The organism is Sphaerisporangium rhizosphaerae, from assembly GCF_042665155.1.
Taxonomy (GTDB): Bacteria; Actinomycetota; Actinomycetes; order Streptosporangiales; family Streptosporangiaceae; genus Sphaerisporangium; species Sphaerisporangium rhizosphaerae.
Window position 1 is genome coordinate 1 of the sequence record NZ_JBHTCG010000040.1, and the last position, 57,151, is coordinate 57,151.

At 72.9% G+C, this 57,151-nt stretch carries 49 protein-coding genes and 1 riboswitch (1 of these 50 cut by a window edge); of the genes, 28 read left to right on the top strand and 21 right to left on the bottom strand.

From position 1 onward, the window contains the following. On the bottom strand, positions 1–737 hold a 737-nt coding region (locus ACFQSB_RS35410; protein WP_380831285.1), incomplete at its 3' end, for a hypothetical protein. A gap of 588 nt (positions 738–1,325) precedes the next feature. Further along, positions 1,326–2,747: an ATP-binding protein gene (locus ACFQSB_RS35415; protein WP_380831287.1), complete on the bottom strand. Its 1,422-nt coding sequence runs from the start codon at positions 2,745–2,747 to the stop codon at positions 1,326–1,328. A 185-nt stretch (positions 2,748–2,932) separates the two neighbouring features. Here ACFQSB_RS35415 and ACFQSB_RS35420 point away from each other — a divergent pair, with 185 nt between their 5' ends. Then, positions 2,933–3,535, top strand: coding sequence for a TetR/AcrR family transcriptional regulator (locus tag ACFQSB_RS35420; protein WP_380831289.1), 603 nt, complete (start codon positions 2,933–2,935; stop codon positions 3,533–3,535). Here the strand turns inward: ACFQSB_RS35420 and ACFQSB_RS35425 are convergent. Continuing rightward, positions 3,467–5,122, bottom strand: coding sequence for an MFS transporter (locus ACFQSB_RS35425; RefSeq protein WP_380831291.1), 1,656 nt, complete (start codon positions 5,120–5,122; stop codon positions 3,467–3,469). The two genes, ACFQSB_RS35420 and ACFQSB_RS35425, sit on opposite strands and share 69 nt — an antisense overlap. Positions 5,123–5,345: 223 nt before the next feature. Here ACFQSB_RS35425 and ACFQSB_RS35430 point away from each other — a divergent pair, with 223 nt between their 5' ends. The 4 genes from ACFQSB_RS35430 to ACFQSB_RS35445 all read left to right on the top strand — a co-directional run bounded on the left by ACFQSB_RS35430 (position 5,346) and on the right by ACFQSB_RS35445 (position 11,406). Next, on the top strand, positions 5,346–6,308 hold the full coding sequence (locus ACFQSB_RS35430; protein WP_380831292.1) for a Bug family tripartite tricarboxylate transporter substrate binding protein: 963 nt from the start codon (positions 5,346–5,348) through the stop codon (positions 6,306–6,308). A gap of 122 nt (positions 6,309–6,430) precedes the next feature. Then, positions 6,431–6,637, top strand: a riboswitch (cobalamin riboswitch). A gap of 120 nt (positions 6,638–6,757) precedes the next feature. After that, positions 6,758–9,073, top strand: coding sequence for a ribonucleoside-diphosphate reductase subunit alpha (locus ACFQSB_RS35435; protein ID WP_380831294.1), 2,316 nt, complete (start codon positions 6,758–6,760; stop codon positions 9,071–9,073). Continuing rightward, positions 9,073–10,068, top strand: coding sequence for a ribonucleotide-diphosphate reductase subunit beta (locus ACFQSB_RS35440; RefSeq protein WP_380831296.1), 996 nt, complete (start codon positions 9,073–9,075; stop codon positions 10,066–10,068). The genes ACFQSB_RS35435 and ACFQSB_RS35440 overlap by 1 nt, the downstream gene beginning before the upstream one ends. A 201-nt stretch (positions 10,069–10,269) precedes the next feature. Next, positions 10,270–11,406 (top strand): mechanosensitive ion channel family protein, encoded by a 1,137-nt coding sequence (locus tag ACFQSB_RS35445; protein ID WP_380831298.1) that lies wholly within the window; start codon positions 10,270–10,272, stop codon positions 11,404–11,406. On the opposite strand, the gene ACFQSB_RS35450 is transcribed toward ACFQSB_RS35445, so the two are convergent. Beyond that, positions 11,386–12,972, bottom strand: coding sequence for a pentapeptide repeat-containing protein (locus tag ACFQSB_RS35450; protein ID WP_380831300.1), 1,587 nt, complete (start codon positions 12,970–12,972; stop codon positions 11,386–11,388). The genes ACFQSB_RS35445 and ACFQSB_RS35450 overlap by 21 nt on opposite strands. Before the next feature lie 200 nt (positions 12,973–13,172). Here ACFQSB_RS35450 and ACFQSB_RS35455 point away from each other — a divergent pair, with 200 nt between their 5' ends. Both ACFQSB_RS35455 and ACFQSB_RS35460 read left to right on the top strand, forming a co-directional pair. After that, a complete protein-coding gene (locus ACFQSB_RS35455) occupies positions 13,173–13,298 on the top strand; it encodes a hypothetical protein (protein WP_380831302.1) in 126 nt (41 codons plus the stop codon). A 532-nt stretch (positions 13,299–13,830) separates the two neighbouring features. Beyond that, positions 13,831–13,959 (top strand): hypothetical protein, encoded by a 129-nt coding sequence (locus tag ACFQSB_RS35460; protein ID WP_354849000.1) that lies wholly within the window; start codon positions 13,831–13,833, stop codon positions 13,957–13,959. Positions 13,960–14,318: 359 nt separating this feature from the next. On the opposite strand, the gene ACFQSB_RS35465 is transcribed toward ACFQSB_RS35460, so the two are convergent. Further along, positions 14,319–14,627, bottom strand: a complete 309-nt coding sequence (locus ACFQSB_RS35465) for a DUF5709 domain-containing protein (protein ID WP_380831304.1) — start codon at positions 14,625–14,627, stop codon at positions 14,319–14,321. Between the two features lie 153 nt (positions 14,628–14,780). Beyond that, positions 14,781–16,016, bottom strand: a complete 1,236-nt coding sequence (glgC, locus tag ACFQSB_RS35470; RefSeq protein WP_380831305.1) for a glucose-1-phosphate adenylyltransferase — start codon at positions 16,014–16,016, stop codon at positions 14,781–14,783. Positions 16,017–16,084: 68 nt separating this feature from the next. On the opposite strand from glgC, the gene glgA reads away from it, so the two are divergent. Together glgA and ACFQSB_RS35480 are read left to right on the top strand one after the other, a co-directional pair. Beyond that, positions 16,085–17,260, top strand: coding sequence for a glycogen synthase (gene glgA / locus ACFQSB_RS35475; protein ID WP_380831307.1), 1,176 nt, complete (start codon positions 16,085–16,087; stop codon positions 17,258–17,260). 177 nt (positions 17,261–17,437) lie between these two features. After that, the gene (locus tag ACFQSB_RS35480; RefSeq protein ID WP_380831309.1) at positions 17,438–18,637 is read left to right on the top strand and encodes an ROK family transcriptional regulator; all 1,200 of its coding nucleotides are present in this window, start codon (positions 17,438–17,440) and stop codon (positions 18,635–18,637) included. Positions 18,638–18,727: 90 nt separating this feature from the next. On the opposite strand, the gene ACFQSB_RS35485 is transcribed toward ACFQSB_RS35480, so the two are convergent. Together ACFQSB_RS35485 and ACFQSB_RS35490 are read right to left on the bottom strand one after the other, a co-directional pair. Beyond that, a complete protein-coding gene (locus tag ACFQSB_RS35485; protein WP_354848987.1) occupies positions 18,728–19,399 on the bottom strand; it encodes a response regulator transcription factor in 672 nt (223 codons plus the stop codon). After that, positions 19,396–21,012 (bottom strand): sensor histidine kinase, encoded by a 1,617-nt coding sequence (locus ACFQSB_RS35490; RefSeq protein ID WP_380831311.1) that lies wholly within the window; start codon positions 21,010–21,012, stop codon positions 19,396–19,398. The genes ACFQSB_RS35485 and ACFQSB_RS35490 overlap by 4 nt, the downstream gene beginning before the upstream one ends. Positions 21,013–21,292: 280 nt before the next feature. On the opposite strand from ACFQSB_RS35490, the gene ACFQSB_RS35495 reads away from it, so the two are divergent. From ACFQSB_RS35495 to pgeF, 5 genes are all read left to right on the top strand, one after another. Further along, on the top strand, positions 21,293–22,171 hold the full coding sequence (locus ACFQSB_RS35495) for an ABC transporter ATP-binding protein (RefSeq protein ID WP_380831313.1): 879 nt from the start codon (positions 21,293–21,295) through the stop codon (positions 22,169–22,171). Continuing rightward, a complete protein-coding gene (locus ACFQSB_RS35500; RefSeq protein WP_380831315.1) occupies positions 22,168–23,235 on the top strand; it encodes an ABC transporter permease in 1,068 nt (355 codons plus the stop codon). The genes ACFQSB_RS35495 and ACFQSB_RS35500 overlap by 4 nt, the downstream gene beginning before the upstream one ends. Continuing rightward, positions 23,232–24,650 carry a S41 family peptidase gene (locus ACFQSB_RS35505; RefSeq protein WP_380831317.1) on the top strand — a complete coding sequence of 473 codons (1,419 nt, stop codon included), beginning with the start codon at positions 23,232–23,234 and terminating at the stop codon, positions 24,648–24,650. Before ACFQSB_RS35500 ends, ACFQSB_RS35505 begins: the two co-directional genes overlap by 4 nt. Positions 24,651–24,664: 14 nt before the next feature. Continuing rightward, positions 24,665–25,843, top strand: a complete 1,179-nt coding sequence (locus ACFQSB_RS35510) for an alpha/beta hydrolase family protein (RefSeq protein WP_380831319.1) — start codon at positions 24,665–24,667, stop codon at positions 25,841–25,843. 300 nt (positions 25,844–26,143) lie between these two features. Next, positions 26,144–26,836 (top strand): peptidoglycan editing factor PgeF, encoded by a 693-nt coding sequence (gene pgeF, locus ACFQSB_RS35515; RefSeq protein WP_380831367.1) that lies wholly within the window; start codon positions 26,144–26,146, stop codon positions 26,834–26,836. Between the two features lie 59 nt (positions 26,837–26,895). Here the strand turns inward: pgeF and ACFQSB_RS35520 are convergent, their stop codons facing one another. Beyond that, positions 26,896–28,272 carry an acyltransferase family protein gene (locus tag ACFQSB_RS35520; protein WP_380831321.1) on the bottom strand — a complete coding sequence of 459 codons (1,377 nt, stop codon included), beginning with the start codon at positions 28,270–28,272 and terminating at the stop codon, positions 26,896–26,898. Between the two features lie 356 nt (positions 28,273–28,628). Between ACFQSB_RS35520 and ACFQSB_RS35525 the strand changes: the two genes are divergently transcribed. Both ACFQSB_RS35525 and ACFQSB_RS35530 read left to right on the top strand, forming a co-directional pair. Continuing rightward, positions 28,629–29,876: a sensor histidine kinase gene (locus ACFQSB_RS35525; RefSeq protein ID WP_354848969.1), complete on the top strand. Its 1,248-nt coding sequence runs from the start codon at positions 28,629–28,631 to the stop codon at positions 29,874–29,876. After that, complete coding sequence (locus ACFQSB_RS35530; RefSeq protein ID WP_380831323.1) at positions 29,867–30,514, top strand: response regulator; 648 nt, start codon at positions 29,867–29,869, stop codon at positions 30,512–30,514. Before ACFQSB_RS35525 ends, ACFQSB_RS35530 begins: the two co-directional genes overlap by 10 nt. A 51-nt stretch (positions 30,515–30,565) precedes the next feature. Here ACFQSB_RS35530 and ACFQSB_RS35535 read toward each other — a convergent pair whose 3' ends face one another. Next, positions 30,566–31,312 (bottom strand): GNAT family N-acetyltransferase, encoded by a 747-nt coding sequence (locus ACFQSB_RS35535; RefSeq protein WP_380831325.1) that lies wholly within the window; start codon positions 31,310–31,312, stop codon positions 30,566–30,568. A 400-nt stretch (positions 31,313–31,712) separates the two neighbouring features. On the opposite strand from ACFQSB_RS35535, the gene ACFQSB_RS35540 reads away from it, so the two are divergent. Together ACFQSB_RS35540 and ACFQSB_RS35545 are read left to right on the top strand one after the other, a co-directional pair. Beyond that, positions 31,713–32,351 carry a hypothetical protein gene (locus ACFQSB_RS35540; RefSeq protein WP_354848961.1) on the top strand — a complete coding sequence of 213 codons (639 nt, stop codon included), beginning with the start codon at positions 31,713–31,715 and terminating at the stop codon, positions 32,349–32,351. Continuing rightward, complete coding sequence (locus tag ACFQSB_RS35545) at positions 32,348–33,835, top strand: NADH-ubiquinone oxidoreductase-F iron-sulfur binding region domain-containing protein (RefSeq protein WP_354848958.1); 1,488 nt, start codon at positions 32,348–32,350, stop codon at positions 33,833–33,835. The genes ACFQSB_RS35540 and ACFQSB_RS35545 overlap by 4 nt, the downstream gene beginning before the upstream one ends. 74 nt (positions 33,836–33,909) lie before the next feature. Here the strand turns inward: ACFQSB_RS35545 and ACFQSB_RS35550 are convergent, their stop codons facing one another. Next, entirely contained in the window at positions 33,910–34,908 is a 999-nt protein-coding gene (locus tag ACFQSB_RS35550; protein WP_380831326.1) for an anti-sigma factor family protein, read from the bottom strand. Then, positions 34,905–35,450, bottom strand: coding sequence for a sigma-70 family RNA polymerase sigma factor (locus ACFQSB_RS35555; RefSeq protein WP_380831328.1), 546 nt, complete (start codon positions 35,448–35,450; stop codon positions 34,905–34,907). The genes ACFQSB_RS35550 and ACFQSB_RS35555 overlap by 4 nt, the downstream gene beginning before the upstream one ends. A gap of 190 nt (positions 35,451–35,640) precedes the next feature. Between ACFQSB_RS35555 and ACFQSB_RS35560 the strand changes: the two genes are divergently transcribed. Next, on the top strand, positions 35,641–36,258 hold the full coding sequence (locus ACFQSB_RS35560; protein ID WP_354848954.1) for a DUF4142 domain-containing protein: 618 nt from the start codon (positions 35,641–35,643) through the stop codon (positions 36,256–36,258). Positions 36,259–36,395: 137 nt separating this feature from the next. On the opposite strand, the gene ACFQSB_RS35565 is transcribed toward ACFQSB_RS35560, so the two are convergent. From ACFQSB_RS35565 to ACFQSB_RS35580, 4 genes are all read right to left on the bottom strand, one after another. Further along, on the bottom strand, positions 36,396–38,756 hold the full coding sequence (locus ACFQSB_RS35565) for an FAD-dependent oxidoreductase (RefSeq protein ID WP_380831330.1): 2,361 nt from the start codon (positions 38,754–38,756) through the stop codon (positions 36,396–36,398). Further along, entirely contained in the window at positions 38,746–39,846 is a 1,101-nt protein-coding gene (locus ACFQSB_RS35570) for an alpha/beta hydrolase family protein (RefSeq protein ID WP_380831332.1), read from the bottom strand. The genes ACFQSB_RS35565 and ACFQSB_RS35570 overlap by 11 nt, the downstream gene beginning before the upstream one ends. Positions 39,847–39,978: 132 nt before the next feature. After that, positions 39,979–42,894, bottom strand: a complete 2,916-nt coding sequence (locus ACFQSB_RS35575) for a helix-turn-helix transcriptional regulator (protein ID WP_380831333.1) — start codon at positions 42,892–42,894, stop codon at positions 39,979–39,981. A 224-nt stretch (positions 42,895–43,118) separates the two neighbouring features. Beyond that, positions 43,119–43,787 carry a TetR/AcrR family transcriptional regulator gene (locus ACFQSB_RS35580; protein WP_380831335.1) on the bottom strand — a complete coding sequence of 223 codons (669 nt, stop codon included), beginning with the start codon at positions 43,785–43,787 and terminating at the stop codon, positions 43,119–43,121. 124 nt (positions 43,788–43,911) lie between these two features. Here ACFQSB_RS35580 and ACFQSB_RS35585 point away from each other — a divergent pair, with 124 nt between their 5' ends. Both ACFQSB_RS35585 and ACFQSB_RS35590 read left to right on the top strand, forming a co-directional pair. Continuing rightward, positions 43,912–45,102: a cytochrome P450 gene (locus ACFQSB_RS35585; RefSeq protein ID WP_380831337.1), complete on the top strand. Its 1,191-nt coding sequence runs from the start codon at positions 43,912–43,914 to the stop codon at positions 45,100–45,102. Between the two features lie 14 nt (positions 45,103–45,116). After that, entirely contained in the window at positions 45,117–45,308 is a 192-nt protein-coding gene (locus ACFQSB_RS35590; RefSeq protein WP_354921127.1) for a ferredoxin, read from the top strand. 262 nt (positions 45,309–45,570) lie between these two features. On the opposite strand, the gene ACFQSB_RS35595 is transcribed toward ACFQSB_RS35590, so the two are convergent. Together ACFQSB_RS35595 and ACFQSB_RS35600 are read right to left on the bottom strand one after the other, a co-directional pair. Next, complete coding sequence (locus ACFQSB_RS35595; RefSeq protein WP_380831339.1) at positions 45,571–45,990, bottom strand: hypothetical protein; 420 nt, start codon at positions 45,988–45,990, stop codon at positions 45,571–45,573. Between the two features lie 122 nt (positions 45,991–46,112). Then, complete coding sequence (locus ACFQSB_RS35600) at positions 46,113–46,556, bottom strand: hypothetical protein (protein ID WP_354921115.1); 444 nt, start codon at positions 46,554–46,556, stop codon at positions 46,113–46,115. A gap of 278 nt (positions 46,557–46,834) precedes the next feature. On the opposite strand from ACFQSB_RS35600, the gene ACFQSB_RS35605 reads away from it, so the two are divergent. Further along, positions 46,835–48,751, top strand: a complete 1,917-nt coding sequence (locus ACFQSB_RS35605) for a DUF1996 domain-containing protein (RefSeq protein WP_380831340.1) — start codon at positions 46,835–46,837, stop codon at positions 48,749–48,751. Between the two features lie 159 nt (positions 48,752–48,910). On the opposite strand, the gene ACFQSB_RS35610 is transcribed toward ACFQSB_RS35605, so the two are convergent. Further along, positions 48,911–49,048: a hypothetical protein gene (locus ACFQSB_RS35610; RefSeq protein ID WP_354848920.1), complete on the bottom strand. Its 138-nt coding sequence runs from the start codon at positions 49,046–49,048 to the stop codon at positions 48,911–48,913. A 340-nt stretch (positions 49,049–49,388) separates the two neighbouring features. Here ACFQSB_RS35610 and ACFQSB_RS35615 point away from each other — a divergent pair, with 340 nt between their 5' ends. Together ACFQSB_RS35615 and ACFQSB_RS35620 are read left to right on the top strand one after the other, a co-directional pair. Then, complete coding sequence (locus tag ACFQSB_RS35615) at positions 49,389–50,492, top strand: iron-containing redox enzyme family protein (RefSeq protein WP_380831342.1); 1,104 nt, start codon at positions 49,389–49,391, stop codon at positions 50,490–50,492. Next, complete coding sequence (locus ACFQSB_RS35620; protein ID WP_354848914.1) at positions 50,489–51,514, top strand: glycosyltransferase family 2 protein; 1,026 nt, start codon at positions 50,489–50,491, stop codon at positions 51,512–51,514. Before ACFQSB_RS35615 ends, ACFQSB_RS35620 begins: the two co-directional genes overlap by 4 nt. Here ACFQSB_RS35620 and ACFQSB_RS35625 read toward each other — a convergent pair. Beyond that, the gene (locus ACFQSB_RS35625) at positions 51,441–51,734 is read right to left on the bottom strand and encodes a CDGSH iron-sulfur domain-containing protein (protein ID WP_380831344.1); all 294 of its coding nucleotides are present in this window, start codon (positions 51,732–51,734) and stop codon (positions 51,441–51,443) included. The two genes, ACFQSB_RS35620 and ACFQSB_RS35625, sit on opposite strands and share 74 nt — an antisense overlap. A gap of 212 nt (positions 51,735–51,946) precedes the next feature. On the opposite strand from ACFQSB_RS35625, the gene ACFQSB_RS35630 reads away from it, so the two are divergent. Further along, positions 51,947–53,815, top strand: a complete 1,869-nt coding sequence (locus ACFQSB_RS35630) for an ABC transporter ATP-binding protein (protein WP_380831369.1) — start codon at positions 51,947–51,949, stop codon at positions 53,813–53,815. A 191-nt stretch (positions 53,816–54,006) separates the two neighbouring features. Here the strand turns inward: ACFQSB_RS35630 and ACFQSB_RS35635 are convergent, their stop codons facing one another. Next, entirely contained in the window at positions 54,007–55,035 is a 1,029-nt protein-coding gene (locus ACFQSB_RS35635; RefSeq protein WP_380831346.1) for a sporulation protein, read from the bottom strand. A gap of 333 nt (positions 55,036–55,368) precedes the next feature. On the opposite strand from ACFQSB_RS35635, the gene ACFQSB_RS35640 reads away from it, so the two are divergent. The 3 genes from ACFQSB_RS35640 to ACFQSB_RS35650 form a co-directional block, all read left to right on the top strand. Then, on the top strand, positions 55,369–55,536 hold the full coding sequence (locus ACFQSB_RS35640) for a hypothetical protein (protein ID WP_354848906.1): 168 nt from the start codon (positions 55,369–55,371) through the stop codon (positions 55,534–55,536). A gap of 10 nt (positions 55,537–55,546) precedes the next feature. Further along, entirely contained in the window at positions 55,547–56,887 is a 1,341-nt protein-coding gene (locus tag ACFQSB_RS35645; RefSeq protein WP_380831348.1) for an ABC transporter substrate-binding protein, read from the top strand. A gap of 199 nt (positions 56,888–57,086) precedes the next feature. Continuing rightward, on the top strand, positions 57,087–57,151 hold the beginning of the coding sequence (locus ACFQSB_RS35650; RefSeq protein ID WP_354921092.1) for a carbohydrate ABC transporter permease. It continues 949 nt past the right edge of the window; only the first 65 of its 1,014 coding nucleotides appear in the window; its start codon is at positions 57,087–57,089; the stop codon falls past the right edge of the window.

Sequence of the window (57,151 nt, forward strand, 5' to 3'; positions counted from 1 at the left end):
GCGGTGCGCGCGCTGGCGGCGGCGGCCACGGCGTCGTCGCGGCCGCACCGGCCGCAGGCGCCCCGGCCGCGGCGCTGCCACGACAGGACGGCGGCGCCCACGAGGAACCCGCCGGCCAGGGACCACGCCTGGTTCAGCAGCGACCAGTCGAACACGGTGGAGTAGTCGATGCCCGAGGGCCGGCCGAAGGGCGCGCCGAGGATCAGCATGGGGGCGTATCCGGTGAGGGCGAGCAGGTCGGCGCCGGGGACCAGGACCATCAGGGAGAGGGCGACGGCGTAGCCGAAGGTCAGCAGCGCCGCGCGCGGCACCCCGCGCGGGCGCACGGCGTGGCGCCCGGCCATGGCGAGCGCCGCGACCGCGGTCGCGAGCAGGACACCGGCGAAGACGGGTGCGGCGACCTCGGCGGAGACCCCGCGCAGGACGGGAGCGGCTCCTGCCGAAGACGGGCCCTCGAACGGGTACCCCCTCCCCGTCATCGTCCAGGACAGCGCCACGACGCCGTAGGCGGCGGCCCACACCGCGGCGGCGTACCCGATCCACCCGCCGGCCATCGCCCCGCCCGGCCGGACCGTCTCCGCGCCCGGGCCTTCGGAGGGAACGCCCGCCATGTCGTCTCGCGTGGTCTCGCGGTGAGGGGGTCGTCCGCCGGGTTCGGGGATGCCCTCGCGGCGTTCGGGCGGGGTTCTCGCCGGGTCGGCGGGGGTGCTGGGCGGGGTGGTCGGTGTGGGGGACACGGTCGCTCCCTTGGCTGGAGGTGGGCGTGCGCGGAATCGCGCGTTCCCACGTTCCACCGGTCCGCCGGGCCGCCGACTCCCCCCGGGACGGGAACCTCCTCCCCCGCATGGGGGATCGTGACGAGCCGGGCACCGCCCCCGGAGACCCGGGGACGGCCGGCCGGGTGTGTGTGCGGGGCTGGAAATGGGCATCCAGGTTAATAACGGGGGAAAAGGCGTGAAGTATGCGTCGTCGGCAGGTGCTCGCGCTCGGTGCCGGGCTCGTGGCGCTGGCGGCGGGATGCGCCGAACCCTCCGGTCCGCGCAGGCTCGGGTCCGCGACCCTGCCCGTCGTGGTACCAGGCCCGTCCGGCGGCGGGGGACCGGGCCGTCGCCGTCCGGGTGGACGCCGGCTGCGTCACCCGGCCGTTGCCCAGGCCCTGGCGGCCGATGATCGGCTCGGAGCACCTGTCGCACCTGCTCAGCGCGGAGCTGACCGGCGGCCGTCCCATCGGCCCCGAGCTGGCCGAGGCGCTGCGCCTGGCGCACGAGGAGCTGGGCGTGCGCTCCGTGCGCGCGCACGCCATCCTCGGCGCCGATCTCGGCGTCTCACTGCCAGGCGGACAGGAGTTGTTCCGGGCTCACGACCGTCACGCCGTCCACCGTGGAGCCGCTTCTGGAGACCGCGAGGACGGGGGTGTTCTCGCTCGCTCCGGGCAGTTGTGAGCGGTGGACGTACAACCGGGCGAGGTCTCGGGGGTCGAAGGGGCGGTTCTCCAGCCACTTGATGGAGCCGACCGCAGTGATGGCATTGGCGACCGGCGCCCGATCGGCGGCCACGATGTCGATCTCGGGGTGGTTCGTGCGTGTCCAGTAGGCTCCGACGGCTCCGGTGTCTTTGGGCAGGGCGCCGTCGGGCATACGGAAAAGCGCTTCCCGGATGACCGGCTCGATGGCCCGGCCCCGCCATGCCGTCCATGATTTTCTGATCCGCTCCAGCACCAGATCCCCCCGGCCGCGCTCGATTTCCACGAGGTAGGGGCCGAGAAAGCTCAGCCAGAAGCGCAGGTGGGGATCCGCCACCAGGTAGCGGGTCTCCTTGGAGGGCTGGGTGGAGAGCGGGACGAGCGCATCCACCATGCGTTTGCCGGTGAGCAGGTGCAGGGCCCTGTTCAATGAGGCTTGGGGCAGCCCGCCCGCCGCTCGGCCGATGAGGGAGAAGGTGCGCTCCCCGGAGCCGATCGCGGTCAGAACCTGCCGCGCCATGGCTCCAGGAGGGAACTCCGCCGCCAGGGCGCGCTCGCCGCTCACCAGAAGGGCGGACGTCGGGTCGGTGACGGTGTCTTGCAGGTAGTCGAAGACGCCGGCGCCTTCCGGCCATTCGTCCAGGACCAAAGGGAGCCCTCCGGTGACCAGATAGGCGTCGAACGCCTCGACGGCGGGGAGCGCGAGCATCTCGGCAACCTCGGCCGGGCTGAGCGGCGGGATCACCATCTCGGTGGCGCGCTGGTAAAACGGGCGGCCGTATTCGTTGAGAGCTTCCATCATCGCCAGGTCCGAGCCGATGCAGAGCAACAGCACGGGCCGCTTCGACAACTCCCTGTCGAACACCTTCTGCAGGGTGCCTTCGAAGCCGGGGTCGTTGGCGATGAGGTAGGGCATCTCATCGATGACGACGACACTGGGCCGGTCGGCCGGCAACACGGTCGCCAGCAGGTGCAGGGCGGCGTCCCAGGTCTGAGGGGACTGTTCGCGGAAGAGTTCGGCTCCGGGGAGGGAGGAGGAGGCGGCGGCCTCGATGAACAGCGCGAGGTCGGCCCGGAGAGCCGGCTGTGCCGACGCGGTGAAGAAGAGGCTCGGCACTCCGCCTCGTCCGATGAACTCCTCGGCCAGGCGCGACTTGCCGACGCGCCGCCTCCCGCGCATGAGCACCGCTCGGCCCGGGCGTCCGGCTCGTCCCCCGGTCTCGGCGCGGCGCAGCATGCGCGTCAGGGTGGCGAGTTCCGCCCTACGCCCGATGAACCCGTCCATACGCCACACACTCTCATTGATGAAACAACCAAGCATGAGACTATCAATAATGAGTGTCTGTGCGCCTGGGGAAGGTCGACCTTATAGGCTGATGGTCGCCTTTGGCAGCCTGGTTAGGGCCGGGTCGTGAAGGCGGTCCGGCAGCGAGCCTGGGCCACTTGGGGTGAGGCATCGAGGAGGGGGCCGTGCCGCGGATCAGTGCGCCCACCGTGGCACAGCATCGGGCCGCGCAGCGGCGTGCGCTGCTCGACGCCGCGCGTGCGATCCTCGCCGAGGGCGCCGGCACGGCGCCCGGCCCGGCCGATGTCACCGCCCGCGCCGGGCTCGCCCGCTCGTCGTTCTACCAGTACTTCCGGTCCCGCCAGGACCTGCTCGACGCGCTCGTCCAGGACCTCTTCCCCCGCTGGTCGCAACGGGTCGTCGGCGAGATGGCCGAGGCGTCCGGGCCCGGCGAGCGGGTGCTGGCCTACGTCGACGCCAATCTGCGCCTGGTCGCAGAGGGGGAGCACACGATCGCCCGCGCCCTGGCCGCCGTCGCCCCCGGCGAGGGGCTGGACGCCGGCAGCAAGGACATGCATCAGCGGTTGCTGCATCCGCTGATCGACGCGCTCGGCGAGATGGGCGCTTCCGACCCCGCGGCGATCGCCGAGATGATCAACGCGGTGGTCTACGCCGCCTCCCGCATGATCGAGTCCGGTTCGGCGGAGCAGGCCGTGCGGTCACGCGCCCGTGAGCTCCTCGCTCCCTACCTCCTCAACGGCCGGCCTGATGGCGGCGCCGCACGGTAGCGCGAAGGTCGCGAGCAGCCCGAGCGCGAGGACTCCGGCGGCGCAGAACAGGACGACACGGGTGGCGTCGACCATGGCCGCGGTTGCGGCGACGCGGATCGCCTGGCCGCCGGGGCGGGCGGCGAGCGTGGGGATGATCGCACCGGCGGACTCGCGCACCGCCGTGCTCACCGCGGCGCGCTGCTGGCCGGTCAGGCCCGGCGTCCGGGCCAGCCGGTCGGTGGTGCCGGTGCCGAGCAGCACGATGAGCATGGTGCCGAGAGAGGCGATGCCGAGCGCGGAGCCGACCTGCCGTACGGTGCTCTGCATCCCGGAGGCCTGCCCGCTCTTCTCGACCGGGACGTCGTCGAGGATCACGCTGGTGAGCTGCGCGGTGGCAAGGCCGACCCCGGCGCCGTAGAGGAACAGCCATCCGGCGATCGTCCAGGAGGTCATCTCCGCGCCGGCGCACACCCGGAGTCCGGCCACGGCGACGGCCTCGATCGCCAGCCCCGCGCGTACGACGGCGCGGGCCCCGTAGCGGCGGGTGAACCGGGCGGTGGTCCCGGAGGACAGGAACGTGCCGACGGCGAGGGCGAGGATCAGGACGCCGGTGCCGAGGGCGCTGTAGCCGAGCGCGCCCTGCAGGCACAAGGGAAGGGCGAACAGCAGCCCGAACTCGCCCAGCGCCACGACCAGCGCGGCGATGCTCCCGTAGCGGAAACCGCGGATGCGGAACAGCGACAGATCAAGCAGCACCGGCCGTCCGGCGCGGGCGCGGGCGCGTCCGTCGATGACGAGCAGGGTCAGCGCGACGGCGGACACGACGAGGGCGACCGGCGTCGGTGACACGGCCCACGGCCACTGCCAGTCACCGAAGCGGGCGTGCGGTGAGGTGCGCCACCATCCGAACCGTTCGCCCTCGATGAGGGCGAACACCAGCGCGCCGAGGCCGATCACCGAGGCGAGGGCGCCAGGGACGTCGGCGCCCCTGGTGGCGTGCGGATCGGTGGTCTCGGGGACGTACCGGACGGTGCCCGCGATCACCACGAGGATCACCGGCAGGTTCAGCAGGAACGCCCACCGCCAGGACAGATCGGTGGTGAGCCATCCGCCGGCGAGCGGACCGACGGCCGCCATGCCGCCGATGGTGGAGCCCCAGATGGCGAACGCGACGCCGCGGTCGCGTCCGGTGTAGGAGGCGTTGACCGTGGCGAGCGTCGCGGGAAGGATCATCGCGGCGCCGACGCCCTGTAGCAGGCGACCGGCGATGAGCACGCCGCCGCTCCCCGCCAGGGTGGCGATCAGGCTGGAGGCGCCGAAGAGCAGCAGGCCGGCGATGAACAGTCTTCGCCGGCCGAGCAGGTCGCCCATCCGGCCGAAGAGGATCAGCAGGGCGGCCAGGGACAGCGGGTAGACCGAGTTGATCCACTCGGCCTGCGAGGCGTCCAGCGACAGATCCCCGATGATGGTGGGGACCGCCACGTTGACGATCGTCGCGTCCATGATGATCAGTGAGACGCCGAGCGCGATGAACGGCATCGGCGCCCAGCGGCTCCGAGCCGGCGCCGGACCGTCCCCGCGCGTTCCCGTATCGCCGGTCTCCATGGCGATCCCACCTTTCCTCGTCCTGCGGCCGGCCCATGTTACCGACATAGTGTCAGTAAGTCAGTGCGGGCGTGGCGTCCCCGCACGGCGGATCCGGTGCCGGCGCGCTCGCGCCGGCGTCGCGGGATGGGTGCCGCGAGCCTGCCACGCCACCTCCCCTGTCTCGTGTGGGCGCGTCGTGAACTGGGCATTTAGCTGGATATCGGGGGAAAGGGCGTGAAGTATGCGTCGTCGTCAGGTGCTCGCGCTCGGTGCCGGGCTCGTGGCGCTGGCGGCGGGATGCGCGGACCCCTTCGATTCACGCAAGCTCGGGTCGGTGACCCTGCCGGTCGTGGTACCCGGCCCGTCCGGCGGTGAAGCCGATCGCGTCGCGCGGGCGCTCAAGACGGTGGCGGAACGCGACACCCTGGTGCGAGAGCTGCGGGTGGTGAACAGGCCGCAGTACACGGCGCTGACGGAGTTCGGGCGCGCGCCGCACCCGAGGCAGGTGCTGCTGGCCGACCCCGAGCTGGTCGGCACGGTCGGCGCGGCGCGGCAGGCGACCGCGTTCGCGGGCACCACGCCGCTGGCCCGGCTGTGCGGCGAGTGGGAGGCCCTGGTGGTGCCGGGCGGCTCCCGCCTCGCGACCTTCGGCGCCTTCGCCGACCTCATGCGCCGCGACCCGGGCAGGCTCGCGCTGGGCGGCCGCGCCGAGGGCGGGGTGGACCACGTGCTGTTCGGCATGCTGGCGCAGAGCCTCGGCGTGGACGCGCGCCTGCTGCGCTACGTCGCCTACCCCACCAGCGGCGAGGCGGTCGCCGCGCTGGCCAAGGGGGAGGTGGGGGCGGTCCTGGCCGGCCACAACGGCGTGCGCGCGGCCCTGCGAGCCGGTGGGCTGCGCGCGCTCGCCGTCTCCTCGCCCGACCGCATCCCCGGCGTGGAGGCGCCGACGCTGCTGGAGTGCGACACGCACGTGGACTGCGCGAACTGGCGCGGGCTGGTCGGGCCGGGCGGCCTGCCCGAGGGCGACCGGGCCGCGCTGACCGGAATGTGCCGCGACCTGGCCGGCTCCCCGCGCTGGAGGGAGCTGTGCGCCCGCAGCGGCTGGACGCCGCTGTACCTGGAGGGTGAGGACTTCCGGCAGTGGCTCCGTGTCGAGTCCGCCCGCCTCGGCCGCGCCCTCGGCGAACTCGGCCTGCGCGTCTGAGGCGCCGCATCGCACCAAGGGAGCGGGGCCGTGCCGAGGCGGCCGGGGCATCGCCCGCGCCCGCTTGAGTGGGGTCGCGTACACAACCTGTGGGGGTGCTTGCGCTCGGGGCCACTAGATGTAGGATCCTGATCGTCGCTGGTTCGCCCCCCGGGGCGACGTGAGAGGGAACCCGGTGCGATTCCGGGGCTGCCCCGCAGCGGTGAGCGGGAACGAAAGCCGTCATATGAGCACTGGGCCGCGATAGTCGGCGGCCTGGGAAGCGACGGCCGGTAGGCATGTGCCAGGCGCCCGCGAGCCCGAAAACCTGCCGGTGACGCTGGAGTCGTCCAGGCCTCGAGGGTGGGCCGCGTGACGGGGTCGTCCGGCGTGCCCGCAGGGTGCCGCTCACCGGACGTGCGCCGCCGCGTGCCCTCGTACGGGGATTCGAGCGCACGAGGAGAGAGCACGTGACCGTGACACGCGATTTGCCGCCGTCCCACTCGCGGGAGGACGACGGTGGCGGAGGCGGGCGGCGGGCGGCGGACCGGCGCCTGGCCATCGAGGAGGCGGCCGCGCGGGTCATCGCCGACCCGGCCAACTCCCGGGTCGCGGCGCGCCTGCTGGCCGAGGAGATCGCCGAGGAGACCGCCGCGCACGGTGTGCGGTCGTTCTCGCAGTCGGTCGCCGCCACGCACGAGGCCGGCCTGGTGCAGGACGCCCTCGCGAAGTTCGTGCGGGACAACGCCGCCGAGTTGGACGCCCTCGTCGACCCCGAGGGGGACGCCCGGTTCGAGTACTTCGGGCTGCGCACCGTCTACGACCGCTACCTGCTGCGCCACCCGGTCACCCGCGGCGTCCTGGAGGCGCCGCAGCACTTCTTCCTGCGCGTGGCGTGCGGCCTGGCCGACGGCGTCGCCGAGGCGGGCGAGCTGTACTGGCTGATCTCGACGCTGTCGTACCTGCCCAGCTCGCCGACGCTGTTCAACTCCGGCGCCCGGCGCCCGCAGCTGTCGTCGTGCTTCCTGCTCGACTCCCCGCGCGACGAGCTGGAGGCCATCTACGAGCGGTACGGGCAGGTGGCGCGGCTGTCGAAGTACGCCGGCGGCATCGGCATCTCCTGGACCCGCGTCCGGTCGCGCGGCTCGCTGATCCGGGGCACGAACGGGCACTCCAACGGCATCGTGCCGTGGCTGCGGACGCTGGACTCGAGCGTCGCGGCGGTCAACCAGGGCGGCCGGCGCAAGGGCGCGGCCTGCGTCTACCTGGAGCCGTGGCACGCCGACGTCGAGGAGTTCCTCGAACTGCGCGACAACACCGGCGAGGACGCCCGCCGCACCCACAACCTCAACCTGGCCAACTGGATCCCCGACGAGTTCATGCGCCGCGTCGAGGCCGACGGCACCTGGTCGCTGTTCGACCCCAAGGACGTCCCCGAGCTGGTCGACCTGTGGGGCGAGGAGTTCGACCGCGCCTACCGGGCGGCCGAGGCCGCCGGCCGGCACGTCCGTCAACTGCCGGCCCGCACGCTGTACGGCCGCATGATGCGCACGCTCGCCCAGACGGGCAACGGCTGGATGACCTTCAAGGACGCCGCCAACCGGGCCTCCAACCAGACCGCGCGCCCGCAGAACGTCATTCACCTGTCCAACCTGTGCACCGAGATCCTGGAGGTCACCAGCGACGCCGAGACCGCCGTGTGCAACCTCGGCTCGGTCAACCTGGCCGCCCACCTGGTGGACGGCGAGGTCGACTGGGCGCGGCTGCGGGCGACGGTGGCGACGGCGGTGCGCTTCCTGGACAGGTCCATCGACCGGGGGTTCTACCCGACGCCCGAGGCGGAGGCGGCCAACCGCCGCTGGCGCCCGATCGGCCTCGGCGTGATGGGCCTGGCCGATGTGTTCTTCGCGGCCCGCCTGCCGTTCGACTCGCCCGAGGCGCTCGCGCTGTCCACCCGGATCGCCGAGGAGATGGCCCTGGCCGCCTACGGCGCCTCGGCCGCCCTGGCCGCCGCGCACGGCCCGCACCCGTCCTACGCCGACACCCGCGCCGCCGGGGGAGTGCTGCACCTGGACCACTTCCCGCAGGCGACCCCGGTCCACCCGGACGAGTGGGAGGCGCTGCGCGCGAGGATCGCCGAGACGGGCCTGCGCAACTCGCTGCTGCTGGCCGTGGCGCCCACCGCGACGATCGCCTCGATCGCGGGCTGCTACGAGTGCGTCGAGCCTCAGGTGTCCAACGTGTTCAAACGCGAGACGCTGTCGGGCGAGTTCCTGCAGGTCAACCGCTATCTGGTGCGCGACCTGCGGCAGCGCGGGCTGTGGACGCCGGAGATGAGGGACGCCGTCAAGCGCGCCGACGGGTCGGTGCAGGAGATCGCGCAGATCCCCGAGGACCTCAGGCGGCTGTACCGCACGGCCTGGGAGTTGCCGCAGAAGGCGCTGATCGACCTCGCCGCCGCGCGCCAGCCGTACATCGACCAGTCGCAGTCGCTGAACCTGTTCATGGCCGCTCCCACCATCGGCAAGCTCTCCTCGATGTACGCCTACGCCTGGCGGGCCGGGCTGAAGACGACCTACTACCTGCGCTCGCGCCCGGCCACCCGGATCGCGCAGGCCACCGTCGCCGCCCAGGCGCCCGCCGCGGCGCCGAGCCCCGGCGCGCCGGCGTTCCCACCCGTGTCCCTACCGACGTCCCTACCCGCGTCCGGGCCCGTTCAGGCGCTCGACCAGGACGCCGTCGCCTGCTCCCTTGAGAACCCCGAGATCTGCGAGGCCTGCCAGTGATGCTGCTCGACCCCGGCATGGACCTGACCCTGCGCCCGATGCGCTACCCCGAGTTCTACGAGCGCTATCGGACCGCCATCCGCAACACCTGGACGGTCGAGGAGGTGGACCTGCAGTCCGACCTGGCCGACCTGGCCGAGCTGAGCGCGGGCGAGCGTCATCTGATCAACCGGCTGGTGGCGTTCTTCGCCACCGGCGACTCGATCGTGGCCAACAACCTGGTGCTCAACCTGTACCAGCACCTCAACGCGCCCGAGGCCCGGCTCTACCTGTCGCGGCAGCTGTTCGAGGAGGCCGTGCACGTCCAGTTCTACCTGACGCTGCTGGACACCTACCTGCCCGACCACGACGAGCGGGCCAAGGCGTTCGCCGCCGTCGAGCACATCCCCTCCATCCGCGACAAGGCCGAGTTCTGCTTCCGCTGGATCGACTCGATCAACGCGCTCCAGCGCCTGTCGACCCGGCAGGACCGGCGGGCGTTCCTGCTCAACCTCATCTGCTTCGCCGCCTGCATCGAGGGGCTGTTCTTCTACGGCGCCTTCGCCTACGTGTACTGGCTGCGCTCGCGGGGCCTGCTCGGCGGGCTGGCCACCGGGACCAACTGGGTGTTCCGCGACGAGTCCATGCACATGGAGTTCGCCTTCTCGGTGGTCGACACGGTGCGCGCGGAGGAGCCGGACCTGTTCGACGACGAGCTCGGCGCCCAGGTGACCCGGATGATCGAGGAGGCGGTGGCCGCCGAACTGGCCTTCGCCCGCGACCTGTGCGGCGATGGCCTGGCGGGGATGAGCGCGGAGCGGATGCGCGAGTACCTGGAGTACGTCGCCGACCGCCGGCTGGCGCGGCTCGGCCTGCCGGAGCGGTACGGGACGGCCAATCCGTTCGCCTTCATGGAGTTCCAGGACGTGCAGGAGCTGGCCAACTTCTTCGAGCGCAGGGTGTCGGCCTACCAGGTGGCGGTGGAGGGCACCGTGAGCCTGGACGAGGTGTTCTGACCGCCCCCGGAGCGCCGTGTCACCGTGCGGCGGGACCTCGTGTGAGGTTTATCACCCCGTTGCGGGTGGTTTCCGGGTCAAAGTCTGGTTAAGGATCGCCGGAGCCGGTCCGGGCCCTGGTGAAAGCCGAGGGCGCCGGACCGGTCCGCCGGCGCCCGGCCGGTGCGACAGTGGGGGAAACCGGAGAAGGGGATGCCGCCCGTGTCATCGGCAGTGAACTGGATCGTCCTGGTCGTCGTCGTCCTGGCGGCGCTCGTCGCCGTCGAGCTGCTGCGCCGCGTGCTGCGGTCGCGCAGGGTCAACGGCCGGTTCTCCCTGGCCGGGCCGGTCGTCGAGCGGTGTACGTGGCCGGGCTTCGCCACCGCCGCCGTGGTCGCCTTCAACACGGTCTACGCGCCGGGGATGTCCGGCAGGTCGTTCGAGTTCGCGGTGCAGCAGACCGTCACCGTCCTGCTGATCGCCTGCGTGGCCTGGCTGGTCATCCAGGCCGCCTACGCGGTGACCGACGTGGTGCTGGCCAGGCTCAACGGCGTCGAGGGCATCGGCAACCGCAGGGCCCGCCGCATCCGCACGCAGATCACCCTGGTCCGCCGGGTGGCGGCCGCGGTCATCATCGTCGTCTCCGCCGGGGCGATGCTGTTCAGCTTCCCCGCCGTCCGCGCGCTCGGCGCCGGTCTGCTGGCCTCGGCGGGCATCGCCGGCGTGGTGGCCGGCATCGCCGCCCAGTCCACGCTCAGCAACCTGATCGCCGGGCTGCAGCTCGCCTTCAGCGACGCCATCAGGCTCGACGACGCCGTGGTCGTGGACGGAGAGTGGGGCCGCATCGAGGAGCTGACCCTGACCTACGTCGTCGTGCGGCTGTGGGACGAGCGCCGGCTGATCCTGCCGGTGTCCTACTTCACCTCCACGCCGTTCGAGAACTGGACCCGCTACGAGAGCCGCGTCGTCGGGCACGTCATGTTCTACGTCGACTGGACGGTGCCCGTCGACGAGCTGCGGGCCGAGCTGTACCGGTGCCTGCGCGAGCACCCGCTGTGGGACCAGAAGGACTGGACCCTCCAGGTGACCGACGTCCAGGCCAACGGCCTGGTGGAACTGCGCGCGCTCATGAGCGCCTCCGACGCGCCGAGCGTGTGGGACCTCAAGTGCGACGTCCGCGAGCACCTGGTCGCCTACATCCGCGAGAACCATCCCCAGGCGATGCCGCGCCTGCGCGTCGAGGACGCCCCCGCCGCCGCCCCGGCGCCCCGGAAGGCGGGGACGTCCGTGCGGCCCGGCGTTCCCGGACAGGCCGTCCAGGACGGCCGCGAGCCCCGGTCAGGGATTGGACGGGCGTAGGACGCGGGTGCCGCCGGCGATCAGCGCCGTGGCGAGGATCCACCCCGAGGCGATCAGGATGTTGGCCAGCCACTGCGTCCAGCCCACCGGCTCCCAGGCGCCGCGCAGCTCGAAGACGCTCACCGGCACCAGCAGGTCCAGGGTGTAGGGGAAGGGGTGGAACACCCGCCGCTCGTCCAGGCCGACCTGGGAGGGCGGATGGGTGGCGAAGACCGCGGTGCCGACGGCCAGCAGGACGGCGAACCACACCCCGGCCAGCCACGGCCGGTACCCGTACCCGACGATCAGGTCCAGCAGCAGCCCGGCCAGGCGCCCGGTGGGGCCGATGGTCGAGCGGCGCGCCCGCTGCTTGGCCAGCAGCACCCGCCGCGCCTCCTGCTCGTGGCCGATCCTGCGGTACCAGGCGGCCAGGTGCTCGTACGGCTGCGGGCGGTAGCCGCCCGGGTCGCGGCTCACCCAGGACAGCCGGTCGGCCAGCCGGGCCTCGCCGCGCAGCGACTCGTAGGCGAACCCGTTCAGGTGCACGTGGCCGGGGTAGGCCCGGGGATGGTCGAGCAGAACGCCCACGCGCGAGTAGCCGAGGTTGACCTCGCCCTCCATCGAGGCCGGCGTCAGGATCAGCTCGTCGACCTGCATGTGGCTCAGGTGCAGCGCGCGGCCCTGCGCGCTCACCACGGACTGGTCGAACGACAGCACCCCGGTCACCCGGGCGCCGCGCAGCCGCACGGTGCCCTCGGCGGTGAAGCCCGCGCTGAACTCCACGCTGCTGGCCTGCATGTGGTCGGCGTAGACGGCGTGGCCGCCGGTCCCCTTGATCACGGCGCGCTGGAGGTACAGGCCGCTGTTGAACTTGGCGCCGATGAGCCGCAGGCCGCCGACGGTGCTGATGTCGCGGCAGAAGGCGCCGCCCTCCACGGTCAGCCCGCCGGCCCACAGCGCCCAGTGGTTCTGGTCCCAGCCCCGCTCCCGCTTCTCGGCGTCGCTGAACGGCCGGCGGACGTCCTCCAGGTAGCTCTCGGAGGGCCGGTGGCTCTGCGGGCCGCTCTGGTCGAGGTCGGGGGCCATCAGGCGGGCCCGCGCCAGCCGGAGCTGGCCGGTGACGTGGGCGTTGTCCAGCCGCACCCCGGCGTGGACGGTGCAGGAGTCCAGCTCCAGCAGGCCGTCCACCGTGCAGCGGGCGGCGCGGATGCGGTGGATGTCGCAGCCGCGGAAGCGCATGCCCTTGGTGGTGGCGTCGGTCAGGGACACCGTGCCGGACAGGTGGCAGTTCAGCAGGTGGAGCTTGCTGGTGAGCGTCGCGTCCGACAGGTTGAGCATCCCGGTGATGCGCGCCCCGGCGAGCCGCAGCCCGGCCACCTGGCCGGGCTTGGCGGGACGGGCGCCGAGCATCAGGGCGGTCACCAGCTCGGCCCGCACGGTGCGCTCGGGCCCCCACGCGCCACCACCGGCCGGGTCGTCGCGGGCGGGGTCGCCGGTGCGCAGATCGACCCACGCGCCGGAGGGATACGCCTCCCACACCTGGCGTTCCGCCGCCGTCAGCCGCCAGAACGGACGTGATCTCACCACCCGGGGACTGTAGCGCGGCCGGACGCCCGAATCGCACCGGATCTGGCAGATCGTCCGAGACCTGACGGCGGAGAGGTGGCAGGAAACGGCCACGGGCGTGCAGCTTGCTGCCGCCGAATCGTCTGGTCGGGGGGGCTTGAATGCCGGAGAGTTGTTCGTGCAAGGACAAAACGAAAACACTCCGGAAAAGAGTAAAAGAAATGACCTCCACCGCTTTCTCCGCCGCCGCCACTCGTTCCGCCGGCACCACCTGGGACGCCGCCTCGCGCACCGCGGGCACCACGTGGGACGGTTACTCCCGCACCGCCGGCACCACCTGGGACTGACGATATATCCCGCCCGTATAACAGGTCCCGTCCGTTGATGTCCCGCTGAGAAACCCTTTCCGACAGAAAAGACCGGCGGCACCGCCCGCCGACGGCACAGAGAAGAAACACCCCGCCGGTACGAACGGACCACCGGTCCGCGACGACGGCGGGAGAACCAGAGAAAACCCGGCCGGCACCGGATAGGGAATTCCCCTCGGCCCGGCCGACCGGATGCGACGCCCGGCGACGCGAGCGGCTCCCCGCTCCGCCCCGAAGCCCGTGGCCCCGTCGCCCGAGACGCCTTCCCCCTCCCCGCACCACCCCCTCCGCGCCAGCGCGTTCCCTCAGCGCGCCCGCGTCCGGCCTCCTCGCCGGCGGCTCCCGCCAGGAGCGCCGGCGGCCCGGCCGGCACGCGCGCCGCCCGATGGCAGGAAGCGGTCACGGCCGTGCAGCTTGCTGCCGCCGAATCGTCTGGTCCGGGGGGCTTGAATGCCGGAGAGTTGTTCGTGCAAGGACAAAACGAAAAGCCCTCGAGAAAAGAGAGAACGAAATGACCTCCACCGCTTTCTCCGCCGCCACCGCCACCCGTTCCGCCGGCACCACCTGGGACGCCGCCTCGCGCACCGCCGGCACCACGTGGGACGGTTACTCCCGCACCGCCGGAACCACCTGGGACTGACCGGCGACCGAATTCACGACAGAAAGACGATCGCCCGCCGAACGCCCCGGAAGAAAATGACCGCGGCCCGGCACCCCGAAAAGCCTCACCCGGCCGGTACCGCAGAATCACCGCCGGCGACCCGGTTCCACCGCCGCGAATGAAATGGCGGCCCGGGCGCAGATCGCACGATACAAGCCGAAAGATATGACGACGAGAAAGAGCCGTGAAGCGCACCGGCTCCCGCCGTCAGCCCCGTGACCGACGGGGCCGCCCTCCCGTCACAAGCCCCCTCGGGCCCCTCGCGCCCGTCGCAAGCCCCTCGGCCCTCGCGCCCCGTGACAGCCCTCCTCGGGCCCCCTCGTTCCCGTAGCGGCCGCTCAGTCGCGTTCGATGTGCATCGCGCGTTCCTCGGCGGAGAAGTCGCCGTCGTCCGCGCCGACCTCCGAGGCGTACTCCTCGGACTCCTCGTCGGGGTGGGCGCCCTCGTCCGGCGCCACGAAGCGGTACTCCTCGCGCGGCACATGGGCGCGTTCCGGGGCCTCCTGCCACAACCGGCGCGAGATGCCGTCCCGGTCGGCCGGATCGTCGCCCACGATCTCGTGACCGATGGGGAGGTTGTCGGTCCACTCCTCGATCTCGGTCAGCTGCTCGTCGTCGCCCATGTCGTCGGTGCCGCGTCCGGTCATGTCTCTGCCCTACCCATGTGGTGCGATGGCCCGCTCACGCGCTGCCATGAAATCACTCGCCATAGGCAAGATATCTGGACACACCGGACGCCCCGTACGCCGCACCCCGGCCGTACGCGACGCGCCCGCCCGGTCCGGCGCACCGCGCGCCGATCAGCGCTCGACCACCTCGTTCTTGCCGATCACCACCACGCCCTCGCGCGTCACCGCGAAGCGGGAGCGGTCGAACTCCAGATCCAGGCCGATGCGGGCGCCGTCGGGGATCACCACGTTCTTGTCGATGATGGCCCGGCGGACGATCGCCCCCCGGCCGACCTTGACGCTCCCCATGAGCACCGAGTCCTCCACCAGGGAGTGCGAGTGCAGCACCACGCCCGGCGACAGGATCGAGCGCACGGCGGTGGCGCCGGAGACGATCACGCCCGGCGAGACCAGCGAGTCGATGGCGTGCCCGACGCGGTCGCCGTCGTTGTGGACGAACTTGGCGGGCGGCAGCGGGTCGTGCCCGGTGTAGATCGGCCAGCGGTCGTTGTAGAGGTTGAACACCGGGTGCACCGACACCAGGTCCATGTGCGCGTCGTAGTAGGCGTCCAGGGTCCCGACGTCCCGCCAGTAGCCGCGGTCGCGCTCGGTGGAGCCCGGGACGGCGTTGTGGGCGAAGTCGTACACCTCGGCGCCGCCCGACTTGACGAACATGGGGATGATGTTGCCGCCCAGGTCGTGCTTGCTGCTCGGGTCGAGGGCGTCCTCCCTGAGCGCGTCGATCATCGCCTGGGTCTTGAAGACGTAGTTGCCCATGGAGGCGTAGACCTGGTCGGGGGCGTCCGGCAGGCCGATGGCGTCGGTGGGCTTCTCGCGGAAGGCCACGATCCGGTGCCCGGCGGGGTCGGTCTCGATCACCCCGAACTGGTCGGCGAGCGCCAGGGGCTGGCGGATGGCGGCGACCGTCACGTCGGCGCCGGAGTCGATGTGCTGCTCCACCATCTGCCGCGGGTCCATGCGGTAGATGTGGTCGGCCCCGAAGACGATGCAGTGCTCGGGCAGCTCGTCGTAGATCAGGTTCAGGTTCTGGAACAGCGCGTCCGCCGACCCGGCGAACCAGCGGGGGCCGAGCCGCTGCTGGGCGGGCACCGGGGTGACGTAGTTGCCGAGCATCGTCGACATGCGCCAGGTGCGGGTGACGTGGCGGTCGAGGCTGTGGCTCTTGTACTGGGTCAGGACGACGATCTTGAGGTAGCCGCCGTTGGTCAGGTTCGACAGCACGAAGTCGACCAGCCGGTAGATCCCTCCGAAGGGCACCGCCGGCTTGGCCCGGTCGGCCGTGAGCGGCATCAGCCGCTTCCCCTCGCCACCGGCCAGCACGATCGCGAGGATTCTGGGCGTCGTCATAGCACCGACGTTACCCGGCTTTACCCAGCTAAATCCGACGAAACACCCTGGACCACTAAGGTTTACCCATGCGCGTCGATCTGCTGAGCCGTGAGTACCCGCCCGAGGTGTACGGCGGCGCCGGAGTCCATGTCGAGTACCTCGCCCGAGAGCTGCGGAGCCTGGTGGACGTGCGGGTGCGCTGCTTCGGCGCGCGTCGCGAGGAGGGCGGCGTCGACGCCTACGGCGTCCCCGGCGGTCTCGCGTCCGCCAACCCGGCCCTGCAGGTGCTCGGCGTGGACCTGGAGATGGCCGCCGCGTGCGAGGGCGCGGACATCGTGCACAGCCACACCTGGTACGCCAACTTCGCCGGGCACGTCGCCAAGCTGCTGTACGGGGTGCCGCACGTGGTCACCACCCACAGCCTGGAGCCGCTGCGCCCGTGGAAGGCCGAGCAGCTCGGCGGCGGCTACGCCCTGTCCGGCTTCGCCGAGCGCACGGCGTTGCTGAACGCCGACGCGGTCATCGCGGTGTCGGAGGGCATGCGGCGCGACGTCCTCGCCTGCTACCCGGAGATCGCGCCCGAGCGGGTGACCGTCGTCCACAACGGCATCGACACCCAGGAGTACGCCCCCGACCACGGCACCGACGTCCTGCTCGCGCACGGCATCGACCCCGCCAGGCCCTACGTCGTCTTCGTCGGGCGCATCACCCGCCAGAAGGGGCTGGCCCACCTGCTGCGCGCCGCCCGCTCGCTGCCGCCGCAGGCCCAGCTCGTCCTGTGCGCCGGAGCCCCCGACACCCCCGAGATCGCCGCGGAGGTGACCGGCCTGGTCGAGGAGCTGCGCGCGAGCAGGTCGGGGGTGGTGTGGATCTCCCAGATGCTCCCCAGGCCGCAGGTCATCCAGATCCTCACCCGCGCCGCCGTGTTCGTCTGCCCCTCGGTCTACGAGCCGATGGGCATCGTCAACCTGGAGGCCATGGCGTGCGAGACCGCGGTGGTGGCCACCGCGACCGGCGGCATCCCCGAGGTCGTCGCCGACGGCGAGACCGGCCTGCTCGTCCCCATCGAGCAGGGCGCCGACGGCGAGCCGCTCGATCCGGCCGCGTTCGCGGACGCCATCGCCGCCCGGGTGACCCGGCTCCTGGACGACCCGTCCCTCGCCGCCGCCATGGGCCAGGCCGGCCGCCGCCGCGCCGTCGACCACTTCAGCTGGCCCGCCATAGCCACCCGCACCCAGGCCCTCTACCAATCCCTGAAATGACCCGCCCCCCGGTCCGCTCACCCGGACCGGGCGCGGCGGTTGTCGAGGTCGAGGTCTTCGATGTTGGGGGAGAGGATCTCGGTCGCGACCGGTAGCGTCGAGGTTCATGAGCGATGAAGCGTCGGGGCCGCGCCGGTGGGTCCGGTACGTGATGCCGGCGATGGCACTACTAGCGCCGTGAAGGGCGACACTCCGCAGGAGGAGATCCGCAGACACCATCTCGGGGCGGTGCTGCGGCAGGTGCATCTGGCAGGGCCGATCTCGCGTGCGGCGCTGGCGAACCGGCTGGGCCTGAACCGCAGCACGATCCTGGCGCTGGCCACGCGGCTCACGGCCGCGGGTCTGGTGCGTGAGGAGGCTTCGGGTACGACGGGTCGGGCGGGTCGGCCGTCGCTGGTGGTGCGGCCTGAGAGCGGCCGGTGGTATGTGCTGGCTTTCGATGTGGCGGTGGATCGGCTGGTCGCCGCCAGGGTCGGGCTCGGCGGTCTGGTACTGGAGCGCAGGGAGGCGCCCCGGCGGCGAAGCAGGCATGCCGATCTCGACGAGGTGGTCGGTGTCCTGGCCGGGTTCGGCCGCGCGCTCGTGGACGCGGCGCCCCGGAGCGCGAGGTGCCTCGGGGTCGGCACGTCGTACTGCGGTTTGGTCAGGGCCGCCGACGGGATGGTGCTCCTGGCTCCCAACGTGGGCTGGACCGACCTGGATTTCGTGCCCGCGCTCAGCCGGCGGCTGGGGCTGCCCGTGGCAGTCGGCAACGAAGCCCACCTGGGCGCTGTGGCCGAGCATGAGCGCGGAGCGGGCATCGGCCAGCAGAATCTTGTCTACCTGCACGGGGATGTCGGGGTGGGTGGTGGCATCATCGTGGGCGGCAGGCTGCTGGGCGGCGATGACGGCTACGGCGCCGAACTCGGGCACATGATCGTTAATCCCTTTGGCGGCCGTTCCTGCAACTGCGGTTCGCGCGGCTGCCTGGAGGCAGAAGTGGGCGAGGCGGCGCTGCTGGAGGCGTCCGGACGCACCAGCGGGCCGGGCGGGCGGGATGGCGTACGAGCCGTCGTGGAAGCGGCCGAGAACGGTGACGAGGCCGCCCGCAAGGCCTTGGACCGTGTCGGCGACTGGCTCGGGATCGGCGTGGTCAACCTGATCAACCTCTTCAATCCCGGAGTCGTCGTCTTCGGCGGCACACTCGGCGACATCTACCAGGGTGCGGCACCTCAGGTCCACGCGCGCGTGGCGGCTAGTGTCCTGCCCGTCTCCCGGGGGGTAGGGTTGCGCACCTCGATGCTGCGCGATGACGCCCCATTGGTCGGCGCGGCGGAACTCGCTTTCTCCCGCGTCCTGGCCGACCCGTTGGACGCACTCGCTTCCACAGCACCGTGAGCCTCGTCCGGTCCGCTTGAAGGCGGGCTGAGGCCTTCAAGAAGGTGCCGACCGCGGCCTCGCCCGCAAATGCATCGTCTTCCAGGTAGGTCAGGTGGGGTCGCCGGGGGAGATGAGGCCGGTTTCGTAGGCGACGACCACGGCCTGGACGCGGTCGCGCAGGCCCAGTTTGGACAGGACGCGGGCGACGTGGGTCTTCACCGTGGCCACGCTGAGGGTCAGCCGGTCGGCGAGTTCGGCGTTGCTGAGGCCGGTGGCGAGCAGGCGCAGCACGTCCAGTTCCCGGGGCGTGAGCTGGGAGAGGTCGCGGTGGAGGGCGGGCCGCACGGTGTCGCGGCGGGCGAAACGTTCGACCAGGCGGCGGGTGATGGTGGGCGCGAGCAGGGCGTCGCCGGAGCGCACGAGCCGCACCGCGGCCACCAGGTGCTCGGGGGTGACGTCCTTGAGCAGGAACCCGCTCGCTCCCGCGGCGAGCGCCGCGTACACGTAGTGGTCGAGGTCGTAGGTGGTCAGGATCAGCACGCGGGTGTCCTCGGCGCCGCCGGCGAGGATCCGCCGGGTGGCTTCCAGGCCGTCCATCCGCGGCATCCGGATGTCCATGAGCACGACGTCGGGCCTGGTGCGGCGGACCGCGGCGATGGCCTCGTCCCCGTCGGCGGCCTCGGCCGCCACCTCGATGCCGTCGGCGGCGAGGATCATGCGGAATCCGGTGCGCACCAGTGCCTGGTCGTCGGCGATGACGGCGCGCAGTCGGCCGGTCATGCGGTCCTCCAGGGGACGCGGGCCCTGATCGTGAAGCCGCCCCCGGCCATGTGCCCGGCGTCCAGGGTCCCGCCGTAGACGGCGAGCCGCTCGCGCAGCCCGATCAGCCCCCTGCCGCCGCCGGTGCGCGGTCCGGAGGTCCGTGCTCCGCCGGTGTCGGTCACCTCGATCTCCAGCCAGTCGCCGTCGTGGCCGATCGTCACGGCCGCGGCGGCGCCGGCCGCGTGCTTGATCGTGTTGGTGAGGGCCTCCTGGACGACGCGGTAGGCGGCCAGGTCGACGCCGGGCGGCAGCGGCCCGGGAGGCGACCCCGTGACGCGCACCGGCACTCCGGCGGCGCGGACGCGTTCCACCAGGGCGTCGAGCTGGTCGAGCCCAGGCTGGGGGGCGAGCCCGTCGGCGGGCCCGTCGAGGCGGTCGCCGCCCGGGCCGGCGAGCAGGCCCATGAGATGGCGCAGCTCGGACATGGCGGCCCGGCCGCCCGACTCGATCGCGAGCAGAGCCTGCTTCGACTGTTCCGGCTCGGCGTCCATCACCTTGCGCGCCGCGCCCGCCTGGATCACCATCACGCTGACATTGTGGGTCACCACGTCGTGGAGCTCGGCGGCGATCCGGGACCGCTCCTCGGCGACGGCCCTGCGCATGGCCTCCGCCTGCGTCTGCCGCAGCTCGGCGAACCGGTGGTGGCTCGCTCCCAGCCGTCGCCGCCAGTAACGGACGAAGCTCCCGACGACGCCGACGCTCAGCAGGACGACGAACGGCCCCATCCAGTTCGGCAGCTCGGGCGTGACGTCCCGGAAGGCGCCACCGGCGAGCCCCGCCGCGAGCACGAGGCCCCCCATCGCCAGGACCCGGTTGCGGCCGTGGGCGGCGGCGCCGTACGCGGCGACGGCGCAGGTCAGCACCGTGATCAGGGTGGCGTACGAGTGGGTGGCCTGCGCCGCGGCCAGCACCACCCAGAAGGTGAGCAGCGGGTAGCGGCGCCGCAGGGCCAGCGGTAACGCCGTCATCGCCACCAGGAACGCGGGCGGCCCGTCGGGCGGAGGGTGGACGGTCGCGACGCCGGGCCGGTGGCAGGAGAGCGGTGACGGGCCGTCGGGCGTGACGCGGGACCGGTGGCAGGAGAGTGGGGACGCGCCGTCGGGCGCGATGCCGGCCGGCCGGCCGGAGAGTCGGGACGGATCGTCGGGCACCACGCCGCCCGACGGGCCGTCGGGAGTGACGCCATGAAAGAGTGGCCGGCCGGTCGCGGCATCGGGAGCCGTGGGCGGATCGGGAGGCGCGGGAGGATCGGGAGCCGCGGGGGGGTCGGGAGCGGCGGGGGGATCGGGGGCCGCGGGGGGATCGGGGGCCGCCGGGTGGGCGCCGGCGGGTCCGAGCCGCAGGAGCTCGACCATTTGGGCCTGGTCCTCGCCGGAGCCGAGCACGGGATGACCCGCCGACGCGGCGACCGCGGCGACCGCCAGAAGGAGGGCGATCACCACGTCGGCGGCGAAGGCCGCGCGAGACGGCTTCCGGAGCCGCTCGCCACGCCGGTCCTGGTCGTCCTCGTCCAGCGGGCCGCCCGGGTCGAGCACCTGCCGCCACCACCGCGGTCGTTCACCGGTTTCCACCGGCACATTGTCACGCCTGCCCGTCCCCGCCGCATCGGCCGTCGTGACGGGGCTCACGGTCCAGGGGAGTACATCGCAGGGATGACCCGGCGGCCCTTCGTTCTCGGGAGCTACGCGATCTCGGTACGGCGGCCGACGCGCTCTGGCATGGGTGGTCCCTAGTTTCGTTCCCGCCATCCCGCCGCGCCGTCCGGAGCCGGGGTCGCCGCCGGGGGCCGGCGAAGGCATCGAGGCCCTTTCACCATCATCCTTCCGACCACTCCTCAAGAGGGGACATAGCATGACCGCTGCCTTGGAGGCCCAGGCACTGGGCAGGAAGTACGGCAGGCGCTGGGCGCTGCGCGAGTGCACCATCGACATCCCGGCGGGCCACGTCGTGGGGCTGGTGGGCCCCAACGGAGCCGGTAAGACGACGCTGCTGAAGCTGGCCGGCGGCCAGCTCGAACCGAGCACGGGCGGCATCGTCGTGCTCGGCGGCCGGCCCGGGGACACGCCCGAGCAGCTCGCCAAGGTCGGGTTCGTCGCCCAGGACACCCCCGTCTACGCGCGCCTGACCGTCGCCGACCACCTGCGGCTCGGGGCGCGGCTCAACCCCCGCTGGGACGGCGCCCTGGCACGGGAGCGCGTCGCGCGGCTGGGCCTCGTCCCGGGCCAGCGGGCGGGCAGGTTGTCGGGCGGTCAGCGCGCCCAGCTCGCCCTCACCCTGGGCCTGGCCAAGCGGCCCGAGCTGCTGATCCTGGACGAGCCGGTCGCCTCGCTCGACCCGCTGGCGCGCCGCGAGTTCCTGCAGGGGCTGACGGAGGCCGCCGCGGCGCACGGGCTGAGCGTGGTGCTCTCCTCCCACCTGGTCTCCGACCTGGAACGCGTCTGCGACTACCTGATCGTGCTCGTCGACTCCCGCGTCCGGCTGGCCGGGGAGGTCGAGCCGTTGCTGGCCGCTCATCGCCGGCTCACCGGCCCGCGCCGCGACCCCGGCGGGCACGTGGTCTCCGTCCGCCACACCGAGCGGGAGAGCACGTACGTGGTCCGCGCCGACGACGCCCGGATTCACGACCCCGGCTGGACGGTCTCCCGGCTCAGTCTGGAGGACCTGGTCCTGGCCTATATGGATCAGCGCACCGAGGCCGACGGTCCGGTCGCCCTGGAGGTGCGGCGATGATCTGGCTGACCTGGCGCCAGTTCCGCGGCTCGGCCACGATGATGGCCGCCGTACTCGTGGTCATCACCGCCGCCCTGGCCCTGACCGGCCCGAAACTGGCCTCCGACTACGCCGCCGGGATCGCCGCCTGCACCCCGGACAACACCTGCCTGGACTTCTTCGACCGGTTCTTCGGCGAGTACGACACCCTCTTCTTGGCCCTCACGATGGTCGTGCTGATCCTGCCGGCGCTGGCCGGGCTGTTCTGGGGGGCGCCGCTGATCACCCGCGAGCTGGAGGCCGGCACCCACCTGCTGGTGTGGAACCAGAGCATCAGCCGCGGCCGGTGGCTGGCGGTCAAGCTCGGGCTCATGGGCCTTTCGGCCATGGCCGCCGCCTGCCTCTGCGGCCTGGTGGTGACCTGGTGGTCGGCCCCGCTGGACAAGTCGGCCGTCCCGGAGATGGCGCAGATGGCTCCGGTGGTGTTCGGCGCGCGCGGCATCGCCCCGATGGGATACGCGGCCTTCGCCTTCGTCCTCGGGGCGACCGTGGGCGCCTTGGTGCGCCGCACGCTGCCCGCCATGGCCCTCACCCTGGCCGCCTTCGTCGCGATCCAGATAGCGATGCCGCTGCTGGTGCGCCCGCACCTGATGCCCCCCGTCGCCGGGACCTTCGAGCTCGGCCGGGAGAACGTGGACGGCTTCGGCGCCCCGAAGGGCGGATCCCTGCAGGTCTTCCTGAGGACGTCGGCCGTTCCCGGCCACGCGGGCGCCTGGGTCCTGTCCAGCGAGCTGGTGGATGAGACCGGACGCGTGATCTCCAGCGGAGACGGAGGCCCGGGACCGTCGACGACGGTCGCGCGGGGGGTCCCGGTCTCCACGACGACGGGCCCCTGCTCGCCGCAGGGAGCGATGGCGGGAGGGTGCACGGCCGAGATCAACCGGCTGGGCTTCCGGCAGCGGGCGACCTACCATCCCCTCGAGCGCTTCTGGCCCTTCCAGTGGATCGAGACCGGGATCTACGCCCTGCTCACCCTCGGCCTCACAGGGTTCTGCTTCCGGTGGATCCGCAGGCGTGTGTCATGACGGTCGCGAGGACCGCGGCGGCCGGGCTCGCCCTTCTCCTGGCGGCGGCCTGCACCGCCCCCGCGCCGCCGCGCCGCGAGGCGGGCACGGCGGCCGGCACGGTCTGCGCGCCGCCGCAGGGCCCGCCGCAGGCGGAGACGCCCACCACGATCGACGTCGTCCGGCAGGCGTACTTCTGCATCCTCGGCAATTACTACGGCGGCGCCACGCTGGACGCCCGGTCGCTGCTGACCGCCGGATTCGCCGCCCTGACGCGGGAGCTCGACCGCGACGGACGCGACATGCCCGAGGCGGCCATGCCCGCGCTGACCGGTGACCGCCGGGCCGACTGGACCGCCTTCGAGGCCGCCTTCCGCACGATCACCGACCGGGCGCCCGGCCTGCGCGACAAGCTGGCCGCCGTCACCCTCCAGGCCATCGTGGCCGCCCTCGGCGACGACCACGCCCGCTGGACGCACCAGGACGGCCGGCCGCCCGGCTACTACGACGGCGACGGTTACGGCCTGGGTCTGGAGGCCAGCGTCGGCGGCCCGCAGGCGGACACCGAGCCGGGCACCGCGCTCGCTCCCCTCTTCGTCACCGAAGTGACGGGAGGCGCGGCGCGGGCCGCCGGGCTGCGTCCCGGCGACCTCATCGAATCGATCGACGGCTCGGCGCCCTTCGTCGACGGCGAGGGCACGCGCGCCATCGCCGCCCTCTACCCCAGGTACCCGCAGGCGCGGCCGGTGCGGCTGGGGTTGCTGCGGCAGAGCACCGGCCGCCGCTGGAGCGTGACGCTCACGCCCGGCCTCTTCCCGCGGGACCCGGCCGCTCTGCGGGTGGTGCGGTCGAAGCGGCTGGACGACGACATCGCCTACGTGCGGATGACCGGCTTCGATCCCGACTCCGCGAACCGGGTGCTGCGGGAGATCACCAGGCTGCGCGCCGGCCGGACGCTGTCCGGCGTCGTGCTGGACCTGCGCGGCAACGGCGGCGGCAGCCCCCTGGAGGCGACCCGGCTGCTGAGCGCCTTCGTCCACGGCGCTGACACCGCCTACCAGTGCACCGCAGAGGGCACGTGCCAGGCCGCGCCGACCGACGACACCGTCGAACTGCTCCACCTGCCGCTGGTGGTGCTCACCGACCGCGGCTGCGCCTCGGCGTGCGAGCACTTCAGCTCCGCGGTCAAGGACCTGCGGCTCGGCCGGCTGGTCGGCACCAGAACCGCCGGCGTGATCTCCGGCCCGGCGCGGGGATACCTGCTCGCCGACAACACCATTCTGAGTTTCCCCGCCAAGCACCACCTGGGGCCCCGCCGCGAGGTCATCGACCGCATCGGCGTGCCGCCCGACCACTACGTGCCCCTGACCCCGAAGGACGCGGCCGCCGGACGCGACCCCGCCCTGGCCAAGGCCCTGACCCTGCTGCACACATGAGGATGGACCTCGCCATGAGACAGCTCCTGGCCCTCGCCGCGGGACTCGCCGTCCTGGCCACGTCCGCCTGCTCCGCGCCCGCGCCGCCCAGAGCCGACGCCCCGCGGGCCACGCCGTCCGGCCCCGCCGCCCTGCCCGCCCCCACCGGCCCCCATCCGGTCGGCACCACCGTCCTGCACCTGACCGACACCTCCCGCCCCGATCCCTGGGATCCCGACGCCGGCGCCAGAGAGCTCAAGGTCACCCTGTGGTACCCGGCCAAGCGGCGCGACGGGCCGCGCGCGCCCTACATGACGGCCAAGGAAGCAGAACTGCTCCTGAGGGGCTCGGGGATGTCGACCGCGCCGTACGATCTGCTGAGCAGGACGCGGACCACCGCCGTCCAGGACGCCGAACCCGAGGGGCGAAGGCTCCCGCTGGTGGTGCTCTCACCCGGCTTCACCAAGCCGATGAGCACCCTCACCTCCCTGGCCGAGGACCTCGCCGGCCGAGGCTATGTCGTGGCCGGCATCGACCACACCTACGAAAGCTACGTGACCATGCTGTCCGGCGGCCGGATCGCCGAATGCCTGGCCTGCGACAGCAACACCGACCCCGGTTTCGGCACGGGGGTGGTCCAGGGCCGGGCCGCCGACGTCTCCTTCGTCCTTGACCAGCTGACCTCCACGTGGCGGCACTCCGGCCTGATCGACCGCGGGAGGATCGCGATGGTCGGCCAGTCGATCGGCGGAGCCGCCGCCGTGGCGGCCATGGTGAAGGACCCGCGCGTACGCGCCGGAATCGACATGGACGGCACGAGCTACGCCCGGATCCCCAAGAGCGGCCTCTCCCGGCCGTTCATGTTCATGGGTTCGCGCGAGCATGTCCCGGGCGGCCGTGACACCTCCTGGGACCGTGACTGGAAGCTGCTGACCGGGTGGAAGCGCTGGCTCGTGCTGCCGGACGCCGAACACCAGTCCTTCACCGACATCCCGTTGCTGGCGGAGGTCATCGGCCTGCGACCTCTCCCCGGCATGCTGCCCGCCGCCCGTGGGGCGGAGCTCACCCGCACGTACGTGGCCGCCTTTCTCGACCAGCACCTGAAGTCGCAGCGCCGGCCCATCCTCGACGAAGCGTCCTCGCGCTATCCCGAGGTCACCTTCCGCGCGTCCTCCAACCCACGTCCGTCGCCGCGGCGGCGCGCCCGGCCTTGACGCCCGGGCGGGGTGGTCACCGGTGGAAGACGCCGAGCATCAGGCAGACCAGGAGCAGGACGCCGCCGGCGATGAGCAGGGCGATGGGCAGTGAAGGGACATCCACGTCGTCGGCTCCCGGTCGTAGTGCGGTCCGTCCCCGGCGCACCGGCGCCGGGCAGATGCAAAGGTAGATCAGCGCCGCCCGCCAGGTGGGCGAAACGGAACAGAACCATGATCGCGGGGGTGTGCCCGGGCGCAGGCCGGTCGATCGAAGGCACTGAGTAAGCTGGCGTGGTGCTTGCGATCGACCGGGTGCGGATGGCGTTCACCGACCGTCACGGGGGCGTCAGCGCCGGGCCGTACGACACCAGGAACCTCGGCGGCGCGGTCGGCGACGATCCGTCGGCGGTGGCGCGCAACCGCGCCCTGACCGCCGGGGAGTTCGGCCTCGACCCGGGCGCCGTGGTGTTCATGCGGCAGGTCCACAGCCCGGACGTCGCCTACGTGACCGAGCCGTTCACGCAGCAGCTGCCCGCCCTGGACGGCGTCTGCACCGACCGTCCCGGTCTCGGCCTTGCCGTGCTGGTCGCCGACTGCGCGCCGGTTCTGCTCGCCGACCCGGCGCGCGGCCTGGTCGGCGCGGCCCACTCGGGACGGGCCGGCACGGTCGCCGGGGTGGTGCCGGCGCTGGTCGCCGCGATGCGCGCCCGCGGCGCCGGCGACCTGGTCGCCCTGGTCGGCCCGATGGCGTGCGGCGCCTGCTACGAGGTGCCGGGGGAGATGCGCGCCGAGGTGGCGGAGGAACTGCCGGAGGCCTGGTCGGTCACCCGCGAGGGCACCCCGGCGCTGGACCTGCGCGCCGGCATCGCCGCCCAGCTCAAGCGGGCCGGCGTCGCCGACGTCCGGCACGACGCCCGCTGCACCATCGAGACCGGCGACCTGTACTCCTACCGCAGAGACCACATCACCGGCAGATTCGCCGGCTACGTATGGCTGACCCCCGCCCCCTGACCCCCCACCCGCCACGGCGGGTGGTACCAGAAGGCGGTGCCGTCCCCGTCTCGGCCGCCTCAGCGGTGCGCCGTCACGGCGTGGACGGTGGCTGACGGAACGGTTCGCCGGGCGCGGAGCGCGGACGGCGGCGTGAGCAGGGCGAGACCGCCGGTGAGGGCGCAGGCGCCGAGCATCGGAAGGAGGCCGGGGACGAAGCCGGCCGCCGTCAGGACGAGCAGCCCGCCGCCGCACAGCGCCGCCGCCCAGACCGGGCGCGCCCATCCGGTCGTCCGGCACGCCATGGCCGGTGGCTCCTCGAAGCGGGCGAACAGGGCGAGCAGCGGGCGCAGGACCAGCAGCAGCGCGCCCAGCCACAGCGGCCACCCGGCCAGCCAGGCGGGGCCGCCCGGGGCGGGGGTGGCCAGGCCGAGCCCGACGACGCTCACGCCCGCGACCACGAACAGCGCGCTCATGTGCCACAGGTACACCGTCATCATCCGCGGGCCCGCCCACGCCATGGCGCGCGCGACGGCGGGACGGGACGCCAGCCGCACCAGGCGGGGGCGCAGCAGCATCGCCAGGCCGATCTGGCCGAAGGCCACGGCGAGCAGCGCGACGGTCGGCGGCGCCATGTTCGAGCTCGCCGCGCCGGGCAGGCCGATCATGCTGCCGGGGTAGGGGCCGAAGGCCACCAGCGCCGCCGCCGCGCCGAAGCCGCCCGCCGCCATCAGGCGCGCCCCGGCCAGCCGCCCGCTCGCGTACAGGAAGCCGAGCTGGTGCACCGCGAGCCACACCAGGCCGATGTTGAGGTACCCGGCCGGCTCCCAGCAGGTGAAGCGCACCACGTCCACCGCGACCGCCGCCACGGCCAGGGCGGCGGGCACCCGCCACCCGTGCCGCTCGCCCAGGCGCAGCAGCGCCGGGGTCAGCACGACGGCGACCAGGTAGATCGCGAGGAACCAGAGCAGCTGACCGGCCAGGCGCGCGGCCGTCTCCACCGGCTGCGCCGGCAGGCCGAGGGCGAGCAGCAGGTGGGGGAGCGGGATCCACACGGCCGCCAGCGGCAGCACCGGCCAGGCCAGGCGGCGCACGCGCCCGGCCAGCCACAGCGGGCCGGCGAGCCCCCGGGCCCGGTGCGCGCGGTGGCTGATCGCGTTGGCGGCCCCTCCGGCGAAGAACACCAGCGGCATCACCTGGGACAGCCAGGTGATCACGAAGGCGCCCGGGGCGGCGAAGGCGTTGCCGGTCGCGATGCGGCCGTGGTCGTAGGACAGGACCGGGATGCTCCAGTGCTCCAGCATCACCACGGCGATGCCGAACAGGCGCAGCAGGTCGATGAACACGTCCCGGCCCGGGCGGCCGTGGCGCGGGGGAGCGGCGGCCGGGCGGACGGCTCCGCCGCCGGTCACCTGGACCGCGGGGAGGGCCGGTGGTCTGTCGAGTAGCGCGGGCACGGCGCACCTCATAACTGTCTGTCGGCGTGGCTGCGGACGAGCGACCGGGACGGCCCCCGAGCCGCCACGGCCGTCAGGTGAGCCGCGGGCCGGGACCGTGGATCCCCATGGGGGAGGCCGCCCGGATCCTCGGGTGACGAGGACCGGCCGGCCGGGAGCCGGAGGTTCGGCCGGGGCGGGAGCTCCGGCGGGTTTCAGTGAGTTGAGCCTGTCGCGGCGCAGGGGGCCGGCGCATTGACGCGGACCGGTGTCTTCGCGGCCGGGAACGCCACCAAGGACGGTAGGGCCAGCCCTACCAACGGGACGCCTGCCAACGGGCTGCACCGGGGAGGGCCGTGACTCGTACCTTGGTGGCCATGGGATTCCTCCTCAGGCGGCTCGGCGCCGACACCCGCTACACCCTGCTCGGGCTGCCCATGGGCGTCGTGAGCTTCGCCATCCTGATCGCCGGGCTCTCGGCGGGCGGCGGGAGCATCCCGGCGCTGGTCGGCCTGCCGATCCTCGCCGTGACCCTGCTGGTGGCCCGCGGGTTCGCCGATGTCGAGCGGCGAATGCTGCCCGAGATCCTCGCCCGCCCGGTCGCCCGCCCTCGCTACCCCCGCGCCCCTCAGGGCGCCGGATGGGTGCGCCGAATGCTGCACCCGCTGACCAGCGGCCAGTCGTGGCTGGACCTGCTGCACGGCATCCTGGTGTTCCCGATCGCGATCGCCACCTTCGTGGTGACCGTGGTGTGGTGGGCGGTGGCGGTCAGCAGCGTGCTCTACCCCCTCTACGGGTGGATCACCGGCAGGATCCCCGGCAACAAGGAGCTGCCCGAGTTGCTCGGGCTGGGCGACGGCTACCTGGTCAACAGCGCGTTCTACCTGTCCGTGGGCGCGGTGTTCTGCCTCACCCTGCCGGGCGTCATACGTGGGTCCGCCCTGCTGCGGGCGGGCATCGGCCGCGCCCTGCTGACCGGCGTGGCCGAGCTGCACGAGCGCATCGACGATCTCACCGAGGGCCGGGCCGCCGCGGTGTCGGCCGAGGCCGGCGCGCTGCGCCGGCTGGAGCGCGACATCCACGACGGGCCGCAGCAGCGCCTGGTGTACCTGGCGATGGAGCTGTCGCGGGCCCAGCGCCAGCTGCACAAGGACCCGCAGGCCGCGCACGCGACGCTCGCGGAGGCCATCACGGCGACCCGCGAGACGCTGGACGAGCTGCGGGCGCTGTCGCGCGGCATCGCCCCGCCGATCCTGAGCGACCGCGGCCTCGCCCCCGCGCTCGCCGCCCTCGCGGGCCGCTGCACCGTCCCGGTCGAGCTGGACGTGCAGGTCGTCGAGCGGTATACCGCCGTGGTGGAGAACACCGTGTACTACGTGGCGGCCGAGGCGCTCACCAACATCGCCAAGCACAGCCGGGCCCAGATGTGCACGCTGTCGTTGAACCGCACCGGTGACGCGCTGCTGCTGTCGATCGGCGATGATGGGGTCGGCGGCGCCCATGTCGCCAAGGGGCACGGGCTGGCCGGGCTGGCCGACCGGCTGCGCGCGGTGGACGGCGAGCTGGTCGTGCAGTCCCCGGCCGGCGGCCCCACACTGATCGTCGCGGAGGTGCCGTGCGGGTAGTCGTGGCCGACGACGCCGTCCTCATCCGGTCCGGCCTGGTGCGGCTGCTGGAGGAGTTCGGCTGCCAGGTGGTCGCCGAGGCGGGCGACGGCGACGGGCTGGTGCGGGCCGTCGCCGAACACCGTCCGGACGTGTCGGTGGTGGACGTGCGGATGCCGCCGGACTTCACCGACGAGGGCCTGCGCGCCGCCGTCGAGGCCCGCCGCCGGGTGCCGGGCTCGCCGGTGATGATCCTCTCGCAGTACGTCGAGGTGTCCTACGCCGACGACCTGCTCGCCGACGCCCGCGGAGCGGTCGGCTACCTGCTGAAGGACCGCGTGGCCGACGTCGAGGAGTTCATGGACGGGCTGCGCCGGGTGGCCGCGGGCGGGACGGTCTTCGACCCCCAGGTGGTGGCCCAGCTCATGGTGCGCCGCCGCCGTGACGACCCGCTGGCCTCGCTGACCCCGCGAGAGCGCGAGGTGCTGGGCCTGATGGCCGAGGGAAGGTCCAACCCGGCCATCGGCCGCCTGATGGTGATCACCGACGGGGCGGTGGAGAAGCACGTGCGCAGCATCTTCAACAAGCTCGGCCTGCTCGCCGACGACGGCGACCAGCACCGCCGGGTGCTCGCCGTCCTGGCCTTCCTGCGCTCCTGACGGCCGGCGCCGCGCGCTCGCCGGGCCCGCCCGAGAGGCGGGACGCGGCGGTCAGCCGGGGACGATCACGGTGATCGAGGAGGAGATGAGGCGGAAGCCGAGGCGTTCGTACAGGCGCCGCGCCGGGTTGCCGTCGGTGACCGCCAGCCCGAGGGCGGCGAGTCCGTGCAGGGTCGCCAGCGCCAGCGCGCGGCGCAGCATCACGGCGCCGAGCCCCGCGAACGGCGGGCGGGGGTCGCGGAAGACGTCCAGCACCCATGGCCCGCCGAACGGGGGCTCTCCGCGCAGCCGGCCGACCATGACGCCGGCCACCACCCGCTGGTCGTGCAGCAGCAGTCCGCCGCAGGGGAGCAGCGGGCCGTAGGAGGCGCCGGAGAGCAGTGGCGTGAGAGCCCGGCGCAGGACGGTGGCGTCGTCGCCGTGGTCGCGGTCGGGATGGCCGGGCGGGTAGGCCGCGCGCCAGGCCGGGAAGACCTCGGCCGGCGGCACCGCCTCGCAGGAGACGACCCCGTGGCCGGTCTCGGCCCAGCCGGGCGGGGCGGGGTCGGCGCGCAGGTCACGGGACAGGACGTGGGCGTGGCGCAGTGGCCGTCCGCCGGCCTCGATCAGCAGCCGGCCGAGCTTCTCGTCGCCGGAGACCACCCAGCCCGGCATGTCGCGGAGGATGAGGTCGAGCGCGCCCGGTCCGAGCACCTCCACCAGGTCGGCGTACGGACGTCCGGCGCGGGTGCCCTCGACGTAGCTGAGCACCGGACGGCCGCCGGCGTCGGCGATCGTGCGGCGGCTGAGAGTCTCCACGTGGTCAAACGTTAGAGCGGAGCGCCCTCACCGGCCACCGATTTACGCCGTGATACGGCGCGTCGTCCGTTATTCGCCCAGTTCGGCGGGGGTATTGACGCGCCGGTGGTTGACGATTCAAGCACGCCGAATTTCTGTAACGTTCTGGTACCAAGGGGACTCTAGAGGCGCTAGTGTGATCGCGCGCGCAAATGTCCCGATGATCCCGGTAGGCACCCAGCCCCACGTTGTCCGGTTTGTGCCGGTACCGCGTTATCTGGCGGAGGACGGGATGAAAGAAACGCGACATCGACGAGCCCCGCAACGGTCTCGATCACGGGCCCCAATCGTGGTCGGGCTGTTCACGTCAACGTCGCTTCTGGCGGGTACCGCTCTGCTCGGAGCATCGGTCCTCGCCTCTGTGCAGGCTTTTCTGATCTTCTACTCGGGGGTGTTCGCTCTCCTTGGACTGACTGGAACGGTGGCCGTCGGACTGGCCGCCACCGATCGGATGATCCTCGCGGTACGTCACCGCGTCTTCATGCAGGATCTGCACCGTGCGTTCGCCGTCTTCGCCGTCGGCTTCCTCATCACGCACGTCATCCTGCAGATAATGAGGGGCCGCGTGATCCCCGCGGACGCCTTCCTGCCCTTCAGCGGGTCGGGTTTCGCGGTCGGCCTCGGCACCGTCGCCGCCGACCTGATGATCCTGGTCGCCGCCACCGGCGCCTTCCGAGGCAGCTTCGTCGGCATCCGCTGGCCGTGGCTGTGGCGTGCCATGCACGTGACGGCCTACCTGTCCTGGCCCGTCGCCATCGTGCACGGGCTCACGGCCGGGCGGCCCGCCGCCGACTGGGTGACCATGAGCTACGTGGTCTCGCTGGCCGTGGTCGGGCTCGCGCTGCTGGTGCGGATGGTCGTGACCGTCGGTCCCAAGGACGGCGGCGGCCCGAAGGCCATGCGCGCGGGCAACGCCGGGCGCAAGGCCGAGCAGATCCGCGTCGACGACGTCTTCGACGAGGAGTTCTGGGTCACACTGCGAAAGGAGGTACGGCGATGACCACGTACGGGGTTCCCGACGTGTTCAGGATCGGGCCGGGTCGCCTCACCGCCGGCCTCGACAGCTCGCCCCGGCTGGACTACGACACCCACCGGCGCGTGCACGGCCGCATGCCGCGGCTGCCGATCGACGACCTGATCGCCCTGGCCGAGCTCGGCGACCTGCGTGGACGCGGGGGAGCGGGCTTCCCGTTCGCCCGCAAGCTCAGGGCCGTCATCGACTCGGCGGGCCGGCGCGGCGCCCCCATCACGGTGGTCGTGAACGCCACCGAGGGCGAGCCCGCCGCGCACAAGGACAAGGTGCTGCTCACCCGGGCCCCGCACCTGATCCTCGACGGCGCCGACCTGGTGGCCAGGGCCCTGTCGGCCGTGGAGATCGTCGTGGGCGTCGCCCACGGCGGTCCGGGCGAGCGCTCGCTGCTCAACGCCATCCACGAGCGCGGCATGACCGACACCGTCCGGGTGGTGCGCATGCCCGACCGCTTCATCTCCGGTGAGGGCGGCGCGCTCGTGCGCGGCATCAACGGCGAGCGGCCCATCCCGCCCGGACGCAAGGTGCGCTCCAGCGACAGCGGCGTGGGCGGCATGCCCACCATGCTGTCCAACGCCGAGACCTACGCCCAACTCGCCCTGATGGCCATGCTCGGCGTCGACATGTACTCCTCGGTCGGCCTGGCGTCGGAGCCGGGGACGGTGCTGCTCAGCGTCACCGGGTCGGCCCGCAGACCGGCCGTCGTGGAGACTCCGACCGGGGTGCGGCTGCGGGAGGTGCTGGACCTGTGCGACGCCACCGTCGGGCAGGGAGTGCTGCTCGGCGGCTACCACGGCAAGTGGATGAGCCCCGAGGCCGTCGAGCGCGCCGAGGTGTCGCGCGCCGGCTTCGAGGCGCTCGGCGGGGCCCTGGGCGCCGGCATCGTCGTGCCGCTCGGCTGGGAGTCCTGCCCGCTCGGGGAGTCCGCGAGGGTCGCCCGCTACATGGCCGGCCAGAGCGCCGGGCAGTGCGGCCCCTGCTACATGGGGCTGCCCGACCTGGCGCAGGCGTTCGGCGCGCTCGCGGAGGGCAACGGCCACATCGAGGCCGTCCAGCGCGCCGCGGCGACGATGAAGGGCCGGGGCGCCTGCGGGCACCCCGACGGCACCGCGCGGTTCCTGCTCTCGGCGATCGACGTGTTCGCCGAGGACGTCATGACCCACGCGGCGTACGGCACCTGCGGGCTGCCGGTGAAGGGCGTGCTTCCGCTGCCGGCCGAGGCCTCGGCCCGCGCCTCGGAGGCCCAGCTCATCCTCGACTGGTCCCGGTGCGAGGGGCACGGGCTGTGCTCCTACGTCGTACCCGAGCTGATCCGCCTGGACCAGCACGGCTACCCGGTCGTCAGCACGGCCTCGGTGCCGCCCAACCTTGAGGGGGAGGCACGCAGGGCCATCGAGATGTGCCCCGCGCTCGCCCTGCGGCTCAACGCCGCGCCGACCGAGAGCAGGCGATAGTCGATAACGCCCCCCGCCCCGTCCCCCTCGTACGCCCCCTCTGGCGTCCCCGTCGCCCCTGGCCTCCGCGCCGCTCAGGCGACGGGGATCTCCAGCAGGCGGACCCCGTCGTCCCTGCGCACCTCGAAGCGGACGATGTCCTTCCTGGCCAGCGCCGTGCCGCCGGTCAGTCGCAGCGGCTCGGGGAACCCCGGCACGCCGTACCCCGACCCGGGGGCGACCCGCCAGCCGGACACCACGTCGGTGTCGCCGGAGCGCCCGACGGCCACCAGGCTGCACCGCTCGGGCCCGCGCACGCCGCTGAGCCGGAAGGCCACCTCGGTGCCCCACCCCTTGGGGACCATGCCGACCGAGCCGCTGACCCCGGTGTCGGGGCTGGTGCCCTCCTTGACCTCCGGCGAGGAGGAGCCCTCGGGCGTGGAGGCGGCGACCGTCGTGCCGGGCGAGGGCCACAGCACGTGCGAGGCCGTCGCGCCGGTCACCCCGACGACCAGGGCGGCCGCGACGCCGAGCAGCAGGGCGCGGCGACGCCGGACGCGGGACTCGGCCAGCTCCTCGCGGGACCTGGCGTGAGAGGCGGGAGCGGCGTGCCGGCGGCCAGAAGAGGAGCGGCGCCGCCGCCCGGGTGACCACAGGTCCTGCACCACGCCGTCGGGCGAGGGGCCGGCGCCGGCGCGTGGCGCGCCGTTCAGGCCGGGCGGCGCCGTGCCGTTGAGCGGGGCGCCGTTGAGCGTGGGCGGTCCCGCGCCGTTCACGCGCGGCCCACCGGGAACGGCGTCGTCGAGGCCGCCGAACAGGGCGCCGTTCAGGCCGGGCGGCTGCGCGCGGTCGGCGCCGAAGACCGGGCCGGCGCCGTTCACCGAGCCCCGGACCGCGCCGTCCGTCGTCCCCTTCATGCCGCGCTTGATCACATCCAGCGCGTCGGGCAGCTCGAACATGTCCCGCAGCTCCTCCTGGCAGCTGGGGCAGTCGGGCAGGTGGCGATCGAACGCCTCGGAGTCCTCCTTGTTGAGGATCCCGAGGATGTAGGCCGCCACCTCGACGTGAGGGGGTGAATCCATCAGACCGGTCACCCCCTCTCCTTCATCGTCTTCTGGAGGGCGCGAAGCGCGTAGTACACCCGGGACTTGACCGTCCCCGGCGGAACTCCCAGCACTTCTGCCGCTTCATTGATCGTACGGTCGTGGAGGTAGGTCTGCACGAGCGCCTCCCGGTGTTCCTCCGAGAGGCTGTACAGGGCCTCCGATACCACCATCGCCGACAGCATCGGCTCGGAGCCGTCGGGGATGGCGACGCTGTCGAGGCGGTCAGGTTCGACCTCCTGCGGGCGTACCGAGCGCTGGCGATGCGCGTCGATGACGATCCTGCGGGCGACGGTCATGAGCCAGGCCCAGAGCAGGCCGGGCTCCCTGTTGAGTTTCCCGGCGTTCCGCCACGCGCGGAAGACCGTCTCTTGGACGACATCCTCTGCCCATTGCTGGTCGCCTCCAGTCAATCTGCGCACATTGCGGAGGAGGGGGCCGCCGAACTCGCGGTAGAGCGTTGTGACCAGTTGCTCTTCGGAGTCGTCGTGCGCCTCCTCCGGTCGGGACCGGACGCTGCGATGACGCTGCACAGGCACATGGTGGCAGCGGATCATCCGTCGCGTGAGGAAATTTGGCAACTTCCGTAAAAATCCGAAAATCCCGTCACAACGCATGAACCGATGACGGGACGGGGCCGTACCTCCCCCTGACAGCGCGCCCGAGGGATCACGGGACACGAAAGGGAGAGAGAACCAGGTGAACCGGCTTCAACTCAGGTCGATGCGACTCGTCGAGGTTCTCGCCGCGCTCGCGTTCCTGGTCATCGCCACCATCGCGGTGTTCGCCATCGCGCCGAACGCCATCCTGTCGGCCAGCGGCGCCTCGCCCGGCGACTGGGTCGAGACCGAGTCGGGCCCCCTCGGGCCCGCCGACCGCGACTTCCTGGTCAAGGTGCGCCAGGCCGGGCTCTGGGAGATCCCGACCGGCCAGCAGGCGCAGGACCGCGCCGCGAGCTCCCGGGTCAAGGAGGTCGGCCTGCAACTCGCCGCCGACCACACCAAGCTCGACGAGCAGGTGCGCGCCCTGGCCGCCAAGCTGAACGTCGCGCTGCCCAGCACGCCCAACGCCGACCAGCAGGGGTGGATGGCCGAGCTGTCAGGCCTGAACGGCGCCGCCTACGACAAGGTGTTCGCCGACCGGCTCCGCGGCGCCCACGGAAAGGTCTTCCAGGTCGTCTCCGTGGTGCGCGCGGGCACGAAGAACTCCGAGATCCGGGCGTTCGCGCAGGTCGCGGTCGATGTGGTGATGAAGCACATGACGCTGCTCGAGAGCACCGGCAAGGTGGACTTCGCCGCCCTGCCGACGCCCCCGCCCCCCTCCCCTAACCCCTCCAAATAGGGGACGGAGGCGACAGCGGTCGCGGCTTCGGCCACCGCGCGACCGCCACCCGGCGCCCGCCGGGCTCCGGAGCCGGCGGCCGATCGGCGGGGGATCCACCTCCCCCTACGCCGATCGGCCGCCTCGGGGTTTCCGCCTCACCCCGGTCCGTAGACGTCCCAGAGCTGGCCGACGAAGAACCTGCCGAACCGGGCCAGCGCGGCGATGCCGTGCGGGCCCTGCGTGTGGAAGCTCTTCAGCGTCGCCGCGAGGTCCATGGGCTGGATGTGCAGCGTGCCGGCGCCCGCCACCTCCGCCTCCCCGTCCTCGCCCTCCGGGACGTGACCCCACATCACGCGTGTGAACAGGGTCGAGGTGTCCAGCCACAGCCGCGTGGCGGGCCCGTGATGGACGTCCTTCCACCCGGCCAGGGTGCGTGGCAGCCCGTCGGCGCCGGTGAACCACAGCCGGTAGCGCATCTCGCGCCGGTCGGGGGCGCCGCCCGAGGTGAACAGGTTGAACCACCCCCGCTCGACCGGGCGCCGGCCCCCCACGAAGTCGGCGTCGACCCATCCCTCGGCCCGGGCCAGGTGCTCGGGTTCGGCCAGGAAGCGGTCCAGGTCCTCGATGGAGATGGTCAGCCGGAACGTGCACCGCCCGCCGTGCGAGCGCTCGGCGAGGTCGCCCGAGCGCGGGTCGTCCACCCCGAGCGCGATGTGGCCGCTCATCTCCTCGCTGAACGACAGCGACGTGCGCTCGCCGTGCCCGGCGGACGCCAGGCCGTGCGCCTCGGCATGCGGGTGCGCGGGCACCCGTCCCGTTCCCACGCTCATGTCAACCTGTCCTTCTTTCCTCTGCCGTGTCGCCACAGGCCGTCGTTCCAGCAGCCGGGTGCTCATGCGGTCGGCCAGCGCCGCGATGGTCAGGGACGGGTTGGCGCCCACAGGGCCCGGCAGGGCGGCGCCGTCGGCGATGAACAGGCCGGGATGGTCGAACACCTCGCCGTAGGCGTCGCAGACGCCCTCGCCGGGATGCCGCCCCATCGGCGCGCCGCCGAGCGGGTGGACCGTGATGATGCGCTTTCCGAGCCAGGACGGCATGCCCGCGTGCTCGGCGCCGAGCACGTCGGCGATGCGCCGCATCGTCGCGCGCAGCCGGCCGTAGTACTCGTCGCTCGCCTGCTGGTTCCACTCGACGTCCAGCCGGCCGCCGCGCAGCCGCAGCTCACCGTCCGGGACGTCCCTGCCCATGCCGAGCAGCGGCAGAGAACTGGCCGACAGCTCGCCGCCGCCCAGCAGGCCGGCGACCTCGGCCGACAGGTTGGTGTCGCGGGTGACCAGCGCCCGCACGCGCTCGGCGATGAACCGGGCGGCGCGCCCGATCTCGTTGCCGACGTCGGCCCCCTCGACCAACCAGTCGACGAACGCCGGGTAGCCGCCGTCCTCGATGTAGGCGCCCCGGCCGCTCTCGCGAGGGCCGTCGGCGTCGTCGGCCAGGCGGATCGCGCTGGTGATCACCGGGCCGCGGCTGGCGTCGATCGGCCGGGTGCGGGTGCGGTCCTTGGCCCGCAGCAGGAAGGCCAGCAGGTCGCCGTTGCCCGAGAAGCGCGTGCCCAGCGTGCCGCTGAGCCCCGTGAGCTCGGCACGGCTCTTCAGCAGCAGATACGTCGTGCCGTACGTGCCCGCGGCCAGCACCAGCCGGTCGCAGCCGATCGTGCCCGATCCTCGCTTGGGGCGGTGGCGCACGTAGTCCACCTCGTACCCGCCGCCCGGCCGGGGCCGGATCGCCCGCGCCTGGTGCAGCGTGCGCAGCTCGGCGCCGTGGTGGCGGGCCGCGGAGAGATAGGTGTGGTCCAGGCTGTTCTTGGACCCGTCGTTGCAGCCGATGTCGCACTCGCCGCACAGCCGGCACGTCCGGCGGGTGACGCCGTGCACGTTGCCGTACGACGGCTCGGCGATGGGCAGGCCGATGCCCGGCTCCGCGCCCCGCCCGGGGGCGAAGCTGATCGCCAGCGGCGGCAGCCGCCACTCGAGGCCGAGCTCGGCGGCGGCGTCCTGCATCGCGCGGGTCTTCGGCACGTCGAAGGCCGGATGGTCCAGCGGGTAGGGCGAGACCCCCAGCATCCGCTCGACCGCGTCGTAGTGCGGGTCCAGATCGGCCCGCGTCACCGGCCACGACTCGTAGCCGCCCGCGGCGATCTGCTCCTCGTGCACGAACCAGTGCTCGTCCTTGCGGAGCATGACGTTGGCGTAGATCAGCGAGCCGCCGCCCAGGCCGCTCGCCACCACCGAGTCGCAGCCGCCGAAGCTCCACACGTCGTACATGCCGTACAGGCCCTCGCGCGGATCCCAGAAGGCCTTGCCCATCTCGGCGGGGCTGCGCGGGAAGGCGCCGGGCGGGAAGGCGCGGCCCCGTTCGAGCACCACCACCGAGAGCCCCGCCGCCGCCAGCCGGTACGCCGCGACCGCGCCACCGAAGCCCGACCCCACGACCACGGCGTCATAGTGTTCAGCCGGCATGGCGCTTGAGGAAGTCGAGGATGTGCGGAAAGACGTCCACGTGGGCGTTCTTGCCGATGAGCGGGTCGATGTGACCGTAGCCGGGCAGGACGTGCAGCTCGTGGCGGCCGGGGGCGCGCCTGGACAGGATGTCGTGGCAGACGATGTTGGAGTCGGTGAACACGTCGTTGTGCTCGCCGGTCAGGAACAGCACGGGCGTTTCGACGCGGTGCGCGCCGGCCAGGTAGTCGTCGGGCAGCGCCCCGTGGGCGGGGTTCCCGGGGTCGCACTTCACCGCGCGCCCGGCCCGCACCATCTTGTTGATGTGCCGGTAGTAGTTCACGTCCGCGGCGCCGTTCAGGTCGGCCAGCCGCTGGTGGACGTGCGTCTGCGGCGCCAGGTTGCCGTGACGGTACATCGCGGGACGGCCGTAGCCCCACATGAAGCTCTGCATGTGGCAGGCCGGCTCGCGGCACTCGGGGTGGAGCAGCGAGACCGCCCGGGCCATCAGCCAGCGGCGGGTCAGCGGGGGAGCGTCGTGGAAGCGCGGGTCGATGTAGCACAGGCCGAGGCCGTACTCCAGCAGCGCCGGCCCGAACGCGAGCTTGACGCGGGCCCTCGGGTGGACCCGCGGCGTCAGCCCCACGCTGTTGGCCACCATGCTCGTGACGCCGTCGAGCGCCCCGCCGAACAGGCTCATCTGGAACGACACCGACCCCAGGCAGTGCGCGATGACGTGGATCCGCCGTGCCCCAACGTGACGGCGGAGCTCCCTCAAGGCTGCGGGGTGGTCGTGAAGGGCGATGTCGTCCAGAGTCTGCCGCCGGGTCTCCATGTTGTAGGGGAACCGGCCGCTCATGCGGAAGTCCAGCGTCCAGACGTCGCCGAAGCCGCTGTCCAGCAGGTAACTCACCAGATTGCGGTGCTCCGGCATGATGAACATGTCGCTGGAGGAGGTCAGGCCGTGCACCAGCAGCACGACGTCATCGGACTCCTCGGCGAAGAAGCGCGTGAGCGTCAGGCCGAGCTCGTCCTCGGTGGAGAAGGGGTGCACCGACACCTCGGCGCCCGACACGCCCTCAAGCGTGTACCGGGGAATGCGGTGCTCCATCTCGCCGACCTCCTGTTCGTGACCCGCCCCAACAATGCCAACCCCGCGGGGCGCGCGGCATCGTGGAAACCCCGTACATCCGGCAGCCCCGGCCCGTACCTCGTAGAGAGGCTCCCGGCGGGCGCGGACCCGTCATGAGCCGCGGTTGAGCTTGGTCGCCACCCCGACGCGCGACCCGACGCCGAGCTTGGCGAAGATGTGCGACAGGTGGGTCTCGACGGTGCGGACGCTGAGGAAGAGCTGCTCGGCGATCTGCTGGTTGGTCAGGCCCTCCACCACCAGGGTGGCGATCTGCAGCTCACGGGGCGACAGCCCGTACGGGGCGGCGCCCGGCGTGCCCTGAACGGCGGTGGCGACGCGCACACCGTTGCGTCGCTGCTCGCGCATGACCTGCGCCCGCAGCCCGCGCGCGCCGCACGCCTCGAACACGGTGGCGGCCTCCTGGAGCCGCTCGCGGGCCAGGTTGCGCTCGCCCGCGTTCCCGTAGGCCAGGCCCGCCAGCAGCAGCGCCCGCCCCGCGTCCACCCTGCGCTCGTGCGCCGACAGCAGGGAGGCGGCCTCGTCGGCGAGCGCCGCGGCGGCGGCGGGCTCCCCGGCCCGCAGCGCGTGGGCGCGGGCGAGCGGGATGAGGCCGGAGAACGCCGGCAGGTCGGGGTGGGCGAGCGCGGCGGCCCGGTCGGCCCACGCGGCGGCCCCCGCCGGGCGGCCGAGGGCGGCCTCGGCGTGGGCGAGCAGCTCGATGCTGGAGACCAGGGTGCCGCGGTCCAGGCGCGAGTCGGCGAACTTGGAGCAGGCGTCCACGATGGCCTCGGCGCCCTCCTCCAGCCGGCCCGCGGTGACCAGGGCCACCCCTCGGGCCTGCCGCGCCATGTCGCCCCACGCCTCGCCCGCGCCGACGCCGGCCTGGACGGCCTCCTCCCCGGCGCGCAGGCCGGCGTCGTGGTCGCCGGTCCACGCGGCGGCCAGGCACAGCTGGGTGAGCGCGAACACCAGTTGCTGGCCGGACTCCAGCATCCGGGCGCCCTCGACCGACTCGTCGATGGTCGCCAGCGCCTCGGGGAGCCGGCCCATGTGCAGCAGCGTCTTGGCCTTGCCGGCGAGCAGGTTGGTCAGAATGTAGGTCTGCCCGCTGGAGCGGGCGACGGCGGCGGCGCGTTCGAAGTGCCGCAGGGCCACCGGGTAGCGGCCCATGTTGGTCTCGGCCCAGCACAGCCAGGCGACGGCGTCCAGCCACTCGGCCAGGTGCTCGTCCAGCGCCGAGGAGATGAGCCGGTCGGCCGCGTCGGCGTGGCGCAGCGCGTCCGGGATGCGCCCGGCCGCGTAGGCGGGCATCGGCCGCAGCGCGGCCACGGCCGCCGCCAGGTCGGGCTGCCAGTCGTCGCCGGAGTCGGGCATGAGGTCCAGGACGGCCTGCGCGGCGCGGAACTCGCCGCGCATCATGCTCTCGGCGACCAGCCGCATCCGCAGGGGGACGGCGATCGCCGCCCGGGGGTCGGGCATGCGGCGCAGCTCGTCCAGCAGCAGGGCCCGCGCCTCGTGCGGCCGGTCGAGCTGGCGTTCCATCAGCGCGCAGATGCGCGCGGCCCTGGCCCGGCGCGCGTGGTCATCCGGGGGGAGCAGGCGCAGCAGCTCGCGCGCGGTGTCGCGGCCCTCGGTGAGCCGGCCGCTGACGCTCTGCGCCCGGCTCAGCTCCATCAGCAGCTCCAGCCGGTCCTCCAGGGTGGCGGGCTCGTCGGGCATCAGGTCCAGGGCCTTGCGGAACCAGTGCGCGGCGGTGACCGGGGCCTGCGGGGCGACCCTGCGCGCCGCCTCGACCAGGGTGGCGATCGCCCGCCGGTCGCCGAAGGAGCCCGCCCGCTCGAAGTGGTGGGCCTGGACGGTCGCGGGCGCGCCGAGCGTGGCCAGGTGGCCGGCCAGCCGGGCGTGCGCGGCCAGCCGCCAGCCCGGCGCCGAGGACTCGTAGGCGGCCTGCCGCACCAGGGGGTGGCGGAAGCGGAAGCGCCCGGCGGCGGCGGGGCGGACGATGTCGCGGGCTCCCAGCTCGTTGAGGGCCTCCAGCGCGGCGCCCTCGGAGACCTGGGCGGCGACGGCGGCCAGGGCGGGCTCGAACTCGTCGGCGGTGACCGCGGCGGCCTGGGCCACCAGCAGCGAGCGGGGGGACAGGTCGCCGAGCTCGACCTGGAGGGCGGCGCGCACGGTGGGCGGCAGCTCGCCGACGTCCAGCCGGTTCATCCGCGCCAGGGCTTCGAGGTAGAGGGGGTTGCCCCCGCTGGCCTCGTACAGCGCGTGGCCGCGGGTGCGGTTGACGCCCGGGCCGAGCAGCTCCTCGGCCTCGGCGCGGGTCAGCGGGCCGACGGTGACCTGCCTTCCCCGCGCGCCCGCGCCCATGACCAGGGCGGACAGCCGGGGCCCCGCCTGCGCGGGCCGGTAGGCCACCGCGAGCAGCACCTTGCCGCGCGGCGGGTGGCGGACCAGGTGGTCCAGGAACTCCACGGAGCTGTCGTCGGCCCAGTGGACGTCGTCCAGGATCAGCGCGAGCCCTCCGGGGTGGGCCAGTTCGTCGATGAGCTGGCGCAGCGCGCGGTAGAGCCGGTAGCGGACCATGCCGCTCTGGTCGGCGTTCTCGTCCTGGTCGGCGCCGTCGTCGGTGTCGGGCATCTTGGCGGCCAGGGCGGGGAACACGGCGGCGAGCCGGCGGGCCTGCGCCGTCCCGAGCCGCTCGCACAGATCGTCGCGCCGCGCCTCCAGGTGGTCGTCCAGGGCGTCGACGAGCCCGCTGAAGGGCATGATCTGCTCGAACTCGGCGGCCCTGCCGCTCAGCGCGGTGAACCCGAGGCCGGTGGTGAGCGCGGTCAGCTCGGCCAGCAGGCGCGTCTTGCCGGCGCCCGGTTCGCCGACGATGGTGAGGAACTGGAAACCACGGGTGACGGCCGCGTCGGTCGCCTGGGAGAACGACTTGAGCGCCTCGCGCCGCCCGACGAGCGGGGCCTCTCCGGGTTGGGGCCTGCCGCTGCCCTCTCCGAACGGCGGAGTCTCACCACTGTTCATCTCATGTACCCCACAGCGCGACGGAACACCAGGAACAGCCGCGCCGCAATGCAATTTCGCCGGGAAGTTGACGCGGGACTCCGCTGGAGCCGGGCCTTCATGGTCGAGGGCTCTCTACGCGGATGCCCCCGGACCATGATTTTGGCGTAAAACCGGCTGGTGGCGGGCCGAAAGGGTGGATCAGACCTAATCCGCCCACAATGCACGCGATATGACCTGGTCGGTTACACTTGTGTGGCGATGCCGTCGTCATTCGCGCCTGATTCGCGCCCCTGCGGGCGGCCGAGCGAACGCAGGCCGTCCAGGACGACCTCGATGCCCCGCCGCGCCGCGGCCCGCATCAGATCGGGCGGGTCTCCGCGGTCGCGGGCGGCCATGACCGCCTGCTTGACCGCTCCCATGAACGCCCCGACGGCCGCCGCCGCCTCGATCGGGTCGAGCTCGCCCGGGTAGGCCCGCAACAGCGCGCCGGCCAGCTCGCGCTGCACCTCGAACAGCAGGTGCAGCGCGCGCGCCTGCAGCGCGGGCACCGACATGATGAGCCGCGTGCGCGCGGTGTGCAGCTCGATGGCGAGCTCGGCCTCCTCGGTGTCGAAGCTCAGCGCCTCGGCCGCGACGCGCAGCAGCAGGTCTGCCACCGGCTCGCCCGGCCGGCGGCTCGCGATGACGGCGAGCGCCCCGTCGACCCGCCTGCGCGTGTCGAAGAAGACCACGTCCTCCTTGCCGGCGAAGTAGCTGAAGAACGTGCGCGTGGAGACCTCGGCCGCGGCGGCGATGTCGGCCAGCGTCGTCTCGTCGTACCCCTGCTGCTCGAACATGCGCACGGCGGTCGCGATGAGCGTGCGGCGGGTGCGCAGCTTTTTGCGCTCCCGGAGTCCTGGACCACCGGCCATGGCGGAACTTTACTGCATCGGCCAAGAAACTTCATCCATTGCAATATCAGAGGAGGTACTGTTTTCTGTGAGCACCGAGAACGACGTCCTGTAACAGTGGTTGTCAATGTCGAGGAGCGCGTTCATGACCCAGGCCGCATCCCAGCCGGTGACCTTCCCGCTGACCCGCGAGACCCCTCTCGACCCGCCCGCCCCCTTCGGGCGGTGGCGCGAGGAGGACCCCGTCCGCCCCATGCTCTACGCCGACGGCCACGTCGGCTGGCTGGTCACCGGGTACTCCGCCGCGCGCTCGGTCCTCGCCGACCCGCGGTTCAGCACCCGGCTGGAACTGCTGCACCCCCCGATCAACCAGCGGCTGTCCCAGGCCCGCCGGCGTCCGGGCTTCTTCCTGCGGGAGGACCCGCCCGAGCACACCCGCTTCCGCAAGTTGCTGACCGGCCAGTTCACCGTCCGCCGCATGAAGCAGCTCGAACCGCGGATCGAGAAGATCACCGCCGACCGGCTCGACGAGATGGAGCGCCTCGGCCCGCCCGCCGACCTGGTGCAGGCGTTCGCGCTGCCCATCCCGTCCCTGGTGATCTGCGAGCTGCTGGGCGTCCCCTACGACGACCACGAGCGCTTCCAGGGGTACTCCTCCACGCTGCTCAACCTGGACGCCACCCCCGCGCAGGTGCAGGGGGCGCTCGACGACCTGGACGCCTACCTGGGCGAGCTGGTGGCGCGCAAGCGCGTCGAGCCGGACGACGCCCTGCTCAGCGGGCTGATCGAGACCGGGCAGCTCACCGACGAGGAGCTCACCGGCGTGGCCATCCTCCTGCTGGTCGCCGGCCACGAGACCACGGCCAACATGCTCGCCCTCGGCACCTACACGCTGCTGCGCAACCCCGACCAGCTCGCCGCGCTCCGCGAGGACCCCTCACTGGCCGACGGCACCGTCGAGGAGCTGCTGCGCTACCTGACCATCGTCCACCTCGGCCCCGTCCGGGCGGCCCTCGAGGACGTCGAGCTGGCCGGCCACCTGATCAAGGCGGGGGAGGCCGTGACCCTGTCGCTCGCCGCGGGCAACCGTGATCCCGAGCGCTTCGAGGACCCCGATAAGCTGGACATCAGACGGCAGGCCATGGGGCATCTCGCCTTCGGCCACGGTGTCCACCAGTGCCTGGGACAGCAGCTCGCCCGCATCGAGATGCGCATCGGATACCCGGCCCTGCTGCGGCGCTTCCCCGGCCTGCGGCTCGCCGTACCGGCCGACGATGTGGCGATGCGGTCCAACATGGCGATCTACGGTGTGCACCGGTTGCCGGTGGCCTGGTAGGAGGAACACCGCTCATGCGGATCAAAGCGGATACCGAGCGCTGCATCGGGGCCGGCATGTGCGCCCTGACCGCGCCCAAGGTCTTCGACCAGAGCGAGGACGACGGCACGGTTCTGCTGCTGGCGGAGGAGCCGGCCGCCGAGGACGAGGCGGCGGCCCGCCGCGCGGTGCAGGTCTGCCCGTCCGGCGCCCTGTCCATCGCCTGAACGACTTCTCGCACCCGGGCCCGCCGTCACGGGCGGGCCTTGCGGGCGTATGGCCCGGGTGGGAGCGCTTTTTCAGGTGTGCTTTTCGGGAAGTGTCGTCCGGGGCCGGCGGCCGGGTCAGACCGGCGTTCCGTCCCCGGACCGGCGCTGAGGCCGGCGACGACACCGCGGATCATGCGTATCGGCGCACGAGACGGGCGTTCCAGCGGCCGGGGATCCGCGGCGGTCACGGCATCGGCGTCCGGGTTCCGTCCGCCGGCATCTAGTGTCCCTCGGACATGGTGTGATCCTGCGGCATGGGCTCCCCGGACGGCATCGTGTGCCCGCCCGTCCGCACCGTGCCGCCGAGCGTCACGCGGAAGGGCTCGAGCATCTCCGGGGTGTTGCCCAGGACGATCCAGCGGGTGCCGACCAGGTACGCGCCGCCGTAGCTGAGCGCGTCGTCCAGCCACTCCTGCTTGCCCTTCTCGGTGGCGAACGTCGTGACCGAGTACTGGCCCCGCGCCGTCTTGCACATCCCCTGCCGCAGCTCCTGGGCGTCGACCTGCAACTGCGGGCTCACGCACCCGGTGCGGGCGGCGATCTGCTCGACGGTGGGCGGGGCGCCGGCGGCGGCCCGCGCGCCCCCGCACCCGGTCAGCAGGCACCCGGCCAGAACGGTCCACAGGGCCGGCGCCGCCACGCGGCCGGGCCGGGCGCGGCGTCCACCCGGCCCGCCGGGCTTCCGGGGCTCCCCGGGCTCCCCGGGCTCACCGTGTCGGCCCGGCTCGGTGTGCCCGCCGCGTGCGGGCGCCGGCCCGGGCGTCACGGCGCGGCCGTCTCGATGTTCCCGCCGACCTTCTCGCTGAAGGACTGCAACACGCCCGGGTCGTTGCCCGCGATCACCCACCGGGTGCCCACCAGGTAGTTGCCGCCCCACTTCTTGGCCTCCTCCAGCCAGTCGTTCTTGCCCTTGTCCGTGGCGAACGTCGTCACGGTGTACTGGCCCTTGTCGGTCTTGCACACCCCCTGGCGCAGCTCCTCGGCGTCGGTCTGCACCTGAGGCTTCTTGCAGCCGGTCTTGGTGGCGAGCTGCTTCAGCGTGGCGGGCGGCCCCGCGTCCGCCGCCGGGGCGGCCGCCGCGGCGGGGGCGGCCTGCCCGCCGGAGGCCCCGCCGCCGCATCCCGTGGCGAGGCCGAGCGCGAGAACGCACCCGAGTACGGCGCTCGCGCGCGTCGTCACCTGCGTGCCGAGGCTTGGGCGTCCCATGGCAGTTCTCCCATTCACTGTGCCGTGTCACTGTGCCGTGCGAAAGTCACCGTCAGCGGGTACGCGGCGCGCGGCCGTCCGGTTCACCCGGGTTCGCACGGGTCCGGCGGGGCCGGAGAAATTCGGAAAGTTTCTTCGCCGTACGTCGAACTCTCCCGCGCCTCCGCCCGTACCTCGTGCCGATGGGGCACCAACCAATGCCGCCATGAGCACGTACTCCGGGAGGAGTTCTAGTAATGGGAATTCAGCACAGACGGCGGTTCAGGCCCGTCCTGAGTTTGCTTGCCCTGGGTGGGGCGGGGGTCGGCCTCGTTCTGGCGAGCCTGTCCCCGGCTGGGCAGGTGCCGGGCCGGGACGCGCCGCTTTCGGCCTCCGCCGTCAGCGCCGCCTCACGCCTCGCCGGCACCACCGCCGCCCCGACGGTGAACTGCCCGTCGGTCGCGGACGAGCTTCCCGACGTTCCGGCGTCGGCGGCCGACGAGGTGCGGCGCAACCTCGCGCTGCTCGACTCGCAGATCGCCGAGGCGAACAAGCGGCTGGTCGCCACCCAAGGGCAGGGCGGCAGTGATTTCGTGCGCAACGCCATCCTGAACCCGTTGAAGTCCAAGCGCCTCGCCACCGTGGAACGCATCGCCGGGGCCATCGGCCGGGTCGCCGAGCGTCCCGAGGGCCTTGAGAACCTGGCCGGCTGCGCCGTGCGCACCGGTTCCGCGAGCGCCGGTCAGGCCGCCGCGACCCCCGAGCCCTCCGCCTCCGGAGGGGCGTCGGACCAGCCGTCCGACCAGGGTGCCGGACAGGGCCAGGACGCCGCCGACCCCTCCGCGTCCGCCTCCGCCGATCCGAGCGCTTCGGCCGCGGCCCGCTCCGGGAACTCGGCCAGGCGTACGGTCAACTGCCCGTCGGTGGCCGACAAGCTCCCCGAGGTCCCCTCGGCCGCCCAGCGGGAGGTCCAGCGCAACCTCACTCTGCTCGACCGGCAGATCGGCCAGGCCAACCAGATCCTGGCGCGCCTCGGCTCCCGCGCCGGCAACGCCGGCGTGGTGCGCAACGCGGTGCTGAACCCGCTGAGGATCGGCCGCTCGATCGTCATCAACCGCATCGCCACCGCGTTGCGGCGTGCCGGCGCGCAGGCCACCGGCCTGTCGGGGCTGGCCACCTGCACCGTTCAGAACGGCGCGGGCGGCGGGCAGACGCCTTCCCCCGAACCGTCGGCCTCCCCGACCGGCGACCCCTCGGCGTCCCCCCCGCCCGGCGGCGGCGACCCCTCGGCGAGCCCGTCGGCCTCCCCCTCGGCCAGCGCCTCGCCGACCGGCGGCGCGACCGGCCCCTCGCCCGACGACTTCGTCGACATCCGGCGCGTGCAGCCCAACGTGAACCGGCCCGCCGACGGGGCGAACGCCTCGCGGGGCACCTTCTCCTCCCGCTGCGGGCGCAACGAGAACGGCCACTTCAACTCCGACAACGTCATCGTCGCCCCCGGGGTCACCAACGGCGCCCACCACGTGCACGACTACGTGGGCAACCTCGACACCAGCGGCTTCTCGACCAACGACAGCCTGCAGGCCGCGGGCACGACCTGCTCCAACGGTGACAAGTCCACCCACTACTGGCCGGTGGTGCGCCTGCAGAACCAGCGCGGCAACGACGCCGACAAGGCCGGCGGCGGCCTGGACGGCAACGTGGGCCGCATCGTCCGCCCGGCGTCGGTCTCCATCACCTTCCGCGGCAACCCGACCAGCAAGGTCGTCGCGATGCCGCTGTTCCTGCGCATCATCACCGGTGACGCCAAGTCGTTCACCAACGGCCCGACCAACGCCAACGCGAGCTGGTCGTGCACCGGGTTCGAGAACCGCCAGCTGAAGGACAAGTACCCGATCTGCCCGCGCGGCAGCCAGGTGGTGCGGACCTTCAAGTTCCAGAGCTGCTGGGACGGCAAGAACATCGACAGCGCCAACCACCGCACCCACGTGGCCTTCGCCGCGGCCGACGGCTCGTGCGCGAACGGCTTCCAGGCCATCCCGGCCCTGGAGCAGCGCATCACCTACAACGTGCCGCCGGGCCCGGGCTTCGCCGTGGACAGCTTCCCCGAGCAGCTGCACAAGCCCATCACCGACCACGGCGACTTCATCAACGTGATGTCGGAGGCGCTGATGAAGCGGGCGGTCGACTGCATCAACACCGGCAGGCGCTGCTGACCCCTCCCCGCTCCGGCCACCGCCGAGGCGGCACGTGAAACGCCGCCCCGCGAGATGTCTCTCGCGGGGCGGCGCTTTGCTGGTCACGGGTCCGCCCGTCGCGGCGGTCCCGCTCGCGGTCCTCGGAAGGGAACCGCGGACCGGGGACTCCGGCGGCCCCTAGTAGTAATCGTCGTCGTCGTCGTCCCAGTCGTCATCGTCGTCGTCGTAGTCGCCGCCCCGGGTGAGGCCGGGAGCCGCTGCCGCGAGGAGGGCTGCCGTGAGCAGGACACCGGTGGCGATGAGTCGTCTGAGCATGAGAATCACTCCGTAACCAGATTCTTCTGTGACCCTGAGGGACGGTGCCCTCGGCCTGCGGAGCGTCGCGATGGGTTTCCCGGGATACGCCAGTACGGCGCGGTACAAGACTCACCTAACCATGACATCTCGGACAGGTCACCCGAGCGGAGGCAAATCCGCAGCATGGGTTCGGGCAAAGCCCGAGACCGTCCCGCGTGGCGCCGGCGACACGCCGCACGACACGCCGTCCACCGGCTCATCGGCCGATTGACCTGCGCGGACACCGGGCACGTGCCGAGCAGCGGCCCGCCGTCAGCGGCGGCGGCCGGCACGACGCACGTGAGGAGCCCACGCGGCCATGCAGCCCTTGAAACCCGCCAAGCGCACCCACCCTGACCAGACCGGCGCCCCGCGGTCGCCGGCGGTCGCCGGCCCCGCCGAGGACGCGGGACCGGCGCCCGCCCCGCCCCGGCTGCCCGAGGCCCGCGGGCCGCTCAGCGCGTTCCTGTTCGGGCGGCTGGCCGGCGCCCCCCGCGAACTGGAGGAGGTCGCCGTCGACTCCGGCGAGCCCGCTCTGCACGACGAGGACCTCCAGATCGCCCTGTACGCCTGCTACGAGCTGCACTACCAGGGCTTCGACGGCGTCGACGAGCGGTGGGAGTGGCACCCGTCGCTGCTGCGGCTGCGCGCGCGGCTGGAGCGGCGGCTGGAGGAGGGCCTGGCGGACGCCGTGCCCCGCCCCGCCCCGGTGCGCGCCCAGCGCGTCCCGGCGGCGCTGGCCGAACTGGTCGCCGACGGCGACGGGGACTCCCCGCTCGCCGACCACCTCGCGCACGACGCCGGGCCGGAACGCTTCCGCGAGTTCGTCGTCCACCGCTCGGTCTACCAGCTCAAGGAGGCCGACCCGCACACCTGGGCCATCCCGCGCCTGCGCGGGCGGGCCAAGGCCGCGCTGGTGGAGATCCAGGCCGACGAGTACGGCGGCGGGCACCGCGAGCGCATGCACGCCGAGCTGTACCGGGCCACCATGCGCGGCCTCGGCCTGTGCGACGACTACGGGCACTACGTCGACCGCGTCCCCGCGATCACCCTGGCGGCCCTGGCCACGATGTCGCTGTTCGGGCTGCACCGGCGGCACCGGGGCGCGCTGCTCGGCCACCTGGCGGCCCTGGAGATGACCTCGTCCGAGCCCAACGCCAAATACGCCCGCGGGCTGCGGCGCCTGGGCGCCGACGCCGCCACGGCCCGCTTCTACGACGAGCACGTGCAGGCCGACGCCGTCCACGAGCAGCTCGCCGCGCACGACATGTGCGGCGCGTTCGCCGCCGCCCACCCGTCTCTGGCGGGGGAGGTGCTGTTCGGCGCCGCCTGCTGCCTGACGCTCGAGCGGCTGTTCGCCCGCCACCTGCTCGGCCGCTGGGAGGCGGGGGAGAGCTCGCTGCGCGGCGGTGAGCCTTTGTGAGGGGCCTGGACTACGTGCTGCCGCTGCGCTGGTCCCGCGACGACGGGCTCGGCGAGCTGACCGCCTACCTGCGCCGCGTCTCGCAGCACGCGCGGGTGGTCGTGGTGGACGGCTCGCCGCCGGAGCTGTTCGAGCGGCACGCGCGGGCGTGGCGGGGCGTGGCCGCGGTGCACGTGCGGCCCGACCCCGGCCTGGACTTCCTCAACGGCAAGGTGGACGGGGTCACCACGGGGATGCGGCGGGCGCGCTCCGAGCGCGTCGTCATCGCCGACGACGACGTGCGCTACGACGCCCTCTCCCTGGCCAGGGTGCGCGACCTGCTCGGCGAGGCCGACCTGGTGCGCCCGCACAACTACTACCGGCCGCTGCCCTGGCGCGCCCGGTGGGACACCGCGCGCACGCTGCTCAACCGCGCCTTCGGGGCCGACTACCCCGGCACCTTCGGCGTGCGCCGATCGACGTTCCTGCGGATGGGCGGCTACGACGGCGACGTGCTGTTCGAGAACCTGGAGCTGATCCGCACGGTCCGCGCGCACGGGGGCCGTGAGCTGCGCCCGCGCGACCTGTTCGTCCGGCGCCTGCCGCCCGGTCCGGGGCGGTTTCGCGCGCAGCGGGTCTGGCAGGCCTACGACGACCTGGCACAACCCGCCCGCATGGCCCTGTTCCTCGCCGTCCTGCCGGCACTCGGAGCCGCGCTGCTGCTCGGCCGCCACCGGGCGGCCCTGGCGGGCGCGTTCGTCGTGGTGCTGCTGGCCGAGACCGGCCGGCGCCGCGGCGGCGGGCGGCGCGTCTACCCGTTCACCAGCGCGCTGCTGGCGCCCGGCTGGGTGCTCGAACGGGGCGTGTGCAGCTGGCTCGCCCTCGCCGCCCGCGTCACCGGCAGGGGGATCCCGTATTGGGGCAGGCGCATCCACCTGGCGGCCCACTCGGCGCGCCGGCTGCGCCGGGTCAGCCGGGCCGCTGCGGCTCGGTCCCGGTGCGGAAGCGCGCGGCCTTGTGCGACCCGTCACAGAACGGCTTGACCGACGAGCGGCCGCAGCGGCACAGCGCCACGGTGGCCCGTCCGGGGTCGATGAGGCGCCCGTCCTGGGTGAGCAGGGTGAACGGGCCGCGCACCAGCAGCGGGCCGTTCTCGCAGGCCGTCACCGTGACCTCCTCGGCCGCCGCGGGCCGGCCGCCGTGCTCGCGAGGGCGGTCCTCCTCGGAGCGCGCCACGCCCGGTTCGCCGGTCTCATCCCGCACGATGCGACCATGCCCGGCCGGTACGCCCGGAAAACAACGGCCCCGGCCGTCCGGGAGCAGTGCAAACCGCTTGACGTGAACATATGTTCAGGTTTTAGGCTCACCGGTGGGTCACCGGCCGGAGGATCGCGGACGGCGACGTCCGGTGATCTCTTTCGCGACGCGGCCCGGCGCGGCGCGGCGACATACGGGGGTTCCTTGTGAGCATGGAAATGACGGCGTGGCATTCGCTCTACAGCGCGATGCACGCCAAAGACCGGCGGCCCTTCTCCAGGGCCACATTACGGCGCATCGCCTCTTTCGCCCGGCCACGCCGCCGCATGCTGGGATTCTTCCTGCTGCTCAGCGTGGCGTCGGCGGTGCTCGCGGTCGCCTCGCCCGTGCTGGCCGGGCGGGTCGTCGACGCGATCGTGCACCGGGCGGCCTTCGAGAGCGTCGTGACGATGGCCGGGCTCATCGCCGTCATCGCGCTGCTGGACGCCGGGCTCGGCCTGCTCACCCGCTGGCTGTCGGCGAGCATCGGCGAGGGCCTCATCCTCGACCTGCGCACCGCCGTGTTCGACCACGTGCAGCGCATGCCGGTCGCCTTCTTCACCCGCACCCGCACCGGCGCGCTGGTCAGCCGGCTGAACAACGACGTCATCGGCGCCCAGCGCGCCTTCAGCAACACCCTGTCGGGCGTGGTCGGCAACCTGGTGACGCTCCTGCTGACCCTGGTCGTCATGATCGGCCTGTCCTGGCAGATCACCCTGCTCGCGCTGGTGCTGCTGCCGGTCTTCGTCGTCCCCGCGCGGCGCATGGGCTCGCGGCTGGCCCGCCTGGAGCGCGAGGCCGCCGACCACAACTCGCGGATGAGCACCCAGATGACCGAGCGCTTCTCGGCGCCCGGCGCGACGCTGATCAAGCTGTTCGGCCGGCCCGCCGCCGAGTCCGCCGAGTTCGCCCAGCGGGCCCGCCGGGTGCGCGACATCGGCGTGCGCACGGCCATGGTGCAGTCGGTGTTCGTCACCGCCCTGACCCTGGTCTCCGCGCTCGCGCTCGCCGTGGTCTACGGCCTGGGCGGCTTCTACTCGCTGCGCGGCCAGCTCGAACCGGGCAACGTCGTCGCCCTCGCCCTGCTGCTCACCCGCCTGTACGCGCCGCTCACCGCCCTGGCCGGCGCCCGCGTCGAGGTGATGAGCGCCCTGGTCAGCTTCGAGCGGGTCTTCGAGGTGCTCGACCTCAAGCCGCTGATCGTCGAGCGGCCGGGCGCGCGCGCCGTCCCGGACGGGCCGGTGTCGGTGGAGGTGGACGGCGTGAGCTTCGCCTACCCCTCCGCCGACAAGGTGTCGCTCGCCTCCCTGGAGGAGGTCGCGACCCTGGACACCCGGGGCGGCGTCGAGGTGCTGCACGAGGTGTCCTTCCGCGCCGAGCCGGGCCGCATGGTCGCGCTGGTCGGCTCCTCGGGGGCGGGCAAGTCCACGATCGCCCAGCTCCTCACGCGGCTGTACGACGTCGACGCGGGCGCCGTGCGGCTGTCGGGGGTGGACGTGCGCGACCTGACGGCCGAGTCGCTGCGCGAGACGCTCGGCATGGTCACCCAGGACGGGCACCTGTTCCACGAGTCCGTGCGCGCCAACCTGCTGCTCGCCCGGCCCGAGGCCACCGAGGAGGAGCTGTGGGAGGTCCTGCGCCGCGCCCGCCTGGAGGAGCTGGTCGCCGGGCTGCCCGACGGGCTGGACACCATCGTGGGGGAGCGCGGCTACCGCCTGTCCGGTGGTGAGCGCCAGCGGCTGACCATCGCCCGCCTGCTCCTGGCCCGCCCCCGGGTGGTGATCCTCGACGAGGCCACCGCCCACCTGGACTCCACCTCGGAGGCGGCGGTGCAGGAAGCACTGGGAGAGGCGCTGGCCGGCCGGACGGCCGTGGTCATCGCCCACCGGCTGTCCACCATCAGGGCCGCCGACCTGATCCTGGTCATCGAGGACGGCAGGGTGGTCGAGCGCGGCGCCCACGACGAGCTGCTCGCCGCCGGCGGGCGCTACGAGGAGCTGTACCGCACCCAGTTCGACGAGCGGAGCGCGGCCGAGACGCTCCGCTGACCGCCGCGCCCTGAGCGGCCACCGGACCTGCCCATCCCACCTCGGTCACGTGCTGCGGTGATCGGCGCCGGGTCGGCGGGTCGTGGTTCGGTGATGCCGGCGCCTGTTACGGCGCCCCAGCCGGTGAAGTCCCGGACAGCACCGGTCGGCCCTGTCCGGAGGTGGTCACAGGTCACGCCCATCCGGGCCGGTCACCAGTCGCCGCCGTCCTCGCCGTCACCGTCGAAGAAGTCGCCGATCTCGTCGATCGCCTCGGCCGCCACGATGCCGCCGATGACGCCGGCGGCGCCGGCCGCCGCCACCGCGCCCCAGCCCGGCCCGTCGTGGTGGTCGCGGTGGTGCCCGTAGTGCCCGCCGTGGCCGTGGGGGTCGCCCTGGTGCCAGTACTGGCCGCCGTACGTGCCGTGCCCGCCGTATCCGCTGTGTCCGCTGTGTCCGGCCGCGTGGTGGCCGTTCGCCACGCCGTCCAGCCAGCGCCCGATCTCGGCGGCCCAGTCGATGCGCGCCGCCTGCTCGTGGGTGGCCTGGAAGCGGCCGATGGCGTCGTGGCCGGGCTGGAACAGGCGGGCGCGCTTGTCGGCCTCCAGCACCACCACCAGCCCCGCGGGGTCGGCGACGAAGGTCAGCTCGACCTCGTTGACGCGGCCGGCCCAGGCCGCGGGCGGGTGGAACTCGATCTCCTGGAAGAACGGCAGCCGCTGGTGGACGCCGTGCAGCCGCCCGGCCTCCAGGTCGGCGCTCTTGAGGTGGAAGCCGAGCCGGGCGAAGGCGCGCAGGACCTCCTCCTGTGAGGGCAGCGGGACGACCGAGATCGGGTCGAGGTCGCCCTTGTCGACGGCCTTGGCGACCGACAGCTCGGTGCGCACGCCGACGAACGCGCCGTGCGGGCGCGTGCCGTTGACCTCGGTGACGGGCGTCTCCCAGGGCAGGGGCATCTGGAAGGGAATGGTGCGCAGCTCCCCCTCGCGCAGGTGGAAGGGGCCGCAGACCCGCGCGCCGAAGAACTCGGCCGTGCCGGTGTGCTCGGTGTCCCCCGACTCGACCTCCACGCGGGCGACCAGCGACAGGGAGACGTACTCGATGTCGGAGGGGAAGTCGCCGCCCTTGACCCGCACCTCACCGGTCAGCGTGCCGCCCGGCCGCACCCGCGTGGTGGACAGCACCGTGTCGACCGAGGGACCTCCGACTCCCAGCGCTCCCAGCATCCGTTTGAAGACCACGGTTTCCTCTCTGGCCGTGCCTGTATGACCTGACCGCACGGGAAACGAGCGGCCCTCGTCGCCGGTTCCCGAAGGCGGGGACGGCCGGTGGGGCGGCGGGGCGGAGGTCACGCCGGTACGCCGATCATGGAGAGCGGTTTCCCCACGAGTCGGTCACGTGCCGGTTTCGTCCCGGATGGTCGATGACCAGGGCGGTTCCGGGCGTGTTTCCAAATCGTCAACATTGGAGTGTTGACAACTTCTCCCAATCCAGACAGTCTCGGTCAGGAGAGCGCTCTCCAGCCCCCGCCGCCAGGACGGGCGGCGGACACCCCCTGCGACAAGGAGAGGGCCGTGCATCCACCCCGCACCCCCGCCGGGTCCCTCCCGGACCGGCTCGACGCCTCCATGCTCGCGCTCCACCTGCGGTTCGAGGGCCTCCCGCGGTTTCCCGTGCTCCCGGCGAAGCCGCTCCCGCGTACGGCGACACCAGCGGCCCCGGCCGTGGTCGCGAAGATCTGAGGGGATTGCAGTGCGTATACAGAAGTTCGGTTACCTGGCGATCGCGGGCGTCGTGCTCGCGGCGGCCGCGGCGTGCGGCGGTGGCGACGGCGACGGCGGAGGCGCGGGCGGCGCGACCGCCGGCTCCGGATCGGGCGCCGGCAAGACGCTGACCTACTGGGCCTCCAACCAGGGCCCCAGCCTGGAGGCCGACAAGTCGATCCTGCAGCCCGAACTGGACAAGTTCCAGCAGCAGACCGGCATCAAGGTCAACGTCGAGGTGGTCCCCTGGGCGGACCTGCTCAACCGCATCCTGGCGGCCACCACCTCCGGCAAGGGCCCGGACGTGGTCAACATCGGCAACACCTGGTCGGCCTCGCTGCAGGCCACCGGCGCCTTCCTGCCCTTCGACGACACGCTGCTGTCGGGGCTCGGCGGCAAGCAGCGCTTCCTCGGCCCCAGCCTCGCCGCGACCGGCGCCCCCGGCAAGCCGCCGGTGGGCGTGCCGATCTACGGCATGACCTACGGGCTCTTCTACAACAAGAAGATGTTCAAGGACGCCGGCATCGACAAGCCGCCGGCGACGTGGGACGAGCTGATCGCCGACGGCAAGAAGCTCACCAAGGGCGGCAAGTGGGGCCTCGCGGTGGAGGGCGCCAGCGTCAGCGAGAACTCCCACCACGCCTTCGTGTTCACCCAGCAGCACGGCGGCGAGCTGTTCGGCCCCGACGGCAAGCCGCAGTTCGACTCGCCCCAGAACGTCGCGGGCATCAAGCAGTACCTCGACCTGATGGCCGTGCACAAGATCGTCAACCCGAGCAACGCCGAGTACGGCAACGGCACCGAGGCCGTGCAGGACTTCCTCAACGGCAAGGCCGGCATGCTGATGTGGCAGTCGATCGCCTCCAACATCAAGGCGAGCGACATGTCCGAGGACGACATCGGCCTGGCCCCGATCCCGCTGCCGGACCCGAGCGCGGGCGGCAAGCAGGTCAACGGCATGGTGGCGGGCATCAACCTGTCGGTGTTCAACTTCACCAAGGACAAGGACAGCGCGCTGAAGTTCGTCAAGTTCATGACCAGCCCGGAGGAGCAGAAGCTGCTCAACAAGACCTACGGCTCGCTGCCCACGGTCACCGACGGCTACGACGACCCGGCGTTCCAGACCGACACCATCAAGACCTTCCAGCAGATCCTGGCCACCACCGCCGCGCCGCTGCCCCAGGTGCCCGAGGAGAGCCAGTTCGAGACCCTGGTCGGCACGGCCATGAACCAGCTCTGGGCGGACGCCGCCGGCGGCAAGCCGATCACCGACGACTCCGTCAAGGCCAAGCTGACCCAGGCCAACCAGCAGGTCCAGCCGGGCAGCTGACCAAGGCGCCCCCGAGACACCTGCGGCCATGCCGGAGCCGGGACGGGCACGCCGATCGGACGCCGATCGCCGCCCGCCCGGCTCCGCCCGTCACCCTCGCCTCCCGGCCGCCGGCCGGCCGGGCGGCGCGGCGACAGCGGACGACGAACCACCATGCGACGCCGAGAACGACCGGCCCTGCCGAACCGAGAAGGAACAGATGGTCGCGCGCACCACGCCTCACCATGACGAGCGGCGGACGGCCGCGACGGCGCACGGCGGGCC

Coding starts and splice junctions, on each gene's coding strand:
- ACFQSB_RS35415 (WP_380831287.1), bottom strand. CDS start 2,747: ATGGACGGGTTCATCGGGCGTAGGGCGGAACTCGCCACCCTGACGCGC.
- ACFQSB_RS35425 (WP_380831291.1), bottom strand. CDS start 5,122: ATGGAGACCGGCGATACGGGAACGCGCGGGGACGGTCCGGCGCCGGCT.
- ACFQSB_RS35430 (WP_380831292.1), top strand. CDS start 5,346: ATGCGTCGTCGTCAGGTGCTCGCGCTCGGTGCCGGGCTCGTGGCGCTG.
- ACFQSB_RS35440 (WP_380831296.1), top strand. CDS start 9,073: ATGCTGCTCGACCCCGGCATGGACCTGACCCTGCGCCCGATGCGCTAC.
- ACFQSB_RS35455 (WP_380831302.1), top strand. CDS start 13,173: ATGACCTCCACCGCTTTCTCCGCCGCCGCCACTCGTTCCGCCGGCACC.
- ACFQSB_RS35460 (WP_354849000.1), top strand. CDS start 13,831: ATGACCTCCACCGCTTTCTCCGCCGCCACCGCCACCCGTTCCGCCGGC.
- ACFQSB_RS35465 (WP_380831304.1), bottom strand. CDS start 14,627: ATGACCGGACGCGGCACCGACGACATGGGCGACGACGAGCAGCTGACC.
- glgC (WP_380831305.1), bottom strand. CDS start 16,016: ATGACGACGCCCAGAATCCTCGCGATCGTGCTGGCCGGTGGCGAGGGG.
- glgA (WP_380831307.1), top strand. CDS start 16,085: ATGCGCGTCGATCTGCTGAGCCGTGAGTACCCGCCCGAGGTGTACGGC.
- ACFQSB_RS35485 (WP_354848987.1), bottom strand. CDS start 19,399: ATGACCGGCCGACTGCGCGCCGTCATCGCCGACGACCAGGCACTGGTG.
- ACFQSB_RS35495 (WP_380831313.1), top strand. CDS start 21,293: ATGACCGCTGCCTTGGAGGCCCAGGCACTGGGCAGGAAGTACGGCAGG.
- ACFQSB_RS35500 (WP_380831315.1), top strand. CDS start 22,168: ATGATCTGGCTGACCTGGCGCCAGTTCCGCGGCTCGGCCACGATGATG.
- ACFQSB_RS35505 (WP_380831317.1), top strand. CDS start 23,232: ATGACGGTCGCGAGGACCGCGGCGGCCGGGCTCGCCCTTCTCCTGGCG.
- ACFQSB_RS35510 (WP_380831319.1), top strand. CDS start 24,665: ATGAGACAGCTCCTGGCCCTCGCCGCGGGACTCGCCGTCCTGGCCACG.
- pgeF (WP_380831367.1), top strand. CDS start 26,144: ATGGCGTTCACCGACCGTCACGGGGGCGTCAGCGCCGGGCCGTACGAC.
- ACFQSB_RS35525 (WP_354848969.1), top strand. CDS start 28,629: ATGGGATTCCTCCTCAGGCGGCTCGGCGCCGACACCCGCTACACCCTG.
- ACFQSB_RS35545 (WP_354848958.1), top strand. CDS start 32,348: ATGACCACGTACGGGGTTCCCGACGTGTTCAGGATCGGGCCGGGTCGC.
- ACFQSB_RS35560 (WP_354848954.1), top strand. CDS start 35,641: ATGCGACTCGTCGAGGTTCTCGCCGCGCTCGCGTTCCTGGTCATCGCC.
- ACFQSB_RS35565 (WP_380831330.1), bottom strand. CDS start 38,756: ATGCCGGCTGAACACTATGACGCCGTGGTCGTGGGGTCGGGCTTCGGT.
- ACFQSB_RS35570 (WP_380831332.1), bottom strand. CDS start 39,846: ATGGAGCACCGCATTCCCCGGTACACGCTTGAGGGCGTGTCGGGCGCC.
- ACFQSB_RS35575 (WP_380831333.1), bottom strand. CDS start 42,894: ATGAACAGTGGTGAGACTCCGCCGTTCGGAGAGGGCAGCGGCAGGCCC.
- ACFQSB_RS35580 (WP_380831335.1), bottom strand. CDS start 43,787: ATGGCCGGTGGTCCAGGACTCCGGGAGCGCAAAAAGCTGCGCACCCGC.
- ACFQSB_RS35585 (WP_380831337.1), top strand. CDS start 43,912: ATGACCCAGGCCGCATCCCAGCCGGTGACCTTCCCGCTGACCCGCGAG.
- ACFQSB_RS35590 (WP_354921127.1), top strand. CDS start 45,117: ATGCGGATCAAAGCGGATACCGAGCGCTGCATCGGGGCCGGCATGTGC.
- ACFQSB_RS35600 (WP_354921115.1), bottom strand. CDS start 46,556: ATGGGACGCCCAAGCCTCGGCACGCAGGTGACGACGCGCGCGAGCGCC.
- ACFQSB_RS35610 (WP_354848920.1), bottom strand. CDS start 49,048: ATGCTCAGACGACTCATCGCCACCGGTGTCCTGCTCACGGCAGCCCTC.
- ACFQSB_RS35615 (WP_380831342.1), top strand. CDS start 49,389: ATGCAGCCCTTGAAACCCGCCAAGCGCACCCACCCTGACCAGACCGGC.
- ACFQSB_RS35630 (WP_380831369.1), top strand. CDS start 51,947: ATGACGGCGTGGCATTCGCTCTACAGCGCGATGCACGCCAAAGACCGG.